Annotated in this window: 58 protein-coding genes, 12 tRNA genes and 3 rRNA genes (2 of these 73 only partly in view); 13 read left to right on the top strand and 60 right to left on the bottom strand. The window is 42.6% G+C overall.

Going from position 1 to position 56,809, the window contains the following annotated elements:
• Together groL and groES are read right to left on the bottom strand one after the other, a co-directional pair.
• Nucleotides 1–1,014: the 5' portion of a chaperonin GroEL gene (gene groL / locus FIU87_RS01800; RefSeq protein WP_152443001.1), read on the bottom strand. Its footprint begins 618 nt before the window's first position; only the first 1,014 of its 1,632 coding nucleotides appear in the window; it begins with the start codon at nt 1,012–1,014; its stop codon lies off the left edge, out of view.
• A gap of 89 nt (nt 1,015–1,103) precedes the next feature.
• On the bottom strand, nt 1,104–1,391 hold the full coding sequence (gene groES, locus FIU87_RS01795; RefSeq protein WP_152443000.1) for a co-chaperone GroES: 288 nt from the start codon (nt 1,389–1,391) through the stop codon (nt 1,104–1,106).
• A gap of 586 nt (nt 1,392–1,977) precedes the next feature.
• Here groES and FIU87_RS01790 point away from each other — a divergent pair.
• Together FIU87_RS01790 and FIU87_RS01785 are read left to right on the top strand one after the other, a co-directional pair.
• Entirely contained in the window at nt 1,978–2,721 is a 744-nt protein-coding gene (locus FIU87_RS01790) for a CPBP family intramembrane glutamic endopeptidase (protein WP_152442999.1), read from the top strand.
• 174 nt (nt 2,722–2,895) lie between these two features.
• Entirely contained in the window at nt 2,896–3,096 is a 201-nt protein-coding gene (locus tag FIU87_RS01785) for a YdiK family protein (protein WP_152442998.1), read from the top strand.
• 24 nt (nt 3,097–3,120) lie between these two features.
• On the opposite strand, the gene tatC is transcribed toward FIU87_RS01785, so the two are convergent.
• The 3 genes from tatC to FIU87_RS01770 are packed head-to-tail and all read right to left on the bottom strand — an operon-like array spanning nt 3,121 to nt 4,752.
• Nucleotides 3,121–3,876, bottom strand: coding sequence for a twin-arginine translocase subunit TatC (gene tatC / locus FIU87_RS01780; protein ID WP_152442997.1), 756 nt, complete (start codon nt 3,874–3,876; stop codon nt 3,121–3,123).
• A 17-nt stretch (nt 3,877–3,893) separates the two neighbouring features.
• Entirely contained in the window at nt 3,894–4,073 is a 180-nt protein-coding gene (locus FIU87_RS01775; RefSeq protein WP_152442996.1) for a twin-arginine translocase TatA/TatE family subunit, read from the bottom strand.
• 40 nt (nt 4,074–4,113) lie between these two features.
• Nucleotides 4,114–4,752, bottom strand: coding sequence for a redox-sensing transcriptional repressor Rex (locus tag FIU87_RS01770; RefSeq protein WP_152442995.1), 639 nt, complete (start codon nt 4,750–4,752; stop codon nt 4,114–4,116).
• Between the two features lie 350 nt (nt 4,753–5,102).
• Between FIU87_RS01770 and FIU87_RS01765 the strand changes: the two genes are divergently transcribed.
• Both FIU87_RS01765 and FIU87_RS20855 read left to right on the top strand, forming a co-directional pair.
• On the top strand, nt 5,103–7,049 hold the full coding sequence (locus FIU87_RS01765; protein ID WP_152446372.1) for an ABC-F family ATP-binding cassette domain-containing protein: 1,947 nt from the start codon (nt 5,103–5,105) through the stop codon (nt 7,047–7,049).
• 9 nt (nt 7,050–7,058) lie between these two features.
• Nucleotides 7,059–7,232 carry a hypothetical protein gene (locus tag FIU87_RS20855; protein ID WP_172970912.1) on the top strand — a complete coding sequence of 58 codons (174 nt, stop codon included), beginning with the start codon at nt 7,059–7,061 and terminating at the stop codon, nt 7,230–7,232.
• Nucleotides 7,233–7,277: 45 nt separating this feature from the next.
• On the opposite strand, the gene FIU87_RS01760 is transcribed toward FIU87_RS20855, so the two are convergent.
• The 8 genes from FIU87_RS01760 to thiL all read right to left on the bottom strand — a co-directional run bounded on the left by FIU87_RS01760 (nt 7,278) and on the right by thiL (nt 13,478).
• A complete protein-coding gene (locus tag FIU87_RS01760) occupies nt 7,278–7,979 on the bottom strand; it encodes a hypothetical protein (RefSeq protein ID WP_152442994.1) in 702 nt (233 codons plus the stop codon).
• Nucleotides 7,972–8,853 (bottom strand): ABC transporter ATP-binding protein, encoded by an 882-nt coding sequence (locus tag FIU87_RS01755; protein ID WP_152442993.1) that lies wholly within the window; start codon nt 8,851–8,853, stop codon nt 7,972–7,974. Before FIU87_RS01755 ends, FIU87_RS01760 begins: the two co-directional genes overlap by 8 nt.
• Nucleotides 8,850–9,218 carry a GntR family transcriptional regulator gene (locus FIU87_RS01750; protein ID WP_152442992.1) on the bottom strand — a complete coding sequence of 123 codons (369 nt, stop codon included), beginning with the start codon at nt 9,216–9,218 and terminating at the stop codon, nt 8,850–8,852. The genes FIU87_RS01755 and FIU87_RS01750 overlap by 4 nt, the downstream gene beginning before the upstream one ends.
• A 647-nt stretch (nt 9,219–9,865) precedes the next feature.
• Nucleotides 9,866–10,891 carry a tRNA (adenosine(37)-N6)-threonylcarbamoyltransferase complex transferase subunit TsaD gene (gene tsaD / locus FIU87_RS01745; RefSeq protein ID WP_172970911.1) on the bottom strand — a complete coding sequence of 342 codons (1,026 nt, stop codon included), beginning with the start codon at nt 10,889–10,891 and terminating at the stop codon, nt 9,866–9,868.
• Nucleotides 10,888–11,337 (bottom strand): ribosomal protein S18-alanine N-acetyltransferase, encoded by a 450-nt coding sequence (gene rimI, locus FIU87_RS01740; RefSeq protein ID WP_152442991.1) that lies wholly within the window; start codon nt 11,335–11,337, stop codon nt 10,888–10,890. Before rimI ends, tsaD begins: the two co-directional genes overlap by 4 nt.
• A gap of 9 nt (nt 11,338–11,346) precedes the next feature.
• Nucleotides 11,347–12,042 carry a tRNA (adenosine(37)-N6)-threonylcarbamoyltransferase complex dimerization subunit type 1 TsaB gene (tsaB, locus tag FIU87_RS01735; RefSeq protein WP_152442990.1) on the bottom strand — a complete coding sequence of 232 codons (696 nt, stop codon included), beginning with the start codon at nt 12,040–12,042 and terminating at the stop codon, nt 11,347–11,349.
• Nucleotides 12,039–12,494, bottom strand: a complete 456-nt coding sequence (gene tsaE, locus FIU87_RS01730; RefSeq protein WP_152442989.1) for a tRNA (adenosine(37)-N6)-threonylcarbamoyltransferase complex ATPase subunit type 1 TsaE — start codon at nt 12,492–12,494, stop codon at nt 12,039–12,041. Before tsaE ends, tsaB begins: the two co-directional genes overlap by 4 nt.
• A gap of 12 nt (nt 12,495–12,506) precedes the next feature.
• On the bottom strand, nt 12,507–13,478 hold the full coding sequence (thiL, locus tag FIU87_RS01725) for a thiamine-phosphate kinase (RefSeq protein WP_152442988.1): 972 nt from the start codon (nt 13,476–13,478) through the stop codon (nt 12,507–12,509).
• A gap of 141 nt (nt 13,479–13,619) precedes the next feature.
• Here thiL and FIU87_RS01720 point away from each other — a divergent pair, with 141 nt between their 5' ends.
• The 3 genes from FIU87_RS01720 to FIU87_RS01710 all read left to right on the top strand — a co-directional run bounded on the left by FIU87_RS01720 (nt 13,620) and on the right by FIU87_RS01710 (nt 15,943).
• Nucleotides 13,620–13,937: a DUF3243 domain-containing protein gene (locus FIU87_RS01720; protein WP_152442987.1), complete on the top strand. Its 318-nt coding sequence runs from the start codon at nt 13,620–13,622 to the stop codon at nt 13,935–13,937.
• 335 nt (nt 13,938–14,272) lie between these two features.
• Nucleotides 14,273–15,196 carry a DUF2268 domain-containing putative Zn-dependent protease gene (locus FIU87_RS01715; RefSeq protein WP_152442986.1) on the top strand — a complete coding sequence of 308 codons (924 nt, stop codon included), beginning with the start codon at nt 14,273–14,275 and terminating at the stop codon, nt 15,194–15,196.
• A 117-nt stretch (nt 15,197–15,313) separates the two neighbouring features.
• Nucleotides 15,314–15,943: a YdcF family protein gene (locus FIU87_RS01710; RefSeq protein ID WP_152442985.1), complete on the top strand. Its 630-nt coding sequence runs from the start codon at nt 15,314–15,316 to the stop codon at nt 15,941–15,943.
• 76 nt (nt 15,944–16,019) lie between these two features.
• On the opposite strand, the gene FIU87_RS01705 is transcribed toward FIU87_RS01710, so the two are convergent.
• The 16 genes from FIU87_RS01705 to FIU87_RS01630 form a co-directional block, all read right to left on the bottom strand.
• Nucleotides 16,020–16,095 (bottom strand) — tRNA-Asp (locus tag FIU87_RS01705).
• Between the two features lie 4 nt (nt 16,096–16,099).
• Nucleotides 16,100–16,176, bottom strand: a tRNA-Met gene (locus FIU87_RS01700).
• Nucleotides 16,177–16,212: 36 nt separating this feature from the next.
• Nucleotides 16,213–16,329, bottom strand: a 5S ribosomal RNA gene (gene rrf / locus FIU87_RS01695).
• A gap of 118 nt (nt 16,330–16,447) precedes the next feature.
• A 23S ribosomal RNA gene (locus FIU87_RS01690) occupies nt 16,448–19,381 on the bottom strand.
• 204 nt (nt 19,382–19,585) lie between these two features.
• Nucleotides 19,586–21,138, bottom strand: a 16S ribosomal RNA gene (locus FIU87_RS01685).
• The 16S, 23S and 5S rRNA genes sit together here with 12 tRNA genes alongside, the layout of an rRNA operon.
• Before the next feature lie 116 nt (nt 21,139–21,254).
• Nucleotides 21,255–21,328 (bottom strand) — tRNA-Gly (locus tag FIU87_RS01680).
• Between the two features lie 13 nt (nt 21,329–21,341).
• A tRNA-Pro gene (locus FIU87_RS01675) sits at nt 21,342–21,415 on the bottom strand.
• A 22-nt stretch (nt 21,416–21,437) separates the two neighbouring features.
• A tRNA-Arg gene (locus tag FIU87_RS01670) sits at nt 21,438–21,514 on the bottom strand.
• Between the two features lie 97 nt (nt 21,515–21,611).
• Nucleotides 21,612–21,697: transfer RNA gene (locus FIU87_RS01665), tRNA-Leu, on the bottom strand.
• A gap of 26 nt (nt 21,698–21,723) precedes the next feature.
• A tRNA-Leu gene (locus tag FIU87_RS01660) sits at nt 21,724–21,807 on the bottom strand.
• A gap of 20 nt (nt 21,808–21,827) precedes the next feature.
• Nucleotides 21,828–21,902: transfer RNA gene (locus FIU87_RS01655), tRNA-Gln, on the bottom strand.
• A gap of 75 nt (nt 21,903–21,977) precedes the next feature.
• Nucleotides 21,978–22,053, bottom strand: a tRNA-Val gene (locus FIU87_RS01650).
• Nucleotides 22,054–22,102: 49 nt separating this feature from the next.
• Nucleotides 22,103–22,174 (bottom strand) — tRNA-Glu (locus FIU87_RS01645).
• 9 nt (nt 22,175–22,183) lie between these two features.
• Nucleotides 22,184–22,274 (bottom strand) — tRNA-Ser (locus tag FIU87_RS01640).
• A 4-nt stretch (nt 22,275–22,278) separates the two neighbouring features.
• Nucleotides 22,279–22,353: transfer RNA gene (locus FIU87_RS01635), tRNA-Asn, on the bottom strand.
• Between the two features lie 311 nt (nt 22,354–22,664).
• Nucleotides 22,665–23,138, bottom strand: a complete 474-nt coding sequence (locus FIU87_RS01630) for a SprT family protein (RefSeq protein WP_152442984.1) — start codon at nt 23,136–23,138, stop codon at nt 22,665–22,667.
• A gap of 130 nt (nt 23,139–23,268) precedes the next feature.
• Here FIU87_RS01630 and cmpA point away from each other — a divergent pair, with 130 nt between their 5' ends.
• On the top strand, nt 23,269–23,379 hold the full coding sequence (gene cmpA / locus FIU87_RS01625; RefSeq protein ID WP_152442983.1) for a cortex morphogenetic protein CmpA: 111 nt from the start codon (nt 23,269–23,271) through the stop codon (nt 23,377–23,379).
• A gap of 58 nt (nt 23,380–23,437) precedes the next feature.
• Here the strand turns inward: cmpA and FIU87_RS01620 are convergent, their stop codons facing one another.
• The 15 genes from FIU87_RS01620 to acpS all read right to left on the bottom strand — a co-directional run bounded on the left by FIU87_RS01620 (nt 23,438) and on the right by acpS (nt 34,638).
• A complete protein-coding gene (locus tag FIU87_RS01620; RefSeq protein WP_152442982.1) occupies nt 23,438–25,621 on the bottom strand; it encodes a Tex family protein in 2,184 nt (727 codons plus the stop codon).
• 90 nt (nt 25,622–25,711) lie between these two features.
• Nucleotides 25,712–26,311, bottom strand: coding sequence for a PP2C family serine/threonine-protein phosphatase (locus tag FIU87_RS01615; RefSeq protein WP_152442981.1), 600 nt, complete (start codon nt 26,309–26,311; stop codon nt 25,712–25,714).
• Nucleotides 26,308–27,093, bottom strand: coding sequence for an RNA polymerase sigma factor SigB (sigB, locus tag FIU87_RS01610; protein WP_152442980.1), 786 nt, complete (start codon nt 27,091–27,093; stop codon nt 26,308–26,310). The genes FIU87_RS01615 and sigB overlap by 4 nt, the downstream gene beginning before the upstream one ends.
• Nucleotides 27,068–27,544 carry an anti-sigma B factor RsbW gene (gene rsbW, locus FIU87_RS01605; RefSeq protein WP_152442979.1) on the bottom strand — a complete coding sequence of 159 codons (477 nt, stop codon included), beginning with the start codon at nt 27,542–27,544 and terminating at the stop codon, nt 27,068–27,070. Before rsbW ends, sigB begins: the two co-directional genes overlap by 26 nt.
• A gap of 57 nt (nt 27,545–27,601) precedes the next feature.
• Complete coding sequence (locus tag FIU87_RS01600) at nt 27,602–27,910, bottom strand: STAS domain-containing protein (protein ID WP_152442978.1); 309 nt, start codon at nt 27,908–27,910, stop codon at nt 27,602–27,604.
• Nucleotides 27,911–27,985: 75 nt separating this feature from the next.
• Nucleotides 27,986–28,993, bottom strand: a complete 1,008-nt coding sequence (locus FIU87_RS01595; RefSeq protein ID WP_152442977.1) for a PP2C family protein-serine/threonine phosphatase — start codon at nt 28,991–28,993, stop codon at nt 27,986–27,988.
• 15 nt (nt 28,994–29,008) lie between these two features.
• Nucleotides 29,009–29,410 carry an anti-sigma regulatory factor gene (locus tag FIU87_RS01590; protein WP_152442976.1) on the bottom strand — a complete coding sequence of 134 codons (402 nt, stop codon included), beginning with the start codon at nt 29,408–29,410 and terminating at the stop codon, nt 29,009–29,011.
• 3 nt (nt 29,411–29,413) lie between these two features.
• On the bottom strand, nt 29,414–29,770 hold the full coding sequence (locus FIU87_RS01585) for an STAS domain-containing protein (RefSeq protein ID WP_047972208.1): 357 nt from the start codon (nt 29,768–29,770) through the stop codon (nt 29,414–29,416).
• Nucleotides 29,767–30,594, bottom strand: a complete 828-nt coding sequence (locus FIU87_RS01580; RefSeq protein WP_152442975.1) for an RsbT co-antagonist protein RsbRA — start codon at nt 30,592–30,594, stop codon at nt 29,767–29,769. The genes FIU87_RS01585 and FIU87_RS01580 overlap by 4 nt, the downstream gene beginning before the upstream one ends.
• 249 nt (nt 30,595–30,843) lie before the next feature.
• A complete protein-coding gene (gene ndoA / locus FIU87_RS01575; RefSeq protein ID WP_010195163.1) occupies nt 30,844–31,194 on the bottom strand; it encodes a type II toxin-antitoxin system endoribonuclease NdoA in 351 nt (116 codons plus the stop codon).
• A 4-nt stretch (nt 31,195–31,198) separates the two neighbouring features.
• A complete protein-coding gene (locus FIU87_RS01570) occupies nt 31,199–31,480 on the bottom strand; it encodes a CopG family ribbon-helix-helix protein (protein WP_152442974.1) in 282 nt (93 codons plus the stop codon).
• A 142-nt stretch (nt 31,481–31,622) separates the two neighbouring features.
• Complete coding sequence (alr, locus tag FIU87_RS01565; RefSeq protein ID WP_152442973.1) at nt 31,623–32,798, bottom strand: alanine racemase; 1,176 nt, start codon at nt 32,796–32,798, stop codon at nt 31,623–31,625.
• A gap of 63 nt (nt 32,799–32,861) precedes the next feature.
• Complete coding sequence (locus FIU87_RS01560; protein WP_152442972.1) at nt 32,862–33,050, bottom strand: hypothetical protein; 189 nt, start codon at nt 33,048–33,050, stop codon at nt 32,862–32,864.
• 40 nt (nt 33,051–33,090) lie between these two features.
• Nucleotides 33,091–34,146, bottom strand: coding sequence for a LolA family protein (locus FIU87_RS01555; protein WP_152442971.1), 1,056 nt, complete (start codon nt 34,144–34,146; stop codon nt 33,091–33,093).
• Nucleotides 34,147–34,278: 132 nt separating this feature from the next.
• On the bottom strand, nt 34,279–34,638 hold the full coding sequence (acpS, locus tag FIU87_RS01550) for a holo-ACP synthase (protein ID WP_152446370.1): 360 nt from the start codon (nt 34,636–34,638) through the stop codon (nt 34,279–34,281).
• A gap of 107 nt (nt 34,639–34,745) precedes the next feature.
• Between acpS and FIU87_RS01545 the strand changes: the two genes are divergently transcribed.
• A complete protein-coding gene (locus tag FIU87_RS01545) occupies nt 34,746–35,459 on the top strand; it encodes a rhomboid family intramembrane serine protease (protein ID WP_152442970.1) in 714 nt (237 codons plus the stop codon).
• A 137-nt stretch (nt 35,460–35,596) separates the two neighbouring features.
• Here FIU87_RS01545 and FIU87_RS01540 read toward each other — a convergent pair whose 3' ends face one another.
• From FIU87_RS01540 to FIU87_RS01480, 13 genes are all read right to left on the bottom strand, one after another.
• On the bottom strand, nt 35,597–37,075 hold the full coding sequence (locus tag FIU87_RS01540) for a PH domain-containing protein (RefSeq protein WP_152442969.1): 1,479 nt from the start codon (nt 37,073–37,075) through the stop codon (nt 35,597–35,599).
• Nucleotides 37,062–37,541, bottom strand: a complete 480-nt coding sequence (locus FIU87_RS01535) for a PH domain-containing protein (protein ID WP_152442968.1) — start codon at nt 37,539–37,541, stop codon at nt 37,062–37,064. Before FIU87_RS01535 ends, FIU87_RS01540 begins: the two co-directional genes overlap by 14 nt.
• Nucleotides 37,542–37,733: 192 nt before the next feature.
• Nucleotides 37,734–39,251 carry a degradosome RNA helicase CshA gene (locus tag FIU87_RS01530; protein ID WP_152442967.1) on the bottom strand — a complete coding sequence of 506 codons (1,518 nt, stop codon included), beginning with the start codon at nt 39,249–39,251 and terminating at the stop codon, nt 37,734–37,736.
• Nucleotides 39,252–39,498: 247 nt separating this feature from the next.
• A complete protein-coding gene (gene murF, locus FIU87_RS01525; protein ID WP_152442966.1) occupies nt 39,499–40,860 on the bottom strand; it encodes a UDP-N-acetylmuramoyl-tripeptide--D-alanyl-D-alanine ligase in 1,362 nt (453 codons plus the stop codon).
• A 64-nt stretch (nt 40,861–40,924) separates the two neighbouring features.
• Complete coding sequence (locus FIU87_RS01520; protein ID WP_152442965.1) at nt 40,925–41,995, bottom strand: D-alanine--D-alanine ligase; 1,071 nt, start codon at nt 41,993–41,995, stop codon at nt 40,925–40,927.
• Nucleotides 41,996–42,271: 276 nt separating this feature from the next.
• Nucleotides 42,272–44,449: a beta-propeller domain-containing protein gene (locus FIU87_RS01515; RefSeq protein ID WP_152442964.1), complete on the bottom strand. Its 2,178-nt coding sequence runs from the start codon at nt 44,447–44,449 to the stop codon at nt 42,272–42,274.
• Between the two features lie 455 nt (nt 44,450–44,904).
• On the bottom strand, nt 44,905–45,834 hold the full coding sequence (locus FIU87_RS01510; RefSeq protein WP_253905560.1) for an IS3 family transposase: 930 nt from the start codon (nt 45,832–45,834) through the stop codon (nt 44,905–44,907).
• 17 nt (nt 45,835–45,851) lie between these two features.
• Nucleotides 45,852–46,496: a transposase gene (locus FIU87_RS21320; RefSeq protein WP_152442962.1), complete on the bottom strand. Its 645-nt coding sequence runs from the start codon at nt 46,494–46,496 to the stop codon at nt 45,852–45,854.
• Nucleotides 46,497–46,593: 97 nt separating this feature from the next.
• The gene (locus tag FIU87_RS01500) at nt 46,594–47,226 is read right to left on the bottom strand and encodes an NAD(P)/FAD-dependent oxidoreductase (protein WP_152446369.1); all 633 of its coding nucleotides are present in this window, start codon (nt 47,224–47,226) and stop codon (nt 46,594–46,596) included.
• Nucleotides 47,227–47,234: 8 nt separating this feature from the next.
• Entirely contained in the window at nt 47,235–48,053 is an 819-nt protein-coding gene (locus tag FIU87_RS01495; protein WP_152442961.1) for a DUF8832 domain-containing protein, read from the bottom strand.
• Nucleotides 48,054–48,069: 16 nt separating this feature from the next.
• Nucleotides 48,070–50,286, bottom strand: a complete 2,217-nt coding sequence (locus tag FIU87_RS01490; RefSeq protein WP_152442960.1) for a heavy metal translocating P-type ATPase — start codon at nt 50,284–50,286, stop codon at nt 48,070–48,072.
• Between the two features lie 89 nt (nt 50,287–50,375).
• Nucleotides 50,376–50,582 carry a copper chaperone CopZ gene (gene copZ / locus FIU87_RS01485; RefSeq protein WP_152442959.1) on the bottom strand — a complete coding sequence of 69 codons (207 nt, stop codon included), beginning with the start codon at nt 50,580–50,582 and terminating at the stop codon, nt 50,376–50,378.
• Between the two features lie 15 nt (nt 50,583–50,597).
• Entirely contained in the window at nt 50,598–50,939 is a 342-nt protein-coding gene (locus tag FIU87_RS01480) for a metal-sensitive transcriptional regulator (protein ID WP_152442958.1), read from the bottom strand.
• A gap of 103 nt (nt 50,940–51,042) precedes the next feature.
• Between FIU87_RS01480 and FIU87_RS01475 the strand changes: the two genes are divergently transcribed.
• Nucleotides 51,043–51,606, top strand: a complete 564-nt coding sequence (locus FIU87_RS01475; protein ID WP_152442957.1) for a TVP38/TMEM64 family protein — start codon at nt 51,043–51,045, stop codon at nt 51,604–51,606.
• Between the two features lie 7 nt (nt 51,607–51,613).
• On the opposite strand, the gene helD is transcribed toward FIU87_RS01475, so the two are convergent.
• Nucleotides 51,614–53,920, bottom strand: a complete 2,307-nt coding sequence (gene helD / locus FIU87_RS01470) for an RNA polymerase recycling motor HelD (RefSeq protein WP_172970908.1) — start codon at nt 53,918–53,920, stop codon at nt 51,614–51,616.
• Between the two features lie 262 nt (nt 53,921–54,182).
• Here helD and bioB point away from each other — a divergent pair, with 262 nt between their 5' ends.
• Together bioB and FIU87_RS01460 are read left to right on the top strand one after the other, a co-directional pair.
• Nucleotides 54,183–55,193 (top strand): biotin synthase BioB, encoded by a 1,011-nt coding sequence (gene bioB / locus FIU87_RS01465; protein ID WP_152442956.1) that lies wholly within the window; start codon nt 54,183–54,185, stop codon nt 55,191–55,193.
• A 31-nt stretch (nt 55,194–55,224) separates the two neighbouring features.
• Nucleotides 55,225–55,440 carry a hypothetical protein gene (locus FIU87_RS01460; protein ID WP_152442955.1) on the top strand — a complete coding sequence of 72 codons (216 nt, stop codon included), beginning with the start codon at nt 55,225–55,227 and terminating at the stop codon, nt 55,438–55,440.
• Here the strand turns inward: FIU87_RS01460 and FIU87_RS01455 are convergent.
• Nucleotides 55,419–55,748: a YciI family protein gene (locus FIU87_RS01455; protein WP_152442954.1), complete on the bottom strand. Its 330-nt coding sequence runs from the start codon at nt 55,746–55,748 to the stop codon at nt 55,419–55,421. The genes FIU87_RS01460 and FIU87_RS01455 overlap by 22 nt on opposite strands.
• A 219-nt stretch (nt 55,749–55,967) precedes the next feature.
• Between FIU87_RS01455 and FIU87_RS01450 the strand changes: the two genes are divergently transcribed.
• On the top strand, nt 55,968–56,261 hold the full coding sequence (locus FIU87_RS01450; protein WP_152442953.1) for a hypothetical protein: 294 nt from the start codon (nt 55,968–55,970) through the stop codon (nt 56,259–56,261).
• Between the two features lie 41 nt (nt 56,262–56,302).
• Here the strand turns inward: FIU87_RS01450 and FIU87_RS01445 are convergent, their stop codons facing one another.
• Nucleotides 56,303–56,809, bottom strand: the 3' portion of a protein-coding gene (locus FIU87_RS01445) for an SDR family oxidoreductase (protein WP_152442952.1). Its footprint extends 369 nt past the window's final position; the window shows 507 of its 876 coding nt (coding positions 370–876); its start codon lies beyond the right edge, outside the window — the gene reads right to left on this strand; it ends in the stop codon at nt 56,303–56,305.

Below are 56,809 nucleotides of genomic sequence, written 5' to 3'. Positions count from 1 at the left end.
TTCTGTGTTGCCGTGTCCGTTTACCACAGTTGTGTTTTCTTTTGTTACGACGATTTTGTCTGCACGACCTAATTGGCTGATGTTCGCAGATTTAAGGTCAAGGCCTAGTTCTTCTGTGATCACTTCTCCGCCAGTTAGGACAGCGATGTCTTGAAGCATAGCTTTACGACGGTCACCGAATCCAGGAGCTTTTACAGCTACTGCATTGAATGTTCCGCGTAGTTTGTTTACAACAAGTGTTGCTAGTGCTTCGCCTTCTACGTCTTCAGCTATTAGTAACAATGGCTTGCCTTGTTGTACTACTTGCTCAAGAACTGGAAGGATTTCTTGGATGTTCGTGATTTTCTTATCTGTAATTAACACATAAGGGTTTTCAAGAACAGCTTCCATTTTGTCAGAATCTGTTACCATGTATGGAGATGCATATCCACGGTCGAATTGCATACCTTCTACTACTTCAAGCTCTGTTGTGAAGCCTTTAGATTCTTCAAGAGTGATAACGCCGTCGTTACCCACGCGCTCCATTGCTTCTGCGATTAGTTGGCCAACCTCTTCGTCCGCTGCAGAGATAGATGCAACTTGTGCGATGGAAGCTTTGCCTTCGATTGGTTTAGAGATTGTTTTTAATTCTTCAATTGCAACCGCAACCGCTTTTTCAATTCCCTTACGAACGCCCATTGGGTTCGCACCAGCTGTTACGTTCTTTAAGCCTTCGCGGATCATCGCTTGCGCTAGAACTGTTGCAGTTGTTGTACCGTCACCAGCAACATCGTTTGTTTTGCTAGCAACTTCTGCTACAAGCTTTGCACCCATGTTTTCAAAAGAATCTTCTAATTCGATTTCTTTTGCGATGGTTACACCGTCATTTGTGATAAGTGGAGAACCGAATTTTTTCTCAAGAACCACGTTGCGTCCTTTTGGTCCTAATGTTACTTTCACTGCATCAGCTAACTTGTCTACACCGCGTAACATGGAGCGGCGAGCTTCTTCACTGAACTTAATCTCTTTTGCCATAATTGATAGACCTCCTCAGGAAAGTTAAATGTATTTTTGGTTTTTCATTATGAATATGCGCCAGCTGGTCTGTCAGCCGCACGCCTTGATTATTTGCCTACTACTGCAAGTACGTCTGCTTCTTTAAGGATAAGAAGTTCTTTGCCTTCGAATTTCACTTCTGTACCAGCGTATTTAGAGAAGATTACGCTGTCGCCAGCTGCAACTTCAAGTGCTACGCGCTCTCCGCTTTCTAGTACGCGACCTGAACCTACTGCTACTACCTTACCTTCTTGAGGTTTTTCTTTCGCAGAGTCTGGTAATACGATACCACTTGCCGTTTTTTCTTCTGATTGAACAAGCTCAATTACAATGCGATCACCTAATGGCTTTAACATGAAAACAACCTCCTTGGTTTCATAAGTAATGTTTGGTTTATTATTAGCACTCTTACGTCTTGAGTGCTAACACAATTATTATAATAAATAATCTCTTTTCATTTTGCAAGTATCTTTATCTAAAATTTTTTCGACTTTGGAATCCTTTACATTTTTCATAAAAGTACTGTTAAATGCCGCTGTTGATTTCCTCAAATGGCTCCGCGTCCGCGGGGTCTCCAGTCTATCGCTTCAATCCCGGGGGAGTCTACGCCCTTGCTCCAATCAACAGCGAGAAACTACTTCATGACAAGGGGGAGTGGTTGCGAAATTTGTTGTCAGGTGTCGAATGGCCTTTATGTTGCTTCAAATGGCTTAATTAATTGGAAGTTGGATTAATTATGGGTGAAAGTCGCTTAATAAATCGAAAAGTGGATTAATTATGTCCCAAACCCCCTCCATTAATTTCATCACCCTCCCACGAAATCCAAACTCAATCAAAACCCACACGCAAGAAATCAATAATATAGGAAACCTTATCATTATAGGGACATATATATTGTATGGTACAATACGGAAAGTGAATATTGCACAAGAGGAGCTCGTTATGACGAAAAAGTATTGGTATGTCATTATCGTATATGTAGTTATGCAGCTGTCCATAGCTGGGGGAGTTCCGCTGCTTCTGTGGCTTGGTATTGGTGAAGGGATGGAAAACAGAATTCCATATTTGATAGGACTCTGGGCCTTTATCAGTTTTACCTTAGCTGCTATTATTATTTGCTGGATGCTGCGGAAAGAATGGAAACAAGAGGATTTTCGCGGCGAACCGGTTTCGTTGTCGATTACGGTTCTTTGGTCCATGCTTGGTTTTCCAATCGCGCTGATTGGTCAAGCGGTTGCGGCGATGGTTCAGCAGCAGCTGTTTGGGATTGAGCCAGGCTCACAAAATACACAACAAATCATGGGGTTTGTGTCAGCGTTCCCGTTAATGATTTTTGCAGTAGCCGTGGCTGGGCCAATTATGGAGGAGATCATCTTTCGGAAGATCATTTTCGGCGCCATCTATAAGCGCTTCAATTTTGCTGCAGGGTTGGTTGTCAGCTCCCTCCTATTTGCCCTTGTCCATCAAGACTTTAAGCATTTACTTATCTATTTTGTGATGGGCGGGATTTTTGCATTTTTATATGTAAAAACAAAACGGATTATTGTGCCGATTATTGCCCATGTGGGAATGAACTCGTTTGTAGTAATCGTACAATTTGTGTTCCGGGAGGACATTGAACGGTACATGCAGCGGATGGAAGAGATGCAAAACAATCTTCCGCAGTTTATTTCGTTCTTTTTTTAGGCTATGTTACCCGTAATCAACGTTACTGTCGGGCTCTTTTCGTGGAGGAATATATAATGTTGAAGCAATTTTTCTTCGCGTAAATATTAGAAAAAGTCTTAAAGCCGACTTTTTCTTTGTTAGATGCAACAATCTCTGAGAAAAGAGCTTTTTTAAGACTTGGAGGATTATTTGATGAAAATTACACCGTTACGCATGGTTTTCTTTTATTCGATCATGGGGTCCTTGTTTTTGTACCTCGCGATTGCCTCATTAGGGGAAAGCATTTGGGAGTGGCACACGATTTTGTTAATGCTGATTGCCACGTTTGATTTTGGAGTGGCGATCCGCTCATACTTGCTTCATAAAAAAATAAAAGAGATCCAAAGAAAATAGGCTCACACCTCTTAGGGTGCGAGCCTATTTTTGATTTAATTCCTGTTCCATTAATGCTTCTGCTTTCTTTGCTTTTCGGTAAGCCGTACGCGAGATGACGATGCTTATTTCATATAGAACAAAGAGCGGGACTGTGACCATCAGATGAGAGATTAATTCTGGTGGTGTAATCAGTCCGCCAATGACCAATAGAGCGAAATAAGCGAATTTACGGATTCGTACGAGCAAGTCAGGTGTGATCAGGCCAAGTCTTGTTAAGAACATCACAATGACTGGCATTTGAAACAGCAGCCCAAATGGAAGGGTGAGCTGAAACAAGAATTGAAAGTATTCATTAATTCCAATAACCTGATTAATGTCTAAGCGGTCTGCCAGTCTTCCCATAAAGTCGACAACAAATGGAAAGAGGATAAAGTATGAAAAAGCTAGTCCACTTATAAACAGGATGATGGAAATAGGGATATAACTTAAGGTTACACGGCGCTCTTTTTCGTATAGTCCTGGACTGATGAAGCTCCAGAGCTGAAAAAGGGTCACCGGAAACGTGATGATAAAGGCGATGATAAAGGCAAATTGCATGAAGATTTTGATGGGATCTGTCATGCGAAAGGCATTCATCGTCAGCTCTTTCGCTTCGTTGGTGTTTTGTAAGTATACGATAATCGGTTCGGCGAGTAAGAAGCCACCGATGGCCGACACGAAAAAGAAGGATACCACCAGGATGATTCTTTTTCGAAGCTCACCTATATGGTCATAAACCGACATTTCTCTATCTGGCATATATGTTCATCCTTACATTACTTCGTTTCTTCTTTTTTCTCTTTATCGTCGTCATCGGCCAATCCTTTTGTCGCGTTCTTGAATTCACGCAACGTATTCCCGGCAGCTTTCCCTAGCTGTGGTAACTTGCTTGGTCCGAAGATTAATAGTGCTACAAATACAATAAGTAAGAGGCTTCCCATTCCTAATGAACCCATTTTTGACACCTCCTCGAAATATTCTTATTCTACAACTTTTTTACTCGCTTGGATAGTGCTTGAGAAAATATACCAATGATTGGAGTTCCACCGCTAAATCGATGTGATGGATGCGAATGTTTTCCGGTACATTGATACGTGCTGGTGTAAAGTTCAGTATGCCCTTTACGCCCTTTTTTACAAGTCTATCCGCAATAGGCTGCGCAACAGGAGCCGGAACCGTCAAGATGGCTACCGTCACATTGTCTGGCAAGTGTACTTCCATATCGTCTAAATGATAAACAGGGACCCCACCGATCTCCGAGCCGATTTTGGACTCGTCCACATCGAAGGCCGTCACTATTTTCGTATTATTGTTTTTCATAAAATTATAATGTAGGAAGGCGGTTCCTAAATTACCTACACCTATTAGAGTAACATATGTTAATTCGTCTTGGTCGAGCGTTTTCCTGAAAAAAGTTAACAAATATTGAACATTATAGCCATAGCCTTTTTTTCCAAGAGCGCCAAAATAACTGAAGTCTCTGCGGATGGTTGCCGAATCGACCTTTACTGCTTCACTAAGCTCTGCCGAGGAAACTCGTTGTTTTCCTGAAGCATGCAAATTTTGAATAAAACGGTAATAAAGAGGCAGTCTTTTTGCTGTTGCCTGTGGTATTTTCCATTGTTCGTTATTCATATTACTCCCCCATTTGTACGACACGTTTGCTCTTAATTCTATTCTATCACGTTACGAAAACGATTACATTTCTATCTTTTTAGACTTTGTTAAAAGTGATTATACTTTTATATGAAGTTTCTAGTTGTTGATTGTAGCAAAGGCGGAGACTCCTGCGGGAATGAAGGGATTGACAGGAGACCCCACAGGGCGATAGCCCGAGGAGGTTCCTGCATCGCCCCGCGGACGCGGAGTCATTTGCAGAAATCAACAACGTAGTTTGAACAGAGCCTTTTCATAAAAACCCCAATATCTTGATGTTAACTAAGAAGAAGGATAAACTTATCTTAGAATTGCTTGAGGTGAAAAGGATGATTATTTTACAAGTAAATCAGCTATCGAAATATTTCGGTGCTGACCTTATTTTATCGAATATAAAACTAGAAGTACAATCGAAAGATAGAATTGCCTTGGTTGGACGCAATGGGGCCGGTAAATCTACTCTACTTAAAATCATATCCAATCAGCTTTCCTTTGATTCAGGGGAGCTTATTAAACCAAAAGGAGTCTCCATTGGCTATTTAGCTCAGGATACGGGCTTGCAGACGGAGCGCTCGATTTGGGATGAAATGCTGACGGTGTTTACGGAGCTTCGTGAGCTTGAAGGCAAGATGCGCGAGCTTGAGGCAAATATGGGGGACCCTGCTTATTTTGATGATCAGGCCCGCTATGTACGTGTGCTGAAGGAGTATGACGAGGTGCAGGAGTCCTTTAAGCAGCGTGGGGGCTTTCAATATGAAGCAGACATCCGCTCTGTTTTGCATGGGTTACGTTTTTCAGAATTTGATTATGACACGCCGATTGAGACATTGAGTGGTGGGCAGCGCACTCGTCTTGCGCTTGCAAAGCTTCTATTAACAAAGCCAGATCTGTTGATTTTGGATGAGCCAACCAACCACCTTGACATCGACACGCTTTCTTGGCTCGAAAGCTACCTGCAGGGCTACCCAGGTGCGTTGCTGATTGTTTCGCATGATCGCTACTTCTTGGACAAAGTGGTGACAACCGTTTATGAGATTTCTAGAAAAAAATCAACGAAATTCATCGGAAACTATAGCAAGTATTTAGAGCTAAAAGCAGAGCAGTATGAACGGGATATGAAGTCCTTTGAAAAGCAGCAGGATGAGATTGCGAAGCTGCAGGATTTTGTGGCCCGTAATTTAGCGAGAGCTTCCACCACGAAAAGGGCCCAAAGCCGCCGAAAGCAGCTCGAAAAGATGGAAGTTATGGAGCGTCCAAAAGGAGACGAAAAATCCGCTTCGATTATGTTTGATATTGATAGACAAAGTGGAAATGATGTTTTAAAAATAAAAGATTTAGCTGTTTCTTATGATGCGACCCCTATTTTTCGACATGTGGCGATGAGCCTATCACGCGGGGATAGTGTCGCACTTGTTGGTCCGAACGGAATTGGAAAGTCGACCTTATTAAAAACACTTGTCGGGAAGTTAAAGCCACTTGCTGGCGAGTATGGTTTTGGTGCCAATGTGAGCATCAGTTATTATGACCAGCAGCAAGCAGACCTGACCTCCAATAAAACCGTGCTAGCAGAGCTTTGGGATCAATATCCAAACAAGGTGGAAAAAGAAATCCGTACCGTGCTCGGTAACTTTCTTTTTTCAGGAGATGATGTGTTAAAGCCAGTGTCCACTTTGAGCGGTGGGGAAAAGGCACGGCTTGCGCTGTCGAAATTGATGATGGAGCGCTCCAATGTGCTCATACTGGATGAGCCTACCAACCATTTGGATTTAGACAGCAAAGAAATTTTAGAAAACGCCTTAATTGATTTTCCTGGTACGATTCTATTTGTCTCGCATGATCGTTATTTTATTAACCGTCTTGCAACCAAGGTCTATGAATTAAGTACAGATGGAGCCAATGAATATTTAGGCGACTATGATTATTATGTCGAAAAGAAAGAAGAAGCCGAGGAGCTTGCGCGATTGGAGACAGAAGCCGCTAGCGCAAAGGCGAATCCTTCAAAGGCTGTTGCCTCTTCTGACACGAAGGAAAAGCTTAGCTATGAGCAGGAAAAAGAATTGAAGAAACAAGAACGCCAACGCCAGCGCCGAGTAGAAGAAATAGAAAAAGCGATGGAAGAGCTAGAAAAGAAGATGGAGTATAACGAAAGCCAGTTATGCTTACCCGAAGTGTATCAAGACCATGAACAGGTGCTAGCTTTAAATACCGAAAACGAAGAGCTTCAGGAAAAGCTTCTCTCCTTCATGGAGGAATGGGAAGCACTTGTTTCAGAATAGGAGAACAGTATGAACCGTCCATTTGCGATCATCCTACTAGTTGTCATTATCATCAACACCATCCGATACATTAGCTATCTCATAACAGGACCCATCCAAGCCTACTACTTCGTTATGCTCAGCATCAACCTTGCTGGCCTAGGATTGGGTATCTATTATTTGTTTTTCCAAAAAAGGAAATAAGACAGGGGGACGGTTCTGGTTTTCATAGAACCGTCCCCTTGGCTTTTATCGTGTTGCACTAGGTAATGTGGAAGCATTTCGAAGCATGCCCCAGTTTGGCAGGTAGGAAAAAAGTGCTATTGTGAGGATAGCAAAGAAGTTCACTCCAGCTTTCACACCTTCCATGTTTACGATAAAGTCCATAATGGCAGCCCTAGTGTAAGGAACAAAGAAAAGAATTGCTAATAAAGCTAATGTGCTCAAACCTCCAACAAGCCCGAGACGGTAAAAAGTGCTCCCAATTACAAATCCGATGGAAAGGAACAAAAAACAAATAACACTGTCCACCAATATCTGGTTATACCACGTTTGAGCAAGCGTTGTGCCTTCCACTGTATGAAAGGTTAAAAACTTATCTGCTGAAACAATTGTTGTTAATCCCTTAAAAAGAGCTTGAATCACTGTATTCATAACCGAAAACACAACCGCAACCATCGCACTAAAAGTCAACACGCTAATCGTATACTGACTCCTGGTTGCCCCGAGTTTAATACAATATGGGAAGGTTTCTTTCGTTGTGATAAATCCAGTAATCGCACAAAAAATATATATCGCCAAGCTTGGCGTAAATACCATCATTGTATCAAAGGAAAGCACAATTAGAAACGAAGCACTCATACTCAAAAGTAAGATGGACCAAAACACCTTAAAGGAAAATCTCATATCAACTGTAAGATAATATATTATTGCCTGCATATCCTTAAGCATATTTCTTCCCTCCAATATTCTCTTCCTCTGTCATGTATACCATCAGCTGCTGAATGGAGCTTCGATCTGCATCAAGGTGTAGGTTTTCCGCTTGCTCCCTTGTAACTCCTTCTCCAAAAACCGTGGCCGTTTTCCTTCCTGCAAGAACAGACTCATGTAGCACACGCTTTCCTTTTATAAACTCATCCACTATGTCTCGTTTTCCTGAGACAGTTAGGCTTGAACTCACTAATTTTTCTGCAGATTCATGAAATAGAACCTCTCCATTATTCAATAGAATAACTTCTTCAAATAGATTGCTTACCTCATCTATTAAGTGGGTGGATAAGATAAAAGTCCGTGGATATTCTTGGTACTGCTCTAAAAGTATTTCATAAAATTTGTAGCGTGCTGCAGCATCTAAGCCAATGTATGGTTCATCAAAAATAGTAATCTTTGCTCTGCTAGCAAGGCCAATAATAATGCCAAGCGAGGATTCCATTCCTTTAGATAGTCCTTTTGTTTTTAGCTTTGGGTCTAAGTTGAAGGTGTGAAGTAGCTCCTCCGCTAGCTCCCACGACCAATTAGGATAAAATAATGAAGCGACTTTTAGGATGTCTTTCACACGTAAGCGTTTGATAAAGTTATTGGATTCATTAACGAGGCAAATTTCTTTGGTGAGGTTTCTATTGTTGAAGGGATTTTGTCCGTTTATTAGTATGTCTCCTTTTGTTGGCAGCGTGTGCCCAGCCAAAAGCTGCATTAGGGTTGTCTTTCCCGCCCCGTTTCTTCCAAGCAATCCATAGATTTTATTCTCCTCTAGTGTAGTTGTTAGACTATTAATCGCCACTTTGCTTCCATAGCTTTTAGTGACATTTTTTATTTCTACTCTCATTCCCTTTCCCCCTTGTGGATAAGTGTTGCTAACTCTTTTTCGCTAATGCCAAGTTTCTGTGCTTCCTTTTTTAGTGGAATTATAAAGTCTGTGAAAAAAGCGTTTTTTCGTTTAGCGAGGATAATATTTTTCGCTCCATCAGCAACAAACATGCCAACCCCTCTTTTCTTAAATAAAATTTCTTGATCCACGAGTTGATTGATACCCTTCGCTGCAGTTGCCGGGTTTATGTGATAATATTTTGCAAATTCATTGGTAGATGGGACCCTCTCGCCTTCTAACATGCTTCCTTCTAAGATTCCACTTTCTATCAGCTCTGCTACCTGCTGAAAAATGGGTATATCACTTTTTAAATCAATATCCATACTACTCACCCGCCTTACTACGATCTTAATTGGTTTGTTGGTTAATTACTTATGTAACTAACTATATAACCTTTTTGATATAACGTCAAGATAAAGTATGGAAAAATTTTTCATTCTTACTTACCCACAGACTTTTACACATATCCACCCCTATTTTTATAGTTATCAAGAGGTTTATCCCCACTATCCACAGTTTTCTCAAAAGTTATCCCCAAAATCTATTCACATATGTCGCCTTTATTTTTCAACAAACTAAAAATCTTACCCACAGGTTTTCCACAGTCATGTGGATAAACTCCAAGAACAAAAGCGCAATGCGCCCGTTTTGCGACGTACAAACTTTGTCTAGTTGCAGCGGCTAGCTCCTCGAGTCATAAGCCCTCTTTCCTCCGGAGCCTCCTACAGAAAGCTGTCTTATGCTTGTCGGAGCTAAACGAGCCGCTTCACTTTTCGTGGCACTGAGCCGTATGAGATAAAGAAAACACGAAGAGCGTTAGCTTTTTCGTGTTGCCTTATCGTAAGGAGGCGAGGGAAGTTTGCTAGTCGCTGGCGCATGGAGCTGGACGCTGCTACTTTTGTTCCAGATATCCACAGACATATTTTTTATAATTTCCTAAACAACAAAAAAACCTTTTAACTGATCGTTATCAGCTAAAAGGCTTTTCAATATCTAATCCTGGATTGGCATTCAGGTCCATTCCAGAGCGTTTTCCTAAGCGGTACAGGACACTTCCTGCAGCTGCTATCATCGCCGCATTGTCTGTGCACAACGAGAGCGGAGGAATGATCAACTGTTTCCCCTCTTTATCCACAGCCGTCTGAAGCGCACCTCTAAGTCCCTTATTAGCGGCTACTCCACCTGCTAACAAGACCTGGTTCACTCCGTATTCTTTCATGGCCCGAATTGTTTTTCCGACAAGCACGTCTATTACACTCTCCTGAAAGCTTGCTGCTAAATCCTCAGGGATAATTTCTTCTCCCTTTTGCTTTGCATTGTGAAGCGTGTTAATTACCGCTGATTTTAGTCCTGAAAAGCTAAAATCATAGGAGTCTTCTTCTAGCCATGCGCGAGGAAGTTTAATAGAAGGTGTCCCCTCTTGTGCCATCCGGTCAATATGTGGACCTCCAGGATAAGGAAGCTGAAGCGTACGGGCCACTTTATCGTAAGCCTCACCCACAGCATCATCCCTCGTTTCGCCTATTACTTCAAAGGAACCATGCTCTTTCATATAAACAAGCTCCGTATGCCCACCTGATACGACTAGAGAAAGCAATGGAAACTCTAAATCTGCTACAAGCTGATTGGCATAAATATGGCCTGCAATGTGATGCACGCCTACTAGCGGCTTGTCATGCGCAAATGCTAATGCTTTTGCTGCATTTACACCAATGAGGAGGGCTCCAACAAGTCCTGGCCCTTCTGTTACGGCAATTGCATCGATGTCCTCCATCGTTAGTTCGCTTTGTGATAGCGCTTCTTCTAGCACCATCGTCATTTGCTCCACATGATGTCTGGAGGCAATTTCAGGTACCACCCCACCAAAGCGTTGATGGCTTTCAATTTGCGAAGCAACAATATTTGTCACGATTTCTTTTCCGTTTTTAATAATGGCCACGGCTGTTTCATCACAGCTCGTTTCAATGCCAAGTATTAATTCATCCGTCATTTTCATATATTCACCCACATCACTAATGCGTCTTCATGGTTATCCACATAATAATTTTTTCGAATGCCTCCGTTTTGGAAGCCGTGCTTGCGATATAATGATTGCGCCACAATATTGGAAACCCGTACTTCTAGGGACACCGTTGTTGCTCCAACCATTTTACAATATTCCATCGCTTTTGCTAACAGCAAATCTCCTAACTTTCGCCCCCTGCAGTCAGGGTCGATGGCAATGTTGGTGATTTGCGCTTCTCCCATGACAATCCAAATGCCACAGTACCCGATTACTCTCTCGTTTTCCTTCATGACAAGATAATGGGCATATGGATTATTCGTCAGTTCATAGTAAAAAGCATCCTTTGTCCACGGTGTAGCAAAGGATTTCAGCTCCACCTTGTACACTCCGTCAATGTCATAGACAGACATTTTATTGATCCCGATTAACGAATTCATCCTCTTCACCTATTTTTCTTTACTTTCCAACCATTTCGCCTCTGCCTCTGCAAGTCTTGTATAGTTAGGAACAAAAGCATGCACGTCCTCTGCTTCTCTCGTTAGCCCAAGAAATGCAAGTTCCCTAGGTTTTAGCGTATTTTCACTACCATGGGCAAAATGCGCCAGTTCTCCTAGGTACTCTATGATAGTTTGCTTATGAAGGTGCACATCATTTCCCATAAATAGGACAGGCTCCTGCTTATCTTTTATAACAGCCAGCCAGTCTGTTAATAAAATATTGATATCCTCGATGTCTGTCTGAAGTTCACCATCACGATAACGATACAGTCCTGTATATACCTGACCTCGTCTTGCATCCATCAGCGAACAAATGCTACCTTGAAAATAACGCCCATTTGCAGCAACCGCTTCTAAGCTTGAAATTCCCACCAATGGCTTGTTCATGCTCCAGGCAAGCGTCTTTGCAAGCGTCACGCCTATTCTAACACCGGTATAGGATCCTGGTCCTTTTCCCACCACAATTTTATCTAGTTCTGCTGGCTTGATCTCACAATCTCTCATCAGCTGTTCGATGGCTGGCATCGCACGAAGGGAATGATTTTTTTTCAGATGGGTCACAAGCTCTCCAACTACTTTATCTTCCTCTATAATTCCAACACCCAATACATACGTTGAGGTATCAATCGCTAATACTTTTGTCATTCCACTAACTCCTTGCATATTGCTTCATAGCGTTCACCTTTTGGCGTCAGCACAAGCTTTCGTTCATCATCTCCATGATGGTAAATATAGATTTCCAGTCTTTCTTCTGGAAGAAACTCCTCGATTAAATGGGCCCACTCGACCACCGAGACACCTTCGCCTTCAAAATAATCATCAAACCCTAAATCCTCTTCACTTTCTGCCAGACGGTACACGTCCATATGATACAGTGGCAATCGCCCGTGGTATTCTTTTATGATTGTAAATGTTGGACTGTTCACATTTCTTGTCACATCCAGTCCTTTGGCAAGTCCCTTTGTAAACGTCGTTTTCCCTGCTCCAAGATCTCCTTCTAACAGTATCACTTCTCCACCATGAAGAAGTCTCCCTAACGCCTCAGACTTTGCCATGGTTTCCTCAGCAGAATGAGTCATAACCTCCACTTGCAACATCGTACCCTACTCCTAACTTCTCTTAAAATGATTAAAGCCTGATTTTTTTATTTCACTATTGCCTTCGTTCGTCTCTAAAAATAGCCTTCCGGACCCACTTTGCACTTTTCCAATGGCGGTAATCCGAATTCCTTGATTCTCACATTTTTGAACAAGCATTGGCCAATCGTTTTCTGCAATGGTCCCAACAAGCTCGAAATCCTCTCCGCCAGTCATTGCCCATTCCACGGCCTTTTCTCTATTATAATCCATTATTTCTGTGCTTAACGGTAGTATTTCCTCATTTATCACAATATCTACCCTGCTCGCTTCTGCTATTTCCAAAAGCTCACTTGATAGTCCATCACTAACATCATTTAAGGCTACTCGGTCAAATTCACTTAAGAGCCTGCCTAGAGTAACCTGTGGCTTTGGTCGCTGATGATGTGCAACTAAACAATCATCGTATTGTTTACTATGTAAAAGGATATCAAGACCCGCTGCCGCATTCCCTACTGTCCCTGAAACAAATACCACGTCTTGATGAACCGCATTGGAGCGCAGCAATCTTTTGCCTTTTTCAATTTTTCCAATCACAAACACACTTAGGACAAGCGCCTTTCCAGAAGTGGTATCTCCACCAATCAGGTCCATCTTATACTCATCTCCAAGCAGCTGCATTCCTTCATATATCTCCTGTAGCTCCGTTTGACTCCATGACGTTGGAATCGTAATGGAAACTAAATAATAAAGAGGAATTCCACCCATTGCGGCCACATCACTAATATTTGCAGCAAGTGCCTTAAAGCCTATGTCCTTGGGTGACATCGTTTTCTTGGTAAAATGAATGTCCTCTACCATCGTATCCACACAGATGACTTTTTCAAATCCATCCTCTATATCCACTATCGCAGCATCATCACCTATCCCGACAACTTTATTTTCATGAAACAGGCGCTGTGGCTGAATGGCTTTAATAAATGCAAATTCATCCGAAATAGACAAAAGGCTCTCTCCTCACTTCAGTGTGCTATCGTCTATTATAGCGAATGGGCTAACAGAATGAAAATGTTTCCCCACCATGTTTACATCCACCAAAAAAAGGATATGGACAAGAGATAGCTAATATAAAGGAGGAATCTTCTAATGGCATACACAGATCGTCAGGCAACCGAAGACAGAGTTGAACAAAAAGTTGAAAACATGGATCCAAGCAAGAAGGAGCAGATTTTAGCTGATTTTGACACCTTTAAAAGCTACTTAAGTGACAAAGTATCCACAGGTAAAAAGGTTGGCCTTGGAGAAGAGCAGCTAGCAATTGCTGCTGAGAAGGTCGGCGACTATCTTGCCAAGCATGAAGACCCACGAAACAGTGAAGAAAAGCTTTTACAAGAACTATGGAAAGTTGGCACCCAAGAAGAACGACACAAGCTCGCTCATATGCTTGTTAAGCTTGTAGATTAATAAATACTTAACTCAACCACCTTTAGGGGTGGTTTTTTTTATGAGGTTTTTATATAAATGAGTGCTTTATAGCTGTTGATTGGAGCAAAAGGCGTAGACTCTTCTCGGGAATGAATCGATTGACTGGAGAGTAGTCGTGGAGGCTCACAAATCGCTCTGCGGACGCGGAGCCGTTTTGCGGGAATCAACAGCATATTATTACTAAATGCATTGGGTAAATATTCCTAAGTAAAATTATTTATAAAAAGAAGGAATTTGTCATAATTTATAGAATATTTAAACTTGGTAGCCGATATAATTTATAGGGGGCAAATATTAACTTAGGAGGGAAAGCAATGCGTTTTACTAGTTTTTTGTTTTTTAGCATCTTGGTTTTAGCACTTGCAGGTTGTAATGGAGGAGGAGATGGAGCAGGAGCAGAAGAAGCTGCCATCGAGTTAGAATACTCCTTCGAAAATAATGGACAAGAATTTGAAATCATCCACGCATATCAATTATTTGATGATTTTTATGCAGAAGGACTTAAAGGGGAAGAAGCTAAGAATTATTATAACTCAAATATTCTTGATGGAATTGCTGATAGATGCTTTAAAGGTGGAGAATTTGAACAACAAGCAGAGTATGTATTAGCTCCGCCAAAAAATAGAATTGCTGTGCAGGACAATTTAAAAAGAATGGATTCTATAGAGATAAACAAAGCGATTAAAGATGCGTTAACGAAGTCGTCCAACGAGCTTCCTGTGGAAGGAAGCAAAACAACGGTTTGTATATTCCCAACTGACAATAATGCACCAGCAACGATTGTCACAGCAGGTGTAGGTAAAATCGTTGTTCTATTCGATAGAAACACGACAAACAATCAATTGAAAGCAACTGTTGCAAGTAAATATCACCACAGTTACTGGGTAGATAATCATTATAACGGCGAATCCTTCACCATCCTTGACCACATGGTTATGGAAGGAAAAGGGATGATGTTCCAAAAAATGATTTATCCAAAAATTGATGTAGCTCCTGTAGATGAAACATACAATAAAGATTTATGGACCCGAATTGAAGGAGATCTTGAAACAGAAGACGATAAACGAGCAAAAGAAATCCTTCTAGGCGGAAAAAATGGATTACCAAATCAGTACGGTCTAAGCGAGAGCTACAAAATGGTGAAGGCTTATGCAGATGCGAAAGGCTTATCACTTGAAGACTGGACGGCAGTAACCTCTCAAGAAATCCTTGAGGCACATAAAGCTAATTATAACTAACATATTTCTAGAAACAGGGTGAAATCAACTAGGTTTCACCCTGTTTCTATTAAATGAGAGACTGACAGATCGTTATTTATAGCATATCTTGTTAAGAGAAGGAGGTTAGATTAAAACATGAAAACTAAAATTTCTTCACTTAAACCGGCATTATTGAATGATCACCAGTATACAGACCTTTTATATAATGGCCTTGATGATGATAACCAACCGGGAGAGTGTATTTTTGTACCTGGCAGCAGCAAAGCAGTCGATTACCGACTCCCTAAAGCCCTAGAACTCTATCGTCAAGGAAGGTCTAAGAAAATTCTTTTTTCAGGTGGTGTTATCTGGGATGGAAACTTAATAACAGAGGCGGAAACACTGAAAGTAAAAGCGCTGGAAGAAGGAGTCACGGATCAAGATATCCTTACCGAAACCCAATCCCTACATACAAAAGAAAACGTACTCGCTTCCCTCCTTATCCTTGATCGCGCCATTGGGCTTCACCACATGAATAACTTGATTGTAGTGACAGCTCCCTATCATTTGAGAAGAATGCAGCTCACGTTAAAAACATATATGCCAGCTTGGATAACTTATAGTTTAGTAGCCGCCAATGACAAAACCACAAGAAAAGAAAATTGGCACCTTAATCCGTATGGGAGAAAAAGAGTAGAAACAGAAGCAGCTAAGCTTATTCACTATGTAAAAAAGGGAATTATTATGGATGATATCGTGGAAATTGCGGGCATAGGAAAGGACTAGGATTGAGGTGTTTGTGGGGGTGTAGCCAAAAAAAGACAAAAAAAATAACGAAAGCAAGTTTCGTTTTTTAAAAAAATGGCGGTCCCGACCGGGATCGAACCGGCGATCTCCTGCGTGACAGGCAGGCATGTTAACCGCTACACCACGGGACCATTTTGGTTGCGGGGACAGGATTTGAACCTGCGACCTTCGGGTTATGAGCCCGACGAGCTACCAGACTGCTCCACCCCGCGATAATAATAAATGAATCATTTCTATAAATAATGACCGCCTGGCAACGTCCTACTCTCACAGGGGGACAGCCCCCAACTACCATTGGCGCTGAAGAGCTTAACTTCCGTGTTCGGTATGGGAACGGGTGTGACCTCTTCGCTATCGCCACCAGACAATTATTATTATAATATACTTTTGAAGAAAATCAAGCTATTTTTAGCATATTATTCCTTCAAAACTAGATAATGTGTTCATATCAAGAATTCTATCGTGTCATCATGTAAATCAAATTGGGTTAAGTCCTCGATCGATTAGTATTCGTCAGCTGCACGTGTCGCCACGCTTCCACCTCGAACCTATCTACCTGATCATCTTTCAGGGATCTTACTTACCGAAGTAAAAGGAAATCTCATCTTGAGGGGGGCTTCATGCTTAGATGCTTTCAGCACTTATCCCGTCCGCACGTAGCTACCCAGCTATGCCTTTGGCAAGACAACTGGTACACCAGCGGTGCGTCCATCCCGGTCCTCTCGTACTAAGGACAGCTCCTCTCAAATTTCCTGCGCCCACGACGGATAGGGACCGAACTGTCTCACGACGTTCTGAACCCAGCTCGCGTACCGCTTTAATGGGCGAACAGCCCAACCCTTGGGACCGACTACAGCCCCAGGATGCGATGAGCCGACATCGAGGTGCCAAACCTCCCCGTCGATGTGGACTCTTGGGGGAGATAAGCCTGTTATCCCCGGGGTAGCTTTTATCCGTTGAGCGATGGCCCTTCCATGCGGAACCACCGGATCACTAAGCCCGACTTTCGTCCCTGCTCGACTTGTAGGTCTCGCAGTCAAGCTCCCTTGTGCCTTTACACTCTGCGAATGATTTCCAACCATTCTGAGGGAACCTTTGGGCGCCTCCGTTACTCTTTAGGAGGCGACCGCCCCAGTCAAACTGCCCACCTGACACTGTCTCCCAGCCCGATAAGGGCTGCGGGTTAGAATTTCAATACAGCCAGGGTAGTATCCCACCGACGCCTCCACCGAAGCTAGCGCTCCGGCTTCCAAGGCTCCTACCTATCCTGTACAAGCTGTACCAAAATTCAATATCAGGCTACAGTAAAGCTCCACGGGGTCTTTCCGTCCTGTCGCGGGTAACCTGCATCTTCACAGGTACTATAATTTCACCGAGTCTCTGGTTGAGACAGTGCCCAGATCGTTACGCCTTTCGTGCGGGTCGGAACTTACCCGACAAGGAATTTCGCTACCTTAGGACCGTTATAGTTACGGCCGCCGTTTACTGGGGCTTCGGTTCAAAGCTTCGCTTGCGCTAACCTCTCCCCTTAACCTTCCAGCACCGGGCAGGCGTCAGCCCCTATACTTCGCCTTACGGCTTCGCAGAGACCTGTGTTTTTGCTAAACAGTCGCCTGGGCCTATTCACTGCGGCTCTCTCGGGCTTTAACACCCTAACAGAGCACCCCTTCTCCCGAAGTTACGGGGTCATTTTGCCGAGTTCCTTAACCAGAGTTCTCTCGCTCACCTTAGGATTCTCTCCTCGCCTACCTGTGTCGGTTTGCGGTACGGGCACCTCACTCCTCGCTAGAGGCTTTTCTTGGCAGTGTGAAATCAGGAACTTCGGTACTATATTTCCCTCGCTATCACAGCTCAGCCTTATAGGAGAAGCGGATTTGCCTACTTCTCAGCCTTACTGCTTAGACGCGCATATCCAACAGCGCGCTTACCCTATCCTTCTGCGTCCCCCCGTTGCTCAAACGGAGTGGAGGTGGTACAGGAATATCAACCTGTTATCCATCGCCTACGCCTTTCGGCCTCGGCTTAGGTCCCGACTAACCCTGAGCGGACGAGCCTTCCTCAGGAAACCTTAGGCATTCGGTGGAAGGGATTCTCACCCTTCTTTCGCTACTCATACCGGCATTCTCACTTCTAAGCGCTCCACCAGTCCTTCCGGTCTAGCTTCAACGCCCTTAGAACGCTCTCCTACCACTGTTCGTAAGAACAGTCCGCAGCTTCGGTGATACGTTTAGCCCCGGTACATTTTCGGCGCAGAGTCACTCGACCAGTGAGCTATTACGCACTCTTTAAATGGTGGCTGCTTCTAAGCCAACATCCTGGTTGTCTAAGCAACTCCACATCCTTTTCCACTTAACGTATACTTGGGGACCTTAGCTGGCGGTCTGGGCTGTTTCCCTCTTGACTACGGATCTTATCACTCGCAGTCTGACTCCCATGGATAAGTCTTTGGCATTCGGAGTTTGACTGAATTCGGTAATCCGATGAGGACCCCTAGTCCAATCAGTGCTCTACCTCCAAGACTCTTACTACATGAGGCTAGCCCTAAAGCTATTTCGGAGAGAACCAGCTATCTCCAGGTTCGATTGGCATTTCACCCCTACCCACACCTCATCCGCTCACTTTTCAACGTGAGTCGGTTCGGGCCTCCATTCAGTGTTACCTGAACTTCACCCTGGACATGGGTAGATCACCTGGTTTCGGGTCTACGACCACGTACTCATGCGCCCTATTCAGACTCGCTTTCGCTACGGCTCCGTCTCTTCGACTTAACCTTGCACGGGATCGTAACTCGCCGGTTCATTCTACAAAAGGCACGCTATCACCCATTAACGGGCTCTAACTACTTGTAGGCACACGGTTTCAGGATCTATTTCACTCCCCTTCCGGGGTGCTTTTCACCTTTCCCTCACGGTACTGGTTCACTATCGGTCACTAGGGAGTATTTAGCCTTGGGAGATGGTCCTCCCTGCTTCCGACGGGATTTCTCGTGTCCCGCCGTACTCAGGATCCACTCAGGAGGGAACGAAGTTTCAACTACAGGGTTTTTACCTTCTATGACGGACCTTTCCAGGTCGCTTCATCTACCCCGTTCCTTTGTAACTCCATGTAGAGTGTCCTACAACCCCAAGAGGCAAGCCTCTTGGTTTGGGCTAATTCCGTTTCGCTCGCCGCTACTCAGGAAATCGCATTTGCTTTCTCTTCCTCCGGGTACTAAGATGTTTCAGTTCCCCGGGTCTGCCTTCCATACCCTATGTATTCAGATAAGGATACTGCTCCATTACGAGCAGTGGGTTTCCCCATTCGGAAATCTCCGGATCAACGCTTACTTACAGCTCCCCGAAGCATATCGGTGTTAGTCCCGTCCTTCATCGGCTCCTAGTGCCAAGGCATCCACCGTGCGCCCTTAATAACTTAACCTCAGACCAAACGGTCTTGTGTCGATATCAGCGATGATATCTATTAGAAAATTACTAAGATGAACGATATTTTGTGAATATCTTGATATTAGTTACATTATCTAGTTTTCAAGGAACAAATGAGACAAATCGACAGATTTGCCATTCATAATAGAGAGAATGCTCTCTCAAAACTAAACAAAACAACAAGCGTCTTTATCCTTAGAAAGGAGGTGATCCAGCCGCACCTTCCGATACGGCTACCTTGTTACGACTTCACCCCAATCATCTGTCCCACCTTAGGCGGCTGGCTCCAAAAGGTTACCCCACCGACTTCGGGTGTTACAAACTCTCGTGGTGTGACGGGCGGTGTGTACAAGGCCCGGGAACGTATTCACCGCGGCATGCTGATCCGCGATTACTAGCGATTCCGGCTTCATGCAGGCGAGTTGCAGCCTGCAATCCGAACTGAGAACGGTTTTATGGGATTGGCTCGACCTCGCGGTTTTGCTGCCCTTTGTACCGTCCATTGTAGCACGTGTGTAGCCCAGGTCATAAGGGGCATGATGATTTGACGTCATCCCCACCTTCCTCCGGTTTGTCACCGGCAGTCACCTTAGAGTGCCCAACTGAATGCTGGCAACTAAGATCAAGGGTTGCGCTCGTTGCGGGACTTAACCCAACATCTCACGACACGAGCTGACGACAACCATGCACCACCTGTCACTCTGTCCCCCGAAGGGGAAGGCTCTATCTCTAGAGTGGTCAGAGGATGTCAAGACCTGGTAAGGTTCTTCGCGTTGCTTCGAATTAAACCACATGCTCCACCGCTTGTGCGGGCCCCCGTCAATTCCTTTGAGTTTCAGTCTTGCGACCGTACTCCCCAGGCGGAGTGCTTAATGCGTTAGCTGCAGCACTAAAGGGCGGAAACCCTCTAACACTTAGCACTCATCGTTTACGGCGTGGACTACCAGGGTATCTAATCCTGTTTGCTCCCCACGCTTTCGCGCCTCAGCGTCAGTTACAGACCAGAGAGTCGCCTTCGCCACTGGTGTTCCTCCACATCTCTACGCATTTCACCGCTACACGTGGAATTCCACTCTCCTCTTCTGCACTCAAGTTCCCCAGTTTCCAATGACCCTCCACGGTTGAGCCGTGGGCTTTCACATCAGACTTAAGAAACCGCCTGCGCGCGCTTTACGCCCAATAATTCCGGACAACGCTTGCCACCTACGTATTACCGCGGCTGCTGGCACGTAGTTAGCCGTGGCTTTCTGGTTAGGTACCGTCAAGGTGCGAGCAGTTACTCTCGCACTTGTTCTTCCCTAACAACAGAGCTTTACGACCCGAAGGCCTTCATCGCTCACGCGGCGTTGCTCCATCAGACTTTCGTCCATTGTGGAAGATTCCCTACTGCTGCCTCCCGTAGGAGTCTGGGCCGTGTCTCAGTCCCAGTGTGGCCGATCACCCTCTCAGGTCGGCTACGCATCGTCGCCTTGGTGAGCCGTTACCTCACCAACTAGCTAATGCGCCGCGGGCCCATCTGTAAGTGATAGCCGAAACCATCTTTCAACAAGAAACCAGGAGGTTTCTTGTATTATCCGGTATTAGCTCCGGTTTCCCGAAGTTATCCCAGTCTTACAGGCAGGTTGCCCACGTGTTACTCACCCGTCCGCCGCTAACTTCTATAAAAGCAAGCTTTTAAGAAGTTCGCTCGACTTGCATGTATTAGGCACGCCGCCAGCGTTCGTCCTGAGCCAGGATCAAACTCTCCAATAAAGAGTTTGAGCTGTTGCTCAAAATTTGTTGCTAGCTTGTTACTTAAATTCGTTCATGTTAACCTCGTAAGGTCAACGTGGACGCTGTTGTTTTGTTTAGTTTTCAAAGAGCATTTATGGAGCGGGTGATGGGAATCGAACCCACGACATCAGCTTGGAAGGCTGAGGTTTTACCATTAAACTACACCCGCATATTATAAAGTATCGGGAAGACAGGATTCGAACCTGCGACCCCTTGGTCCCAAACCAAGTGCTCTACCAAGCTGAGCTACTCCCCGTCTAACGCTTTAAAATAAGCAATGGCGCGCCCGAGAGGACTCGAACCCCTAACCTTTTGATCCGTAGTCAAACGCTCTATCCAATTGAGCTACGGGCGCTTTATATTAATTTCTATTTTCATGTCGTCTCTCAAAGGCGACTTAACTATCATAACAAGTTGATGTTTCAATGTCAACAACTTTTTTTAAATTCTTTTGGTGCGGCCGAGAAGAGTCGAACTTCCACGGGGTTACCCCCACTAGGCCCTCAACCTAGCGCGTCTGCCATTCCGCCACGACCGCGTAACATGAAAGCTTTTAAAAATGTATGGTGCGGGTGAAGGGACTCGAACCCCCACGTCAAAGACACTAGATCCTAAGTCTAGCGCGTCTGCCAATTCCGCCACACCCGCATACATATATTAAAGAAAAATGGCTGGGCTAGCTGGATTCGAACCAACGCATGTCGCAGTCAAAGTGCGATGCCTTACCGCTTGGCTATAGCCCATTAAATATACTTCTTGTTCTAAGCTTCTTCGAGTGAACTCGAAAGTTGTGAAGCTATTAAGAAAAAAGTTCCTTCTGGTGGAGGATGACGGGATCGAACCGCCGACCCCCTGCTTGTAAGGCAGGTGCTCTCCCAGCTGAGCTAATCCTCCTAGGATAGAAATGGGAAGCAAAACCAATGTTTTGCATCCCACTTAGTAGTGACCCGTACGGGATTCGAACCCGTGTTACCGCCGTGAAAGGGCGGTGTCTTAACCGCTTGACCAACGGGCCATAATAGAATGGCGGAGAAGGAGGGATTTGAACCCTCGCGCCGCTTACACGACCTACACCCTTAGCAGGGGCGCCTCTTCAGCCACTTGAGTACTTCTCCAATATGGCTCCACCAGTAGGATTCGAACCTACGACCCTTCGGTTAACAGCCGAATGCTCTACCGCTGAGCTATGGTGGAACGGTATTATAGATATTGACAACGAATATTTATTTCTGATATACGCCGAACGTCCCGATTTCAGGGGGCATATTCACGATGTGGCTCAATCGGTACGCTGTAGCGTCTCGAAGAAGCTTATTCGAACGTGCTCTACCGCTGAGCTATGGTGGAACGGTACCAGTTTCCTACGACATATCTCGTAGGCGACTGTTTTAATTTTAATAAGCTTGTCAGAAAAAGTCAAGTGCATTTTTTCTAAAAAGATATATTATCATAATTGTTTCCTCGCCGCCTTTGTAAAAATAGCGACTTGAAAAATGTATCATATTTTACTCTTTTATGTCAACATTTTTTTGCATTTCTTCGAGCTTACCTCGACACTTTCCACACCTGTACTTTATCGTGTTAACTTTTCGTATTCTTTTATATATCTGTTGGCAATCCACGCATTTATATATACGAAAAGCTTTCGGCTTTGTGGAGGCTGTGTGAATCGGAGTACAAAACCTTGGAGCTCCAACCTCTTTAAGTAACTTTCGAAAGTCTTGATCTCGATGCTTATATCCTCTTCCTCTAATATGAAGATGATAGTGACATAGCTCATGTTTAATGATTCCGACTAGCTCCTCTATACCTAGGGCATCATAGTATTTTTTATTGATTTCAATATTGCTTGTTGAGGTTAGGTACCTTCCCCCGGTTGTTTTAAGCCTAGGATTAAAAGTAGCATTATGCTGAAATGGCACCTTAAAAAAAGCCAGAGATATCTCTTCAGTTAATCTTTGCAGGTCTTTATCTTCCATGATTATTTCTTTCTCTCCCTTCTCTTTGAACCCTCTTTCTTATACTGCATACAATAGAGCAAAGATTTTTTTCATGAGAGGATTGTTACTTCGGGGGCTTCGGATTTTGAAGTTGAAGGAGGTCAGGCGCTTGCCAACTTGGTTTAAAAAACAAATGCAGCGTGCTTACTTGGAGAAGGACCGCTACCAAATCAAGATGCTGAATCAGTGTTGGTTTTTTTATCATAAAAAAAATGGATAATACTAATTACCCCCAAGCCTCCCTTTTTTTAAAAAAGAGAGACTTGGGGAGCTTTTGTTTACGCTTCTTGCTTTTGCGGCTCTAGCATGGTTAAGGATACTCGGCCTTTGTTTACTTCTACACCTTCTACCCAAACGGTGACAATATCACCAACTGCTACCACATCAAGAGGATGTTTAACGAAACGATCACTCAATTTGGAGATGTGCACAAGTCCGTCCTGCTTTACGCCAATATCCACAAACGCTCCGAAATCAACAACATTTCGGACAGTTCCCTCTAATTCCATTCCCTTTTTCAGGTCTTCCATCTTTAATACGTCCTGCTTCAACAACGGCGTTGGCATGTCGTCACGCGGATCTCGTTCCGGCCTGATTAAGGAGTCGATAATATCTTGAAGGGTGATTTCACCGATTTGAAGTTCGTCCGCCAGTGAATGTACCTCTACTTCTTTTAAAGCTTCCTGCAGCTTTGAAGTCCCAATTTCTTTTTCAGAAACACCTAACTGCTTAAGAAGTTTTTTTACGTTTGCATAGTTTTCGGGATGAATGCCAGTGCGATCTAGCGGTTGTTTTCCATCTACAATTCGCAGGAATCCAATACACTGCTCGTATGTTTTGGCGCCAAGCCTTGGAATTCCTTTCAGGTCTGACCTGCTCGAAAACTTCCCTTCCTCTTCACGCTTTTTCACAATATTATTTGCTACAGATTTAGATAGACCCGCTACATATTGCAACAAGGAAGAAGAAGCGGTATTGACGTTAACCCCTACCTGGTTAACGACCGTTTCGACGACAAAGGTTAAGGAATCTGAGAGACGTTTTTGGGCAACATCGTGCTGATATTGTCCAACTCCTACTGATTTCGGGTCAATCTTCACCAGTTCAGCAAGTGGATCTTGAAGTCTACGAGCAATGGAAACAGCACTTCTCTCTTCCACTTGTAAAGTAGGAAACTCTTCTCTTGCAATCTCAGACGCTGAATAGACACTTGCTCCGGCTTCATTCACGATCAGGTAAGAGATACTTTTTCCACTTTGCTTGAGTACTTCTGCAATCAGTTGTTCTGTTTCTCGTGAGGCTGTCCCGTTCCCAACTGCCACTACTTCAATCGCATATTCTTGTAAGATAGCTAACAGCTTTTGAACGGCTTCCTTCCTTTTGTTCACTGGTGCGTGAGGATAGATTACTCCGATGTTGAGCACCTTTCCTGTTTCATTAACAACAGCAAGCTTGCAGCCAGTACGGTAGGCAGGGTCCACCCCAAGAACAACTCGTCCCTTTAGAGGGGGTTGAAGCAGAAGGTTGCGAAGGTTTTCTGAGAAAATATGAATCGCCTGTTCCTCTGCTTTTTCTGTTAACTCTTTTCTGATTTCACGTTCAATAGCTGGCTCAATCAAGCGCTTGTATCCATCCTCCATAGCCTCTTGAATAACAGGGGCGGCAATGGAAGACTCTTTTTTAATGATTTGGCGCTTTAAATAACTCAATATCCGGTCCATTGGGGCACTGATCGATACTCTTAGAATTTCTTCTTTTTCTCCACGGTTGAATGCCAGAATTCGGTGAGGGAGGATTTTGTTAATTGCCTCTTCATATTCATAATACATGGCATATACTTGCTTTTCGTCTTTTTCTTCATTTTTAACAGATGACACCACAGTACCTTGTTTGTAGGTAATGTCACGAATATATTGACGGTATGCAGGTTCATCAGAGAACATCTCAGCCAGAATATCCTTTGCGCCAGCCAAGACATCCTCCACCGTATTCACCTCTACCTCTTCTGAGAGAAACTCTTTTGCTTTTTCGTCTAAGGTAGGTGCACTCGGAAAGCTTAGTAGCCATAGTGCATAAGGTTCTAGCCCTTTTTCCTTCGCCACCGTAGCTTTTGTACGGCGTTTTTGTTTATAAGGACGATACAGATCTTCGACATGCTGCAGTTTGGCCGCTTTTAAGATACCTTTTTTTAGTTCGGGCGTTAATTTCCCTTGTTCTTCAATAAGACGAATGACTTCTTCTTTTCTTGTTTCAAGGTTTTGTATGTATTGCCATTTTTCCATAACCTCTCGAATTTGCACTTCATCAAGAGAGCCTGTTTGCTCTTTTCTATATCTTGCGATAAACGGGACGGTGTTTCCTTCCTCTAAAAGCGCAATTACTTTTTTGGCTTGTCCCTTTGATACATTTACATCTTTCACTAGCAGTTGTACGAGCTGTTCGTTTTTTTCATTCCATTCCAATTTGAATGCCTCCCAACGTTAAAACCCAATTTTTATTTTATCAAAAATCCTGAGCATACAAAAAGACTAACATCATTGCGTTAGTCTTTTTTATCGGATTTCACCTGAAATAATGGTGACATCATCCAATCCTTTACTCGTGAACATTGCTGCGATTTCAAGCAGGGAAGTAGCGGATGGAACGTCTTTTATATAATTTTTAACAGATGGGATGTTAAGGCCATCTGAATAGATGAAAAATTTCATATTGGAGCGATAGGGAAAGCGGTGAGTTTTAAGGTTTTGAGGTTTTCCCGACAAGTAGCCCTTGACCGGAAGAGGATAAATGAGTTTTTCTGTTGGAGGATAAAGAAAGAAGCGAATATTTCCAACACAGCTGTACTCAACCTCTTTGTGACCATAATGAACCTTTAATACGGAAACGGCTGCTCCACGTTTATTTTTCATTGCCTCATTACAGGCTTTCATAATTGTGGTTACATTCTCTTTCTCGTATTGTTTGGCAGCAGAGACAACTGCTTGCGATGCATCGTGAGCAAATTCTCCGCTGCCTAAGCCATCAGCTACCACACATAAGAAGTATTCATCAGTTGTATTAACATAGTAGCTGTCGCCACAGAAATACATTCCATTTTTGGCATTTTGGTAGGCATTAACATTCGCTTTTTCATGTTTAAACTGTTCAATCATGAAAAAATCTCCGAGTTTGCGTTATCTGCCAGGAACGCTTGTTTTAATTTGTTAAGTGCCTTTCGTTGAAGCCTCGAAACATGCATTTGAGAAATCCCTAGCTTCTCACCCGTTTCCTTTTGACTCATGTTATGGAAAAACGTGCACTCAATAATTTGTTTTTCTCTCTCTGTCAGAACATGAAAGATTTTTTGTAGTACCAGCTGTTGATCCACTTGATCAAAACCTGCATCCTGGTTCCCTACAATATCTAGTATAGTGACAGTGCTGCCGTCTGAATCTGCTTCAATCGCATTATCCACAGATAGAGCCTGATAATTTTGGCTCATCTCCATCGCTTCTAAAACTTCTTCTTCGCTTACCTCTAAATAATCTGCAATTTCGACCACTTTTGGTGAACGTTGAAGTTCATTTGTCAGCTCTTCTACTGCAGATTTTATTTTAGGTCCAATTTCTTTTATTCTACGTGGCACATGAACACTCCATGTTTTGTCACGCAAAAATCGTTTGATCTCTCCAATAATAGTAGGAACAGCAAAGGCTTCAAAGCTTCTGCCAAAACTCGTATCAAATCGTTTCATCGCCCCTAGTAGTCCAATCATGCCAACTTGAGATAGGTCTTCATGAAAGGCTTTCCCTCTGGAATACTTTCGAGCAATCGATTCAACTAGTGCAGTATAATGCTCCACTAATTGTAACTGAGCCTCTTCACAGTCCTCTTGCTGGTACCGCTCTAAAAGTAAATTAACATCCAGCTTATTGGACGGAGATTGATTCTTCATCCCTTTCCACCTGCTCTCCTTGTACATACTTTGTCATGAAAACTGTCACGCCTTGATTGGAATGAACTTTTACATCATCCATTAGCGTTTGGATTAAGAATAATCCTAACCCTCCCTCATGCAAAGTTTCTACTGGTTGCGACTCAGTGTACGGACCAACCTCTTCTCTTACCTTGTCAAAGTCAAAGCTTTGACCATTGTCAGCTACCACTAGTTCGAGTCGGTCGTCATAAATACCAAATCCAATTCGGATGTTTCCAGTTTCATCTTTCTTGTAAGCATGCTCCACTGCATTTGTGCATGCTTCGCTTAATGCAATTTTCATGTCCTCAATCTCGTCATAGGTAAAACCCATTCGATTGGCGATTCCAGATAGCGTCAGTCGAATTACCCCAACGTATTCCGCCTTGGCTGGAAAAGCCATTTCTATATAGTCGTAAGCCCGGTTCATTGTTCCCCCACCTTTAAGTGAACTTATTTGATGGCTTGTTTCGTGCTTGAAAAAAGCCTACTTAATTTCCATAATTCCCGCTAAACCCGTAATATCAAACAATCGCTTTAATCTATCAGACAGTCCTTCTAATCGAAAGATACCGTTGTTTGCTTTTACGGTTTTAAAGAATCCCACAAACATACCTAAGCCTGTGCTGTCCATGTAATGAACATGGGATAAATCAAAAACTACCTCACCAGAATAGTTCTCTATCAAAGGAACTACCTTTTCTTTTACCTTTGGTGCGGTATAAGCATCTATTTCACCTTCTAAAACGATACGAGTTTCGTTTAGCTCTTCTTTAATTTGAATATCAATATTCATTCCTACGTCACCTCAAACACGGATTAGAATTCCATTTTAGGTCATCTCAATACTACATACCCGCCGGCAAAATTTTTAAACCCTTCTTTTAAGGATAATTAATGTAAAGTCATCCCTTAATTGGAAATCTTGCACTTTTTCTAAATCTCGATAAACTAGCTCGACAATTGCTTGTGGAGATAAATTTATATAGGATCGAATCAAATCTATTATTTTATCAACCTCAATAAAGCCTTCTTCTGTCCTGCACTCTGTTACTCCATCTGAAAAAAGGATGACCATATCATCTACTTCTATTTGTTTTTCATATTGTTCGTAGGTTGCTAGACGGTCGATGCCAAGCACCAATCCTCTTGCATCCAGCTCATAAAACTCATCCTTCTTCGCGTCGTAGTAAAGCGGCGGTTCATGGCCGGCAGATGCGAACGAAAACAGATGTTTATGAAGATCATACATCCCATAAAACATCGTAATAAACATACTTGCATCCACATTTTGCTCCACTACCCTGTTAAGGTTTCCAAGCACATAGCTTGGTGCCACTCTTGTGTCAGGTAAACTGTCCATCGCATACTTAATCATGCTCATACACATCGCTGCCGGAATACCTTTTCCAATAACATCGGCAATCGCTACACTGAACGAATCCTTTTCATTGTGAACAAAATGATAATAGTCCCCACTCATATGTTTAGCTGGCACGCTGATGGCACCAATCTCTACAGATTCCGTGTCAGGAATTTTTGTTTCTAGTAAGGTCTGTTGCACATTCGCAGCAATTTCAATCTCTGTTTGAATCTCCTGCTGACGGTGCCTTAAGCTTTGATGCTCACGATAAGCAATACCATATCCAATCATCACCTCTAATAAAAAATCGAGGGAATGCAAAATATTATCTGGTATATCAGGGGACAAGTCCTGAAGCATTGCTTTATGGACGCTGATAATTTCTTCAGGAGAAACCTTTTCTCCTAATAATCTGCGGCTAAACTCCTGTCCTTTATACAACGCTTCCTCTGATTGTCTGCTAAGGTATGCGGAAAGAATCTCTTTATATTCCCGTTCTAGTTCTTCAAAATTCATGGGTTATCCCCCTTTCTAGCGAACCCACTTCGCGGCATAGATGGTCGTTCCTCCTTCTTGGGAAGAATCAATCTGAAAAGTGTCCATCAACCGCTTTACACCCGGCAATCCAGCACCAAGGCCTCCTGATGTGGAAAAACCATCCTCCATTACTTGACGAATATCTGAAATCCCCGGACCATCATCTGTAGCGATAACCTTAAGTCCTGTTTTCCCATACTCGTCCAATTCTTCTATACAAATTTGACCTGTGCCTGCATATAAATATATATTTCGTGCTAGCTCTGAAATGGCAGTAGTAATTCTCGCTTGGTCTACTGTCCCAAAGCCTAGGTCTTTGGCGACATTCCTGCCCATTTGCCGAGCAGCTACGATGTCCCACTCGTTTCTAATATTTACACAGGATTGGACAGTCATGTTTTACTCCCCCAGTTCCTGTTGTAATTTCTCTAGACCCTTTTCTAAATCTAAAGCCGTATAAACTTCATCCAACTGAATGCCAAGCTCCACTAATGTAATAGCAACAGCCGGCTGGATACCAGTTAGTACCACCTGTGCACCCATTAACTTGGACATGCTGATGACATCTCCAAGAACTTTGGCGATAAAAGAATCAATCATATCAACCGATGTTAAATCAATCACAACGCCGTTTGCACCTGTTTCATGAATTCTGTTTAACAAATCCTCTTGAAATTGCAACGCTGTCTGATCATCAAGCTCCCATTGGATAGAAATTAACAGGCAATTATGAAGTTTTAATATTGGTATCCTCACTCTTGATCCCCCGCATTCACTATTTTTCTATTTGTCATCTCAAGCGCTGTTTCAATACCTTTTGCCAAAGAATTCTTTGTGATAATTTGATCTAGGTTAATTCCAAGGTTAACAATGGTTTGCGCGATCTCAGGACGAATTCCAACGAGCAGACATTTTGCTCCTACAAGCCTAACTGCCTCAGCTGCCTGGATAATATGATGAGCCACCATCGTGTCCACTACCGGCACACCTGTTATATCTATAAGTACGACTTCTGCACGGTGCTTCACCACACCTTGAAGAAGGTTTTCCATAATTTGTCTTGCTCGTTCTGTATCAATGGTACCTACTAGAGGCATCACGGAAATTCTTTCAAAAACAGGTATTAAGGGTGCTGCTAGCTCTTGCAAGGCAATTTTTTGCATGGAGACAGTATGTTCCCACGTACCAGTATAAGTTTTCACGATTTCATTATGCACAGGTCGCAACCACTGATCAAAGTCATACATCAAGGCTACTTTTTGTGAATCATCCTTACTTTTTGTCATTTCTTCAAACACAATCTTACCAAAAAGAGATAATCCGTCTGTTACATAAAGGAGCGGCCAACCGAAGCGAACAATCTTTTCGGCAAAATCTGTGAGCTTAGTAGATAAATCATCTTGATCCTTGCTAATATTGTTCAATAACAGGTTGATGTATTCTCTGCTGGTGCTTAGGTAAACCTTTTCTGAAATCGCCTTTAGTTCTTTTTTCTCCCCGATTTCGTCCATTCCTGCTATCCATTTATCAAAAATGGCTTCGCGATTCTCTTCAATAAAGCTGATAATGTTTGGATTCATTTTCCCCGCTCCTTTTCTGAAATACAATACCGTTCTATATTACTTCGACAAAAATCAAATATTTCCGCTACTACCACTATAAATTTTTCTGAATTTAAAAGTCAAATATGTTTCATGACCATTCTACCAAAATTGTGGTTTTGTTGCCTGAATTTGGTGGTAATAGGTAAACTACCAACAAAAAAGCAAAATAAAAAAAGCCACTCACTTACTGTGAACAGCTTTTTTCTTAAAAAAATGGAATGCAACTTAAAAGTCAATAAGTCCTAAGCTTATTTGGAGCGCCTCATCCACTTTGTCCATCATCTCTTCATCGAGATGTGTTATTTTGTCGGTTAATCTCTGCTTATCGATTGTTCGGATTTGTTCGAGCAGGATAACAGAGTCACGTTCAAAACCATAGCGCTTTGCATCGATTTCAACATGTGTTGGGAGTTTGGCTTTTTGAATTTGAGCAGTAATGGCAGCTACTATAACGGTCGGGCTAAAGCGATTTCCGATATCATTTTGGATGACAAGTACTGGTCGAACGCCTCCTTGCTCAGACCCAACAACCGGGGATAAATCAGCAAAATAAACGTCACCACGTTTGACAATCAAATGATTACCCCCCGCTTACTAAGCGTTCAACCGTGTGCTCCGCCTCGTATTCAGCCAAGAAAGCTTCAGATGCAATGTTTAGATTAATTTTGGACATCTCCATGTACCCGCGTCTCATAGACTCGCGAATTTGTCTCTTTTTACGCTCGCGTAGATACATTTTCGTTGCTTGAAAAATTAAGTCATTTCGATTGCCGTTTTCTTGTTTTACCAAACCATCTAATTCCGATACTAAGTTTTGAGGTAATCGAATTAAGATTTCAGTTGTTGCGCTGGATTCAGACACAGCATACACCTCCAAGAACTACAGACACATAATACTATTCCATATTCCATAATACCATCATTGCTGCCTGTTGCAAAGTCCAATTAACGAATTCCTCACTATTATCACTTTAATTTCCTTTTTTTATGCAGTTGGTTGCCATTTAATTCATAGAGGCTGGTTTGTCCTGTAGGTAATTCCTCACTTCCATTATACTCCCATTTCTGAAAAACATGCGCGGCACCCTGTAGCTAATCATGCATGGGACCTCATAGTTGATGGTTTCTAGCTTTTGAGCGACATCATCTGAGCTGATAGTATGCTCGTTTTGCGATCCGATTAACGTTACGTTTGTTCCGATAGGAAGCTCATAAGGCAGCTTTATCATAAACTGATCCATGCATATTCTACCAACAATTGGAACAAGCTTGCCATCAACCAATACGTTCATTCCCTGTAATTTTCTGATCCATCCGTCCGCATAGCCTACAGGAACGGTCCCAATCCATTCTTCGTCTTCTGTCTTGTATGTCGCACCGTAACTTACGCTTTCACCCTGACTAAGCTTTTTGACGTGAACAAGCTTTGTATGGAGGGAAAACGCTTCTTTTAGTGGAAACGGCAAGGTTGGGGCCATTTCTGGAGATGGAGTTAGCCCATACATCGCAATTCCTACCCGTACCGCATTGAACATTCGCGTTGGAAATCTTAATGTGGCTGCGCTGTTGCCGCAATGAATCATCGAAATGTTATGGTTTTTTGTGATGTCAGCTAAGAGGTTTTCAAATTTCGCAAATTGCTTTTCCACATAATCGGAATCTAGCTCATCCGCTGTTGCAAAGTGAGTATAAATCCCCTCAAGTTCAAAAGACGGGGCCATTTCTACAAGCCTGAGGATTTCATTTATTTCTTCTTTGTCTCTCGTGCCTATTCTCCCCATTCCCGTATCAAGCTTTAAATGGAGACGAATTTTTTGGTTGTCCTTATAAAAATCGATGGCATCTTTTACCCAATCTTTTTGAAAAACAGTGAGGGTAATGTTTTCTTCAGCAGCAAGCGGCACATCGGTAACTCTGGAGGCTCCAAGCACAAGAATTGGCGCGTTCACTCCTTGCTTTCTAAGTGACATTGCCTCATCAAGAAACGAAACAGCAAGGTATTTCGCACCTGCTTCTAATGCCGTATTCGCCACCTGAGCATCACCATGTCCGTATGCATTTGCTTTCACTACCGCTATGACGGTGACATCTTGTGTGACATGCTTCTGAATGGCACGTACATTTTCATATATATTGTCTAAATTTACTTCAACCCATGTGTCCCGATGAAAGCTTGACATCTTAACAGCACTTCCTTCAATTCGTTTAAATATGTAATATCATAACGGAATTGCGGAGAAAAGTCATGCGAGGTAACAGAAGTTCGCGTAAATTTTTATAGGGGGGAGGGAAAGTGCAAAAATTAATCCGGTTGGAGCCGTTTTTAATTCGGAAAGGCCTATAATTAATCCGCAGTGACCGTTATTCAATCCAAAAACCTCGATTTTAGATCCTATCCAAAAATACAAAATTACCCCAACTGCAAATTCCAAAAAAATAACCCCCGCCTCTAAAGCGGGGGAGGTAACTACTCTATTTCACTGCTGCACCCTGCATGGAGCGTGCAACCATCATCAATTCTTCCTGCGATAGGTCTTTGGAAACGAGGGTAAAGTCAATGCCTTCGTGGCTCCAGGTGATACTGTTGTCCGTCATAGCACCCACTGTAAACCCTAGATCCGCAATGTGGCCGTTCACAAACTGTGCGGTTGGCACCTCGGCATAACGAGATTTTTCCTGAATCAGGGTGAAGGTTTTATCGCCTTCCCACGTCATCACCACGCGCTTGCCATTAGCTGTTTCCACTTCTGCTTGCTCTTTCAGCACACTGCCGGCTGGCGTATCCATTGGAGTCATCACAGTAAAGGCCCCATCGTTTTCCTCACTCACCTGACCTGAAGTAGGAAGCTCCATCCGTGCGCTTGTCATGTTCTTTTTCACATCAAAAGCATCCGCATCAAAGCTTGCATCAAACTCAAAGTCAGAGAATTCCACAAGCACTAAGGCTTTTTTATCTGGATCCATGACTTTTACCGATACTGGGGAAAGGTCACTTTTCCTTAATGTAATTTCTTGTGTTGGCAGTAATTTATTGTTTTGATAATTGGTTTTTGTTTCAAACACATAGTGTTCTTCGGTTGCGGTGAAGGTGGCCTCTGGATCGTTCTTAATGTCATTTACAAGTGATTCAAATAAGTATGCCTGACTGCTGTTTTGCGGCCATTCGCTGTGGAAGCGGAAGCTCTTGTTTAAAGCTGGTGTTAAAACAAATACTCCCTCATCGTTGCGGATGATGATTTGACTTTGGTCTTTGGCGGCATTTTTCAAGTTTACCTTGTAGTAGTTCGGTTTGTTATGCCCGATTTGCACCTCGTAAACCTGTGGCTCCGCTCCAGTTTGCAACGTCATTTTTGCATTAGATTGATAGCCCTTCATCTCTTCTACCTTGGCGCCTAACGCAGCTGTAACGTCTTCTTTTGATTTTGTACCACACCCTGCGAGAACAAGGATACTCACAAGGCCAACCAACAATAATAGCCATGCTTTTCTCAAATTTTTCATCCCCTTTGCCATAATTACATGATTCATAGAGAAAAGTGAGAATGAAGAGTGACAGCTTGCTGCTTCTTTTTCATATCGCAGGCAATTGGCAGCTCTTACTTGTACACCTTGTCTCCTTTCTGAACTATGTATATGAGTGACATTTGGGGAATATGCAGACTAGCTTGACAAGCTTTCAATAATTACTTGTGCTATCGCGTAATGCTCACTATGCGAGATAGAAAGATGCACATGATGAGCGTTAGGTTGCACAAAATAAGGCTTTCCCTTATCCGTTGTCCTAATCGTCATATCGTGAAAACTAAGCTCCTTGCCAATGCCAGTCCCGTTGGCTTTGGAATACGCCTCTTTGGCAGCAAATCGCCCTGCTAAGTACTCGACGCTTCTCTTCCCAGTGAGCCTCTCAAAGATTTCCTTCTCTGATGCTGTTAAAATACGATCGATAAAATTTGGCTGGCGATTCATGAGCCTCTCGATGCGACTCAGTTCCACAATATCAATTCCTGTCCCTATAATCATACTCTGACCAACCTTTCTCATATAGTAATGGTATAGTTAAAATCTCACAAAAAGACTTTTCACGACGAAAATGGTAATCTAACTTATATAGAAGGGATGAGATACATATGTTTGTCCGAACGGAAAACTTTCGTACATTTATAAGATTATATCCTATTATCACCACAATTGTGGCAATCCATCTTGTTTTATGGTTGGTTGTCCAATTTTCCGGCACTTTTTACAACCTTACAATCGGCTTTAATATGCTCGTGTGGCAAGGAGAATATTGGCGCCTCGTTACGCCGATATTTTTACATGCAAGCCTGACGCATTTCTTATTTAACTCGCTTTCTCTTGTGCTTTTTGGACCAGCAGTAGAGAGAATGCTAGGAAAAGGTAAATTTATCGCTTTCTATTTACTAGGAGGCATCATCGCCAATGTTGCAACCCTCTTGCTCCGCCCTGAAATTTATCTCCACCTAGGAGCATCAGGTGCCATCTTCGCGATTTTCGGTTTATATTTTTACATGGTCTTCTTACGTCCTGACTTACTCGATGCAGCAAACTCTCAAGTCATCCTCACCATTTTAGTGATCGGACTTGTCATGACCTTTTTAAACCAAAACGTCAATGCCGTTGCCCATCTGTTCGGGTTCTTTGGCGGAACGGTGTTAGCTCCCTTTTTCTTAGGAAGAGGAGCGGCAACACGGCCGCGAAACCTGAAATCGATTTTCCCTAATTTCGGCAGACCCTCTGGAGCACGAAACCCAAAGAGCACCATCGTTTGGGTGGTTCTCATCGCCTTGGTTCTTATCGGAATTTTAAGTCGTTATATATAATGGCTATTTTCGAGAAGTTTGTTGCTACTGCGTAAAGTTAAGAGCACGACAACCACGTTGTTGTCGTGCTCTTTTCGTGGAGGAGTTTTAAACAGAAAAGAGCTTTTATAATGGAAAAAAGCAAGGGAGATGGCAGTCTACACCACGTTCCCTTGCTTTTTATCATAGGAATACCATTCAAACACCTTTGCTCCATCCACATTTTCCACATCAACCACTCGAAAACGCTTGCCACCATTTCCCGTTTTTATCGCTGCATTAATGGTGTACAGCTCTCTTTTCCCTTGAAAAAACGATTCTTTAAGCTCAAAAGACTGAATGCGCTTTTTGTTCATTAGGACGGTATTCTTACTCAAATGGCGATAGGAAAGCTGAAGCTGCTGATCATGAACAAACCAGCCCGCATGCTTATATTGACTATAGCCTAAAAGCAGAGCAAGAACGACGGTGATAAACGCAAACGCCCCGTATGGCTGAAAAAAGTATGCGATAGGAGCAGAAATCAGGAACGCTGGCAGGGTTAGCCTCAACAGATACCTAATCAAAGAACGCTTTGGCAACCCGTTCTTCTGAATTGAAAGCTTGTATATAGGCACAAAATCGGCAAGATGCTTCTCTACTTCCGACAGTTTCATTAGCGGAAACAAGATGGTTGAAAAATCCGCTTCCTTGCCACCGGAGCTCCCCGCACTTTCCACATACACCGTGGCAAGTCCAAATGGCTGTCGTAAAATATTTTGAGAAATTCTTATGGCTTGGATTCTCTCTAACGGAATGGTTAGCTGCCGTTTTTCTATAAGCCCTCGAGAAATATGAAGCTCATCCTCTTGCTTTTTGACGGTAAAATTTCCATACTTAATCATCGTTAAAGCAATGGAAATTAACCACGATAAAAACAATACGACAAATACAAGGGTGGCAATTAAATAGACCCCCGCCTGCAGGAAACTGCCAAAACGATTCATCAGCTGTTCATACGGTACCACCTGATCGAATTGAGATAGAAAGGCTGCTACTGCAGATAAAACCACACCTATTCCACCAGAAGTGGTCCCCACGATAAATAAGGATTTAAAGGATATTTTATACTCAGGACCTTTTGGTGATGGAAAGGAAGATTCCTCTCCAAAAGGTAGATCTGTATCGTCCATCGTTTCCACTGTTTTTCTTTTGGTTAGCAGTTCTTCCTTTAGCAGACCTGCTTCTTCCTTTGTAACCGCCGTGAAGATAGCCTCCGCTTCCGTAGTTCCACCCGCCGTTTCAACCTGGACCTTTACCAAACCGAAAATTCTCTGAATAATCCCCTCAGACGAATCAATGGTCTGAATTCTCTCCATACGAATAAAGCGTCGTTTTTTCACGAATATTCCAGATTCAATTCGCAGTTCTCCATCTTCTATCCAATAAAAGAAGCGGTACCAAGATACAATTCCAATGGCAATCAGTCCCAGTAACCAAATACCCATCACAATGATGTAAATACCACCAAAAAAACCGTCTCCGGTGCTGCCAAAGAACACAAAAATAATGATGGGAAACAACAGCTCACGAAGCTGCTTGAAAAAACCAACCACAATGGCCGCGGGGTGCATTCTTCTTTTTTCAGACATCATCATCTGTCACCCTCGCAAGCCTGGATATGTAATCCCGCACCTGATCTGCTTGTTCTTCATCCAGGGCAGGGATAACATGAATCGTTGCCGCTGTAGAGATTAATACGGTCGAAAGATGATATCTTTTTAAAATGGGCCCTTGTGTAGTGTCCACGTGTTGCACCCGTACCATGGGTATTAGTGTCCGTTTTTTTATAAAAATCCCGGATTGCAGGTCAATTTCATGCTCATGAATGTCATAGCGCCATCGTTTCCATTGGAGAACCGGAATGATGAAAACAGTAAAAATAATCATTACCGCTACAAGTGCAATGGCAGTAATAAACGTCCAAAATGGTAAATCAAAGGCACGTTGAATAAAGTAGTATCCTACTGCAAGTCCTATGTAAAAAATGGCATTCAGTCCCGCTGATATTCTCCAAACGGATAATGCCCTCTTGTCTATCCTTTGTTTCGGTTCAGGTCTCATGTGATTCCCCCCTCATGCTTGATTGCATAGTTATTAGTATACTACTTATAAGCAGAGTTGGAAAATTTTATTTGATTACAGGTAGGTATGTTGGGTTATGGGAAGGACAGCATCCCCCAAGCCATCAAACACACCCACTCCTTAAAACACAAAAAAACCGGCAAGCCCAAGAGCTTACCGGTTTTCCTTTTATTATACGCGTTCTTTGTTTGAACGTTTGTAGCCTTGACGTTTGTTGTTACCGTCACGGAACTCTCTCGAACCAGAACGTCCGCTTGGTTTTCCACCAGAGCGCTTATTCCAGTTACCTTTGCTTCCACCATGACTTTTTCCACCACGGTTACGGTCTCCACCGCCGCGATTACGGTCGCCGCCGCGGTCTCTTCTAGAGTGAAGTGGTGCTTCCTCTGTAAGACGGATAGGTGTTTCGTCTGGCTCTTTTGTGAACAATTTAAGTGCTGCAGATACTAATGTTACAGCATCGTGCTCTTCTAATAATTGCTCAGCAGCATTGCGGTAGAAGCCAAGGTTTTGGGAATCTACTGCTTGCGTTAGTTTTTCCATGGACATTTTTTGTTGGCCTTCTAATGCCTCATCAAGCGTTGGAGCTTTCAATTTCTCCATTTTACGCTTTGTTACACGTTCTACATGGTGCAGGTAGCTAATCTCACGAGGGTTAACGAATGTAATCGCTAAACCGCTTTTACCAGCACGACCAGTACGGCCGATACGGTGAACATAGCTTTCAGGATCTTGTGGGATATCAAAGTTGTAAACGTGCGTTACACCTGAGATATCAAGACCACGTGCCGCTACGTCTGTTGCAACAAGGACATCGATAGAACCTTCTTTGAACTTACGAAGCACGCTCATACGCTTCGCTTGAGAAAGGTCACCGTGAATTCCTTCTGCAGAATAGCCACGTACATTCAATGCATCAGATAATTCATCCACACGACGCTTGGTACGACCGAAAATGATCGCTAGCTCTGGAGATTGGATATCTAAAAGTCGTGTTAACACGTCGAACTTTTTCTTTTCTTGTACTTCTACATAGAACTGTTGGATGTTTGATACTGTTACTTCTTTCGCTTTTACCTTTACGCTTACAGGCTCGCTCATGAAACGCTCTGCAATCGCACGAATTGGTGCTGGCATTGTAGCGGAGAAAAGTAGTGTTTGTCTTTGCTCTGGTACTTCAGCAAGGATTTTTTCGATATCCTCGATGAATCCCATGTTTAGCATTTCATCTGCTTCGTCTAGAACGACTGTATTTACACCTTGAAGGCGAAGCGTTTTTCTGTTGATATGGTCAAGTACACGACCTGGCGTACCAACAACGATATGAGGGTTCTTTTTCAATGAACGGATTTGTCTTTGAATATCTTGACCACCGAAAACGGATAATACGCGAGCACGTTTATGATAAGAAGCTTTATAAAGCTCTTCTGCAACCTGAATCGCAAGCTCACGCGTTGGAGCAATTACGATTCCTTGGATAGAGTCATTGTTAACATCGATGTTTTCAAGTAGTGGTAATCCGAATGCAATCGTTTTACCTGTTCCTGTTTGTGCTTGACCAATGACATCTTTGCCTTCAAGTGCTACTGGGATGGTCTCAGATTGGATCGGGGTTGCTTCCTCAAACCCCATTCTGTTGATGGATTTCATTATGTCTTCTGATAAACCTAGTTCTTTAAATAACGCCAAATTATTCCTACTCCTTTATATATACAAATTAAATAATTAGGCATACGACAAGCGCTTGCCTAATCTCTATAGTAGACATTATTAAACACATTAACTGTTATCATACCACTTCCTCCTACAAATAGCAATAAAGCATATTGGCAACTTATAGGAGGTTACGCTTACATTAGGGCTGTTATTCACTTATTTATTTTTCAAGGAGTTAAAAATGATGTTGTTTTCCATAAAAGCTTCTTTTTTCAAGCTCCTATTTTAATCCTTCAATTACTTCTTCCAGCTTCATCCCACGGGAGCCTTTGACGATGATAACATCCTCAGGCTGCAAAAGTGGTAAAAGCTCCGAGGTTAACTGTTGCTTGTTCATAAAAACCTTTACTTTTGTTGGGTCCATCACCTCTTGTGCACCTTTTGCAATTTCTGTTCCCAATTCTCCAAATGTGAAAACATAGTCAATGTTCTTATCTTCAACATATTTTCCTACTTCATAATGGAAGGAGCGCTCCATGTCGCCAAGCTCGAGCATATCCCCAAGAACAGCTATTTTTTTATTATACCCATTTAGGCTCGACAACAAATCAAGTGCAGCACGCATTGATGTTGGACTTGCATTATATGCATCATTAATAATTGTCCACCCACCAGACGTTTCTACGACTTCATTTCTCATTCCAGTTATGGTTAGGTTCTTTAGGCCCTTCACTCTGTTCTCTTCTGTTACGCCAAAAAGCTCTCCCACAATGATGGCAGATAAGGCATTGGTTACATTGTGAGCACCAAGGACCGGGATAAAATACTCAGTTTCTTCTATTATAAAATGTGTTCCTTTTCCTTTTAGGGAAATGTCGCGCGCCTGATAGTTATTATGTTCCCCTAATCCAAACTGAATAACATGAGGGAAGCTTCCGACTCTTTCCGTTAATAGAGGCTCATCCCCATTAATAATGAGCTTTCCGTCCTGTTTTAAACCTGTGGCAATTTCAAGCTTCGCCTCTGCAATGCCTTCTCTTGAGCCTAGGTCTTGCATATGGGATTCACCAATGTTGGTGATAATTGCTGCATCCGGCTTCGCGATTTGAGATAGCAGCTCAATTTCTCCTCTACCACTCATTCCCATTTCAAGGACAGCCACCTCGACATCTTCTGTCATCGAAAGTAGTGTCAGGGGAAGACCGATATGGTTATTGTAATTCCCAGCTGTTTTATGCACACGAAAGGTTGTTTCCAACACTGATGTAACCATATCCTTCGTTGTTGTTTTTCCGTTACTTCCTGTAATGCCAACTACCTTCATGCCAAGCTGTTCTAGGTAGCTTGCAGCAAGTTGCTGTAGGGCTTCAATGGTATCGTCGACAAAAATAAGGTTAAGGTCGGTTGGGGGCTCAGGCTGGTCTTTTTGCCAAAGGGAAGCAACCGCTCCCTTCTTTTCAATAGCGTCTCGAACGAATAGATGCCCATTAAAGTTTTCCCCGATTATCGGAATATAAAGCTTCCCGTTCATATCCTCGCGGGTATCACGGGATACACCTTCCGCTATCACAGCCGCATATTCACTTGAAAGACCATCTCCCTTGGCCATCTCTTGCAGTTCTTTTAACGTTCTTTTAATCATCTTATCATCTCCTTTATGTAAGCATAGAGAAGGGGTTTTCCCTTAATGGTCCAACCCCTGTTTGTTAAAATGTATGCTTGATTTTTTGTTTCTCTTCGTGACGTGCTATTCCGTAGCCAACCAGCTTTTCAATTAGCTCTGGGTACGTAACATCTGTATGCTGCCATAATAATGGGAACATGCTAAATGGGGTAAATCCTGGCATCGTGTTTACTTCATTAATGTAAAGGGTGCCCTCTTTTGTTAAGAAAAAGTCAGCACGTACAAGTCCAGCACCATCGATCGCTTTGAATGCAGTAATTGCCATTTCCCTTACACTTGCGTAGGTTTCGCCGTCAATTTCAGCCGGGATAATCATCGCTGTATCCCCATCTTCATATTTTGCTTTATAATCGTAGAAATCTTTTTTCGCAACAATTTCTCCCACAACGGAGCATTCTGGCTCGTCATTGCCCAGTACCCCAATTTCAATTTCACGAGCGCCTTCTAAGCCTTGCTCGACAATAATCTTGCGGTCAAATTCAAACGCTTCACGGAAGGCAGCAGCAAGCTCTTCTCTGTTTTTGGCCTTACTAATTCCCACACTAGAACCAAGGTTAGCTGGTTTAACAAAGCAAGGATAGCCAAGCTCATTTTCTACCCTTTCATACGTCACCTCAGCAGCCTTTTCCCACTCAGAGCGTAGGAAGTGCACGTAACCAACTTGTGGAAGGCCGGCTTGCGCGAAAAGGTTTTTCATAATAACTTTATCCATCCCTGCAGAAGAAGCTAACACACCATTTCCGACATAAGGAAGGTTTAATAGCTCGAGCATTCCTTGCACTGTTCCGTCTTCCCCGTTTGGTCCATGCAAAAGTGGAAAAATAACGGTTGGAGCTTCTGTTTTATTTTCCGCCGTTGGTAACGCAAGTGGCGCAATCGTTTTGCCGCCATCTTCAAGCTTTAATTGTTGCACACTTTCTGCTGGCCCACTAAGCAGACCTCCACGTTTCCATTCCCCTTTTTCGGTGATGTATAACGGATATACGTCATATTTATCCATATCCAAGGCCTTTGTAACTGCCAGGGCTGTTTGCAAGGATACTTGATGTTCTGCGGACTTTCCGCCATATAATAAATGTACTTTCGTTTTCATATGGGCTCCCCCTAATTAAAGATGATCTATTTTTTATTACGCATTTGTGCTCAATTATTTTATTATAGCATCTACATGTTAGAATTCGAAACTGCTACGTTGGGTAAGTAGGTTGAAAGTTTAAATTGTCTACAACGTTAAACGACGCTGTTGAATTCCCCCATTGACTTTGCGTCTAAAACTAGGCTTTCTATAGATATATGAATGTGATTCCACGGACGTGTGTTGGTCAAACCTCACTTTTAAGAAAAAAAGAAGAGCAAAAATCGCTCTTCTTTACCAAGTAATTTTGGTTGCCTTTATTTCTTTTGGAGTGACGGTGTACAAATGGTCATCAATGTACAAGATTCGTTGCACCATCTGCTCCCATTGCTCGTAAAGTTCATCTTCTTTTTGATGAGTGATTTGCTTGTGCAGGGTAAAGCCTTTTTCAGGGTCAATGCCGTAAACAAGCGCCCCTTCAAACTCTAATCGATAGCTTTCGTCTTTTTCGTTTTCGTGGTACATCGTAATTGGAAACGCAAAGATATCTTTTTCTTTATGAAACAGTAGCGCCTTATGGTCATAGTTTAATGGCGAATGAGTGGACCTGCCTCCAATGATTTCTGTATGTTTTTCAAGTGGGTTGGTTGGGTCACTAACATCAAAGAGGGAGATTTTCACCCCATTTGTTACGACCCGTGTTCCCCATTGATCTTTTTCTAATTTCGTATCATAGCCAAAGCCAATGAGATGATTTTCATCATAAGGATGCAAATAGTTACTAAAGCCAGGAATTTTCAGTTCACCGAGTACTTTCGGCTCATTCGGGTTACTTAAGTCAAAGACAAAAAGTGGATCGACTTCTTTGAACGTGACAACATAGGCTTTATCCTGCATGAATCGTACAGAGTAAATTCGTTCGCCCCTGGCAAGATCGTCCACACTACTCACCGTGTTTAAGCCGCCATCAAGAATATACAGATGATTGCTGGATGGTGATTGCTCATCCCACGCCTGCCCTCTTGTTGCAGCAACCCGGAAGTAGCCTTTATGTTCATCCATGGAAAACTGGTTTAGTAGATACCCTTGGATAGAACCGTTTGCAGCAAACTGCACATTCGTTCCTTCTACCGAAAATCTGTAAAGTTCTGTGTTTTGGTTATCCATCCAATTGGGGCCATGGTAATGATTTGGAACAGCCACATACAGATTATCTTTGGACATGTAAATTTGATTTCCACTTCCGACATAGGTCAATATGGAGGCTTCTTCTTCTGGTTTTTCCAGGTCAAATGCCGCAATAGTCATAAAATTATCCTCTGAAGAGTCTGGAAAATAAGAGATTTTATCAAATGGAACTGGTTCCATTTTTTCTTCGTCTTCTCCAACCGACTCCGAATATCTAGGTCTTAAATCTGCTTCTGGATGCTCCTCTAAAATCCAATAGTTTGCGTATTGATTGGTTAGAAGGTAGACATGATTGTCAATTTTTCGGCTTGAAATATAGTATCCTTCTAAGGTGATTGTTTTTTCTACGACTGGGTTCTTGCGGTCTGAGATGTTATAGATGATCGCACGGGTCGATTCGTAGACTGGTAAAATCATATCAGTAGTGCTCGTTTCTTTTGATTGATTATACGCCTTTTCATTCCAGTGATTGCCGATGACTACTAACTGATCTCCATCAAGAAACAGCTGAATAGGATTAAATGCTCGGTAAGCAACTTCCGTCATGACTTTCATTTCTTTGGTCGGTTCTGCCTTCGTAATTTTCAGTTTCTGATCGATAACCTGATAAATATACTCGCCATCGGTTTTTACGATGTCCGCTTCATCCACTCCTTGAACTTGGACATTTGTGTCGGAGAAGTCACCACCGCCACCACCAGACTCTTCTTCATTTGCCATATCAGCACTAGATGATTCTGCCTTTTCATCTGAGGCAGCCGAGTCTCTTCCAAATCCAAAGATGGAACCATCAGAAGCTTTTTGTTCTTTTTTCCATTGTTCCAGTCTTGAACTAAATAGTGTATTTAGTTCTTCCTTCGAGCCAATGGTTGGCAATGTTTCATGCACCATAAACGTTATTTTCTTTTTTCCATTTAAGGTTTCTCCATCCACAGACTCTATGTCACCATCGATATGCAGTTCGTAGGGTCCATTTTCAACAAGATACCCATTTCCCGGTGCAGAAACTTTAATCGAGTTATTTTGAATGTCGAGCTTAACCTCTACGAAGTCCCCATTCTTATCTTTTATATAAATGGATTCTTCTTTAATGGATTCCTGCTTAATGGATTCTGAGAATGTCAGCATCCAGCTTTTGTTGGTCAGGACTGTCTGAACGCCATTAAAACTATTTGTCCCACCCGAACTATTCACAGCAAACGGTTCTTTTGTCAGATAAATGGAGCCGAAGATAATTGCAAGTGTTGCAGTAAGTAAAAGATACATGATCACCCTTTTATTCATGGAAATGCCCCCTTTACACGGTTAGACGCACCTTGTGTAAAAAAGTTACATTGTTGGAAATGTTGTGTTTGAAAAGAGGTGTTTTTGAGGTTTGGGTTGTTTTAGCATGAAGTCGAGGGAGGGTGGCACGAGGTTAGGGGACTTGCATCAACCTGGGGGTTGGCATGAACTGGGGGGTTGGATGAAATTGAGGGGTTGGCACGAACTCCAGGGGTTTCGGCATCACCTCTAGGTGTTTTAGCACGAACTCGGGCCGTTTTGGCATCAACTCCACCTGTTTTAGCATGAACTCGGGGTGTTTTGGCATCAACTCGGTTCAACCCCCTAAGTTTGGACACATACTACTATTTACTAGGGTTATCTCATTATTTTAATCTTCTACCGCGCTTGCGCTTGGTTGCCCCGAGAAGAAAGGTTAAAGTGAATCGCTTTAACCTTTCTTCTCGGGGTAAACGTTACATCGTTAGCTCTACTGGATCCATGGATTTTGCCAACCATTTGGCATAATACTCACTTGGACTGTAGTCGTTTAAACTGCCGTGATACCTTCTATTATTATAAAATTCAATATAAGCATCCACAGTATTAAACGCATGATCAAAAGTTATAAATTCGTTTTTCTGATAACATTCTCTTTCAAGCACACTATGAAAAGACTCTATATAAGCGTTCATATTTGGTGATTTTGGTGGAATTCGTTCGTGTTCGAATTTATCCTCACTAAACTGTTGGAAATGGTTGCTGATAAACTGAGGGCCATTATCTGAACGAATAATGAGTCTACTTTCCCCTTGTCCAACTTCTTCAGCTGATGTCATTTTGACACCACGTTTCATCATAGCTTTCATCAACATCTTGGTAACTTTAGTCGCTTCACACGTCTTCCCAAGATAGTACCCCACAATCTTTCGATCAAACACATCTATTGCGCTCACAAGATAGAAAAAACGGCGAGAATTCATCACATATCCATATTTAATATCTACTTGCCACAACTGATTAGGACCTGTAATCTTACGATTCTTTGCGAGTCTGCGTAGGTGTTTCTGCTTCTTTTCCCTTTGAGGCATCAAGATATCAAGCTCTTTACATAGACGATACACTTTCTTTTTGTTGATAATGAGATGATGTTTTCTTCTTAAAGCTTTTGTTAACTTCCTATATCCGTATATCTCTTCTTCCCCTTCGATAAGCTGCATGAGATACACTTTGATTGACGTATCTTTTACTTTCTTTTTCGTCTTTCTGTTCAGGGAATAGCCAGGTATAGGTCTTCCCCCTGTAGGAACCTTAGCTTTTGGTGGATTGGCCAAACGGTAATAATAAGTAGAACGAGTAATGGAAGCATACTTTAATACACGGCTGGCAGGGAATCCCTCGTCAATCCACTCTTTAGCGAAAGTTATTTGTTCCGAAAGGTTGGTAAGTTTTTTTTTACCATTTGGCGAAGCATCGCTACCTCTAGTTCTTTTTCACCTAAAAGTTTCATGGCATGGTCATACTTCTTTTGAAGTTCTTGAGTAGAAGTAGACTCTGAAAGTGGCCTAACACCGTCTTTTTCCATCTCTGCTTCTATTTCATCGCGATACTGTCTTATCCAATTTCCTAGAGTAGAACTGCTCACTCCAGTTTTCCTAGCGATAAAAGCAGTATTCCCAGATTCAAGTGCCATTCTCACATATTGCTTTTTTACATCTTCCATCGGTCCATTACGTTTACTCATTTGGACTCCTCCTTTGATACTTCTATGATAATATCTTTTGAAGTAGGTGTCCAAATCAGTTAGGGGGCTAAATAGAACTCCACCTGTTTTAGCATGAACTCGGGGTGTTTTGGCATCAACTCCACCTGTTTTAGCATGAACTCGGGGTGTTTTGGCATCAACTCCACCTGTTTTAGCATGAACTCGGGGTGTTTTGGCATCAACTCCACCTGTTTTAGCATGAACTCGGGGTGTTTTGGCATCAACTCCACCTGTTTTAGCATGAACTTTCAAAAATGAGGAGATATCATAGGTGAAAAAGAGCGACTTGGTATCCTTTTTCATAACAAACTAGCAACATTCCTGTGAAAGTAGCCTTAAACTGCAAAAAAAATGCCCAGAAACACCGTGATTATCAAACCACATTGCTTCTGGACATATTTTAAGCTTCTATTTTTTCCTTCAATGCCTCAAATCCATGTCTGTTAACAAATTTTGCAAACTGCTCACGTTTTTTTCCTTCGCTTGCATAGATGTCTATCAATTTATCGATCATCACATATAATTCCTCATCAGTCAGCTTGCTAGCAAACAACGCTCCTGTTCTAGCGTCGGTCCCTTTCGCTTTTCCGCCAACATATAAATCAAACCTGTGATCGTGTTGTTTGATAACGCCGATGTCATTCACTAAAGGCTCGCCGCATGCAACAGGACAACCTGTATAGGCAGGCTTTAATGTAAAAGGTACCGGTCTTCCTGCAATGCGTCTGTTAATCTCCTTTGCAACTGGCATCCCTTCTTCTAGCTCCCCTTTGCAAAAATTGCAGGTACGCAAGCTTTTGACGAAATTTCCGACAGGATAGCAGTGGAGGCCAACCTTCTTGAACTCTTCTTTGATGTCATCCAATTTTTCCTCAGGAACGTCTACATACAACTGTTGAAACGTGGTTATCTCTATCTCATCCTCGTCTTTTAAATACCGTGCTAACGTCAAAAGCTGCTTGCTGTTCAATTTAGCACCAAAGCTTATGCCTCCGTTTACGGCAAGCTTCATCATTTTCTCTCCCATTCCAATGAACCCCTTTATTCTGTTATTTCTAACACATATGGAAAGGCATACACTTCTCCGTTCAGCTTGAATTCTGCCCACAGTTTATACATGCCTGGCTGGGTGAAATGTGCTTCAAACACCGGCTCTTCTCCTTCTCTTGGATGAACATGAATAAACTCTTCTAAGGCTTCATCCACCACTACCACATGTCCTAACGCACCTAAATAGTTTTCAGGTTCCCCACCTTCAATATCAAAGGTTAATACTACATTCTCTTTTACCGAAAAATTATCTGCATTCAGGGTTACTTTATACCCGTTTTGTTCCTTCGTCCAAGACGTTTCCGGCTTGAGTTGTGCATGCTTTTCCTCATGGTCCCCATGCTGTCCAACCATGACAGAAACCGGTTTGGTCTCATAGCTTCCTTCTGCAGGAGTTATATCGACAAACGCTGCATACATACTATCTTCAAGGTCCGCTTGCGCTTCAAACATTCCAGGCTCGATTTTTTCAGGGTGAAGATGCTGGAATTTCTCCAAATCCTCACTAATGACAATAAGGTGCATGAGTTTTTCATGATTTACCTTTAAATCATCCATCGCGTTTCCTGATTGGTCTGTAAGCGTGACGGTTAATTTGTCTTCCTCAAGTTCCACAGCTGCCTTTACGTCACTATCGTCATGACTGTCATGATCCTCTTCATGTTCCCCATGCCCTTCTTCCTCATGTCCTCCATGGGATGCATTTTCATGTGTACTGTCTGTGTTATCTCCTGCAAAAAATGCATATGCGGAGTACCCTCCAATGACGAGAAGTAAGTAAACAATGGCGGATCCAATCCATTTTTTCATCGCGTTTCGCTCCCTATTATAATTTTACCTTTTGAAGTCTTAGGGCATTTAGCACAACAGAGACCGAGCTAAAGGCCATCGCTGCTCCTGCAACCCATGGTGCGAGGAAACCAATGGCTGCAATTGGAATTCCCATCGTGTTATAGGCAAAAGCCCAGAAGAGGTTTTGCTTAATGTTCGTAATCGTTTTTTTGCTCATCATGATGGCATCTGCAATACTGTTTAAATCCCCGCGCATCAAGGTAATATCTGCCGCTTCCATGGCAACATCGGTTCCTGTACCAATAGCCATCCCAATATCAGCGGTTACAAGAGCTGGCGCATCATTGATACCGTCTCCCACCATCGCTACTTTCTTTCCTTGTTGTTGAAGCTTTGATATCTCTTCTGCCTTTTGTTCTGGCAATACTTCTGCAATGACGTGATCAATGCCGGCAAGGGCTGCAATCGCTTTTGCCGTTCTTTCGTTATCTCCTGTCATCATCACAACCTCAAGACCCATATCCTTTAAGCGTTTTACTGCTTCTTTGGATGTATCTTTAATGGTATCTGCGACTGCGATGATGCCTTTATAGTGGTCATCAATTGCGATGAGCATCGCCGTTTTCCCATCTGACTCCATGGTCTGAATGCTTTCTTCTGCACTCTCCACTGGAATGTGGTGCTTTTTCATAAGCTTTCGCGTTCCAACCAATACCTTGGTTTCCCCAACGGTTGCCTCAATTCCGTAACCAGGAACCGCTTCAAAGGTCGTGACACTACCGAAATCTATTCCTTTATGACGAATTCCCTCTACAATTGCTTGTGCGAGTGGGTGCTCTGATTGCTTTTCAGCAGCCCCAATGATGGAGAGAATTTCTTTTTCATCTGTTCCTTCTTCCAAGATGACATCCGTTAACACTGGCGCACCATTTGTCACGGTGCCTGTTTTATCTAACACAACGGTAGTAAGACGGTGCGTTTGCTCTAAGTGCTCGCCTCCCTTAAAAAGGATGCCAAGCTCTGCAGCTCTGCCAGATCCCGCCATGATCGAAGTGGGAGTTGCAAGACCAAGTGCACAAGGACACGCAATGACCAGAACAGCAATCAGGTTTACAAGGGCTTGTGCAAAGTTTCCAGGATCTACGATAAAGTACCAAACAAGAAATGTTGCAACGGCAATTCCCACCACAATCGGAACGAAAATGCCTGATATTTTATCCGCCAGTCGCTGAATTGGAGCCTTAGAACCTTGCGCCTGTTCGACAATGCGAATGATTTGAGCAAGGGCTGTTTCCTTTCCTACCTTCGTTGCTTTCATTTTTAAGAAGCCATTTTTATTTATCGTAGAGCCATAGACAGTATCTCCACTCTTTTTATCTACAGGGATACTTTCTCCTGTTAGCATAGATTCATCTACCGCTGATACACCGTCAATAATCTCGCCGTCTACTGGAACTTTTTCTCCAGGCTTAACATATAAAATGTCTCCAACAAGCACTTCTTCAAGCGGGACTTCCAGTTCTTCCCCGTCTCTTTGAACAATTGCTGTTTTGGCTTGAAGTCCCATCAGCTTTTTGATAGCTTCCGAGGAACGCCCCTTTGCCCTCACTTCAAACAATTTTCCTAAAATGATTAGAGTGATAATAACGGCACTTGTCTCAAAATATAGCTCGACCATGTGTGCATCAGATCCGATAGATTGAATCGACAAGTATAAGCTGTACACATAAGCAGCTGTTGTTCCAAGCGCTACAAGCACATCCATGTTGGCGCTTTTATTCCTTAATGCCTTATAGGCTCCCGTGTAAAATTGCCAGCCAATGAAAAATTGAACCGGTGTTGCCAGAGCAAGCTGAACCCACGGATTCATCAGCATGTCAAGTAAGTAGATAAAGGATGTAAACGAAAAATGACTAACCATGGCCCAAAGAAGTGGGATGGTTAAAATAAGGGCGAAGAAAAACTTCCCTTGTTGCCTTTCTAATTCTTTTTGACGAAATGCCTCGGTGCTTTCGTTTTTTTCTACTTTTTCGGTTGCCCCGTATCCTGCTTTTTCAATACGGGCGATAATGTCTTCGGGCTTCAGTTTTTCAGGATTGTACTCTACTGTCCCGCTTTCTAAGGCCAGGTTAACATTGGCGGTTGTCACACCGTCCATTTTACTCAGCACTTTTTCCACTCTGCTTGAACATGCCGCACAGGTCATGCCAGTAATTAGAAATTCTGATTTGCCTTGATTTTGTTCACTCATTGTCGTGCCTCCTTATATACCTATAGGGGGTATATTTTTTGCCGAATAAAACGTGCAACTCTTATTAGATTGCACGTTTTTATTTGCCTTTACGCTACTTCATAGCCTTCTTCATCAATGGTTTCTTTGATTTGGTCCACCGTTACTTCCTCATTACTATATTCAACAGCTACCGTACCCGCAGCAAGATCTACTTTTACTGCATTTACCCCTTTTAATTCACCAACGCTTCCTTCCACTGCTTTGACACAATGACCGCAAGACATACCGTTTACATTCAATGTTACTGTTTCCATTCTCCCATCTCTCCCTTATTTCATTAGTTTTTTTACTGTTACAAGTAGCTCATCTAACACTTCTGTGTCGCCATCTTGAATTCTTTCAACCACACAGGATTTCATATGTCCTTCGAGAAGAAGCTTCCCTAACCCGTTTAATGCCGATTGAACGGCAGCAATTTGAGTGAGAACATCGTCACAATAGGTGTCTTCTTCAATTAAACGTTTTACTCCACGCACCTGGCCCTCAATTCGGTTCAATCGGGACACAAGTGACTTTTTTACTTCTTCAGAATGATGACTTTTACGTACTGTATCATCTGTATGGCAGCAGGATTCATTGTCTGTTACTATTTCTTTTGGAAGGTTTTCCATTTATAAATACCTCCTGTTCCTGTATAATGTAACATACCCCCTTAGGGTATGTAAAGAGATGAGATTCAAGTTTTTTAAAATAGGTGAAAATGAGGGAAACGGCATGTGGAGAGATTATCTTATTGAATTATTTTCAGCGTCAGGTCCTTGGATTGCTGTTGTTATTAGTATTGTTATCAATACGATTATTAGTATTTTGGCCTTTGTGCCAAGTGTATTTATCACTGCCGCGAATCTTGCCTTTTTTGGCTTTTTGATAGGCACCTTGATTTCCTTTTTAGGAGAGAGCATCGGTGCGGTGGTGAGCTTTTGGCTCTATCGCAAAGGTATTAAAAAATTCGCTCCAGATGCGTTACTGAAAAATAAATGGCTATTTCGTCTACAGCAAACAGATGGCAAAAATGCATTTATACTAGTCCTTGCGCTCCGCCTATTCCCTTTTGCACCATCAGGACTTGTCACGCTTGCAGGGGCAACGAGTAAAATTGGGTTGGGTTCTTTTGCAGTTGCTAGTACAATAGGAAAAATCCCAGCACTGTTAATAGAGGCATTTTCTGTGTATCAGGTGTTGCAGTGGAATACACCTGGTAAAATCATTTTGACTCTTGTTGCCATTGCGTTACTTATTGGTGCTTGGAAGAGTAGAAAAAAGAGTGACAAAGCTTAACGCCCTGTCACCCTTTTCCTAGCTTTTCTGCTGAAACGCACTCTAACAGAAAGGCCTCTTTTCTTCCTCCAAAAAAGCTTAAGTGATGAAGTGGTCTCGTCATTGCTACATACAATAGCTTCACATCAATTTCCGTTTTTGAGTATTCTTCTTCTAATGAACACAAAATAACGGCGTCAAACTCAAGCCCTTTGGCAAGCTGAGCATGAACGATCACCACATCTTTTTGATTAATTTCTTGATTTTCCTCGAGCAGCTGCACATTCCACTCCGAGTTCATCCTCATGAGTTTCTCAAGTTTTCTGCATTCATTCTCCGTCTTTCCGATAATAGCAATCGTTTTGCGACCGAGTGCATACTGCTCCCCAATCTCCTTATTTAACTGGAATGCCATCTCCTTTTTTGACGCTTCCCATTCATGAAAGACGGGCTTTTCCCCGTGCCGTACAACAGGCTCCACTTTTGGAAGTTCAAACGGGAGAAGCTTAAGCACATCATTTGCCGTTTCCATAATCTCTACTGTTGTTCGATAGCTCTTTTGCAAGGTTGTATAGGCTGCACGTGGAAAGATTTCCTGTCTAACCTTGTTCCAATCCTGAATGCCTCGGTAGGAATGAATACCTTGAGCAAGATCGCCTACAATCGTGAACATGTCTGTTTCAAGGGCACTTTTTAATGCGGCCAGCTGAAAATAACTGTAATCCTGCGCTTCATCAATGACCACATTGCGAGCCCGCAAGTCCTTATCAATGCCATATAAATGGTGCTGCAAATATAACAGCGCTGCTAAATCCTCCAGTTCATACTGCTTTTTTCGATGTAGGGTTGTGTGATAGTCAATAAAATATTTAATCTGGTACTCATCCAGGAATTCTTTGGCATAGCTACTGAAAAGCTCCTTGTTTGTGACCAATTCCTTAAAATAATGAAACAAGGTGTGCTTAGGAAGCTTGCGAATAAAGGCGTTAACAGCAGTGCGTGATTCGCGGTTTATTTCCGTTATCATTTCATCCTTTTTATCCATCGCTTTCGTCACATAGCTTTTTCGTTTGGCCGGGTCAAGCTTGGAATTAAACAAGGCTTTATCGAGCTTATGATCGTAGAATTTTGCCACCTTTTCAAGCAACACTTTCTTTTCTGTGCGCACATAGTTTTGGAGCACACTTTTCACTTTTTCCACCCTACGATAATAGGGTAGGTAGGTATATTCGTTGCGGATGAGATTATCGATTTTTTCTGCTGTGTACAGCTTAAATTTTGACGTTAAATAAAAATCCTCTTGTGGGATAAGGGTTTCTAAAATGTCCGATAAATAACGATCGATGATTTTTTTATATTCTAGTGATCCTTTAAAGCCTGCAAGCCATTGAATCATTTCTGGATTGTCATATGTATGATTGATGAAACCCATTAGCTTCTCTGATGGTGGCACTAGCTTTATTTTTTTGCCAATGCAGTTTTTCACAAAGTCTATGAAGGTGGTTTGCAAAATTCTGTCCACGCCAAGCTCCGGAAGCACTTCAGAAATATAATCAATAAAGAGATTGTTCGGCGCAAGAATCATGAGCTGCTCTGGACGGAATTGCTCCTGATAGGTGTAGATAAAATAGGAAATTCGGTGAAGGGCAATGGTTGTCTTTCCGCTCCCCGCCGCTCCTTGGACAATAATCGGTTTATTCAAATCTGCTCGGATAATCCTGTTTTGTTCCTCTTGAATCGTGGAAACAATGTCTGTCAACCTATTGCTAGAGCTACCAGACAAGGATTCCTGGAGTAATTCATCGGTTGTTGTTAAATCAACATCCCTAATGTCCTCAAGCTTTCCATCTTCTATGATGTATTGGCGTTTTAAAGAAAGGTACCCATCATAGGTTTCTCCCTCTGCTTCGTATTCCACCTCACCAAGCCTTCCATCATAATAGAGGTTAGCAATAGGCGAACGCCAGTCAACGATAATTGGGTCTTGGGTTTCTCGATCGAACAAGGACGCTTTTCCAAAATAGAGGATTTCACTTTCCTCTTTTCCTTTTCGTCTGTAGTCCACTCTTGCAAAATAAGGTTTATGATAGATTTTCTTGAGGTTACGAATTTCTTCTGTGGTTCGTTGGAGTAGATTTGCATTGGTGAGCATGTTCATATAACTGAAACTGCTATCTTTGAAGTCCATGCCATCTAAGGCTTCTTTAAAGCTCGCTTTGAAGGATTCCTCATCTAGTTCAGTTGCTTGGATTACTATATCCATATACTTTTTGGTGAATGTTAATCGTTCTATCTCCTGCTCGAAGTCAGGATGTTTCTTCTTTCGTTCTCCCAAACTCTTCACACTCCCTTACTTTTTGGAGACGCAAAAAACCATGAATCGGAGCTTCTCCATCCATGGTAAATCCTTGGGTTCCATTATCAAAGTACAACGCAACGTAGGTTTGTTCATTTTTTTGCCGGAAGGATAATTATAACCGCTTTCAAAATAATTTGCAATTTTCTCTTATATTTCATGGTTTTCCTTGTCAGAGTCGCGTTGCAATTGTAAACTTTACTAGTATTAAGGTTTACAATTATGACTAGGAGTGATTACGTTGACATGGAAACAACTTGCTGAAAAAGTAGTAGGTGGCTATAAACTTACACCTGCAGAAGCGCTGGAAATTTTACAAGAAGACGATGATCGAGTACTTGAGCTTGTTCAAGCTGCTTTTGATATTCGCAAACATTACTATGGAAAAAAAGTAAAACTAAATCTCATTATTAACGCAAAAAGTGGACTTTGCCCGGAAGACTGTGGGTATTGCTCGCAATCCATGAAAGCCGACACAGAAATTGACAGCTATCCACTCGTGAGCAAGAAAGTGATTGTGGACGGAGCAAGGGAAGCGAAAAAAAATAAAATTGGTACGTACTGTATCGTGATGAGTGGACGAAAGCCAACCAATCGTGATGTAGATACCGTGGTAGCAGCCGTGCAGGACATCAAAAAAGATATTGAGAACATCAAGCTTTGTGCCTGTCTAGGCTTAGTGAATGAAGATCAAGCAAAGCTATTGAAGGAAGCTGGCGTGGATCGCTTCAATCACAATATAAATACGAGTAAAGGACACCACAGTGCCATTACGACTACCCATGATTACGATGATCGCGTTCGGACGCTTGAGATTTTAAAGGATGCTGGAATTTCTCCTTGCTCTGGTGTCATTTGCGGGATGGGAGAAACGCTTGAAGATGTTGTCGAAATGGCATTTTCCTTAAAAGAGCTTGATGCCGATTCCATCCCTGTGAACTTTCTGCATCCGATTGAAGGAACGAAGCTAGCGGGCATGGATGATTTAACACCATTAAAGTGCTTGAAGATTTTAGCGATGTTCCGCTTTGTGAACCCTACAAAAGAAATTCGGATTTCGGGTGGGCGTGAATACAATCTTCGCACCTTACAAACGATGGGACTTTACATTGCAAACTCCATCTTTGTTGGGGACTATTTGACAACTAGCGGGCAAGCCTCCAACCAAGATTTCCAAATGATTAAGGATTTGGGGTTTGAAATTGAAGAAAATGCCTTCGAAACGGAAAGCCAGCAGTTTGCAGGGGTGTAAGGGTGGATTGAGGTGGTTGAGGTGACCGGGGGTGATGATTGCATCACTTTTGGAGGTTATTGCATCACTTTTTACCGTTATTGCATCACTTCTACTCTTAGCACCAAACCGCGCTGCTCAAGCTACCCATTCACCTAAGTTTAGAGGCGGCCCTGCCTTCAAAACGGAAAGCCAGCAGTTTTCAGCAGCACAAAAAAATCGGTCAAGGTACAATCCCCTTGACCGTTATACTTCCAATGAATATTGATCATTCAATAGCGCGAGCCTGTATCTTGAAAGCTCCCCTGTCATAACATCATTCGCGATCGCTGGATCGTTGCACATAAATTTCTCCGCATCCTCTTCGTTGTCCGCAAGAAAAATAACAATGCCAAAGCCTGTTTCATCGGTTTGGTCTGTTCTTCCTGCTAGGATAACCTTGCCCTTCTCCACATTTTTCTTTAAGTAGGAAAAGTGCAGGGAGACGACGTTCTTTTCTTCTACTGTCCAATTCTCTGGATCATACAGTCTTTCTGGCAATCGCAATACGTATATATAGGTTTCCCGCTCCATCATCCACTTCCTCTCTCTAATGATACCTTCTATTTCTACAATATTCGTGATATTCCTTTTTTCTTATGACTAATTCGCTAAAACGAGATCTCTTTTATTATTTCGGTCAGGGCTTTAGTTCTAACTATCCTAGCCTATAAGTTGTGTTTTCTTTTTTTGGAAAGGAACACTGAAACTCCGTAGAGAATATGTAAGCATCTTGAAAAAACGGAGGAGGATACCATGGATTTTTTCTTTGTTGCCTTTGTACAGCTTAGTATTATTGGAACGATTATCTTTGCTCTTTTCACTCTTTTGCAGTTTCTTTTGCCGAAGATTAATTTGCTCTATTTCGTTGCACTTGGTTATGCAGTAGGAAGTCTCATGGTTACCTATTTAGGCGGCTTGCATTATTTTATCTTTTTCAGTATTTTGGCCTCTCTCGCGTTATTCGCCGTTTTGACCGTTCGATTTTACCGTTACATGTTTAAATTAACCGAACAAAAAGCCAATGAGTGGAAAGAAATGAATGTGTAACAAAAAAAGTGCCGATTCAATCTCATGAACCGGCACTTTTTTTATCCATTCACAATGGTTCCTCCGTTTATGTGAATCATTTGACCAGACACATAGGAGGAATCTTCTGAAGCGAGGTAAACATAGGCTGGTGCAAGCTCAGCTGGTTGCCCAGGACGTCCCATCGGAGAGTTTGTGCCGAACTCATCGACATTTTCACCAGGGAACGAGGCTGGAATGAGCGGTGTCCAAATTGGACCTGGCGCCACCCCATTCACCCGAATACCTCGATCGACAATATTTTCAGATAAGGACCTGGTTAGAGCGACAATTGCTCCCTTTGTTGCTGAATAGTCCATTAATACTGGCATTCCTTTATATGCAACGACGGATGCCGTATTAATGATGGAGCTCCCTTTATCTAAATAGGGCATTGCTGCTTGAATAAAGTAAAAATAGGAAAAAATATTCGTCTTGAACGTACGTAATAACTGCTCTTCGGTAATGTCTTCAATTTTTTCTTGAACATGCTGTTCGGCAGCATTATTCACGAGTATATGAATTCCACC

It is taken from the genome of Bacillus sp. THAF10 (assembly GCF_009363695.1).
Lineage (GTDB): Bacteria > Bacillota > Bacilli > Bacillales > Bacillaceae_I > Sutcliffiella_A.
Note: the sequence above shows the minus strand (reverse complement) of the source record. Positions and strands in the feature narration are given on the sequence as shown.

Bases quoted from the DNA above. Each gene is read 5' to 3' on its own strand.
- FIU87_RS01450 (WP_152442953.1), top strand. From the start codon at position 55,968: ATGGATTTTTTCTTTGTTGCCTTTGTACAGCTTAGTATTATTGGAACG.
- FIU87_RS01790 (WP_152442999.1), top strand. From the start codon at position 1,978: ATGACGAAAAAGTATTGGTATGTCATTATCGTATATGTAGTTATGCAG.
- FIU87_RS01475 (WP_152442957.1), top strand. From the start codon at position 51,043: ATGTGGAGAGATTATCTTATTGAATTATTTTCAGCGTCAGGTCCTTGG.
- FIU87_RS01755 (WP_152442993.1), bottom strand. From the start codon at position 8,853: ATGAGAGTAGAAATAAAAAATGTCACTAAAAGCTATGGAAGCAAAGTG.
- FIU87_RS01490 (WP_152442960.1), bottom strand. From the start codon at position 50,286: ATGAGTGAACAAAATCAAGGCAAATCAGAATTTCTAATTACTGGCATG.
- FIU87_RS01720 (WP_152442987.1), top strand. From the start codon at position 13,620: ATGGCATACACAGATCGTCAGGCAACCGAAGACAGAGTTGAACAAAAA.
- FIU87_RS01535 (WP_152442968.1), bottom strand. From the start codon at position 37,541: ATGAGACCTGAACCGAAACAAAGGATAGACAAGAGGGCATTATCCGTT.
- FIU87_RS21320 (WP_152442962.1), bottom strand. From the start codon at position 46,496: ATGAAAAAGGATACCAAGTCGCTCTTTTTCACCTATGATATCTCCTCA.
- FIU87_RS01600 (WP_152442978.1), bottom strand. From the start codon at position 27,910: ATGAATATTGATATTCAAATTAAAGAAGAGCTAAACGAAACTCGTATC.
- FIU87_RS01590 (WP_152442976.1), bottom strand. From the start codon at position 29,410: ATGACTGTCCAATCCTGTGTAAATATTAGAAACGAGTGGGACATCGTA.
- FIU87_RS01615 (WP_152442981.1), bottom strand. From the start codon at position 26,311: ATGATTGAACAGTTTAAACATGAAAAAGCGAATGTTAATGCCTACCAA.
- FIU87_RS01455 (WP_152442954.1), bottom strand. From the start codon at position 55,748: ATGATGGAGCGGGAAACCTATATATACGTATTGCGATTGCCAGAAAGA.
- FIU87_RS01775 (WP_152442996.1), bottom strand. From the start codon at position 4,073: ATGGGTTCATTAGGAATGGGAAGCCTCTTACTTATTGTATTTGTAGCA.
- FIU87_RS01715 (WP_152442986.1), top strand. From the start codon at position 14,273: ATGCGTTTTACTAGTTTTTTGTTTTTTAGCATCTTGGTTTTAGCACTT.
- alr (WP_152442973.1), bottom strand. From the start codon at position 32,798: ATGTCAAGCTTTCATCGGGACACATGGGTTGAAGTAAATTTAGACAAT.
- tsaE (WP_152442989.1), bottom strand. From the start codon at position 12,494: ATGTTGCAAGTGGAGGTTATGACTCATTCTGCTGAGGAAACCATGGCA.
- tsaD (WP_172970911.1), bottom strand. From the start codon at position 10,891: ATGAAAATGACGGATGAATTAATACTTGGCATTGAAACGAGCTGTGAT.
- FIU87_RS01595 (WP_152442977.1), bottom strand. From the start codon at position 28,993: ATGAATTTTGAAGAACTAGAACGGGAATATAAAGAGATTCTTTCCGCA.
- FIU87_RS01630 (WP_152442984.1), bottom strand. From the start codon at position 23,138: ATGGAAGATAAAGACCTGCAAAGATTAACTGAAGAGATATCTCTGGCT.
- FIU87_RS01760 (WP_152442994.1), bottom strand. From the start codon at position 7,979: ATGCTTAAGGATATGCAGGCAATAATATATTATCTTACAGTTGATATG.
- FIU87_RS01540 (WP_152442969.1), bottom strand. From the start codon at position 37,075: ATGATGATGTCTGAAAAAAGAAGAATGCACCCCGCGGCCATTGTGGTT.
- rsbW (WP_152442979.1), bottom strand. From the start codon at position 27,544: ATGAACCGGGCTTACGACTATATAGAAATGGCTTTTCCAGCCAAGGCG.
- FIU87_RS01480 (WP_152442958.1), bottom strand. From the start codon at position 50,939: ATGGAAAACCTTCCAAAAGAAATAGTAACAGACAATGAATCCTGCTGC.
- groES (WP_152443000.1), bottom strand. From the start codon at position 1,391: ATGTTAAAGCCATTAGGTGATCGCATTGTAATTGAGCTTGTTCAATCA.
- FIU87_RS01545 (WP_152442970.1), top strand. From the start codon at position 34,746: ATGTTTGTCCGAACGGAAAACTTTCGTACATTTATAAGATTATATCCT.
- FIU87_RS01750 (WP_152442992.1), bottom strand. From the start codon at position 9,218: ATGGATATTGATTTAAAAAGTGATATACCCATTTTTCAGCAGGTAGCA.
- copZ (WP_152442959.1), bottom strand. From the start codon at position 50,582: ATGGAAACAGTAACATTGAATGTAAACGGTATGTCTTGCGGTCATTGT.
- FIU87_RS01765 (WP_152446372.1), top strand. From the start codon at position 5,103: ATGATTATTTTACAAGTAAATCAGCTATCGAAATATTTCGGTGCTGAC.
- FIU87_RS01710 (WP_152442985.1), top strand. From the start codon at position 15,314: ATGAAAACTAAAATTTCTTCACTTAAACCGGCATTATTGAATGATCAC.
- FIU87_RS01515 (WP_152442964.1), bottom strand. From the start codon at position 44,449: ATGAATAAAAGGGTGATCATGTATCTTTTACTTACTGCAACACTTGCA.
- murF (WP_152442966.1), bottom strand. From the start codon at position 40,860: ATGATTAAAAGAACGTTAAAAGAACTGCAAGAGATGGCCAAGGGAGAT.
- acpS (WP_152446370.1), bottom strand. From the start codon at position 34,638: ATGATTATAGGGACAGGAATTGATATTGTGGAACTGAGTCGCATCGAG.
- FIU87_RS01770 (WP_152442995.1), bottom strand. From the start codon at position 4,752: ATGAATAACGAACAATGGAAAATACCACAGGCAACAGCAAAAAGACTG.
- rimI (WP_152442991.1), bottom strand. From the start codon at position 11,337: ATGAATTCGTTAATCGGGATCAATAAAATGTCTGTCTATGACATTGAC.
- sigB (WP_152442980.1), bottom strand. From the start codon at position 27,093: ATGAAGAATCAATCTCCGTCCAATAAGCTGGATGTTAATTTACTTTTA.
- tsaB (WP_152442990.1), bottom strand. From the start codon at position 12,042: ATGACAAAAGTATTAGCGATTGATACCTCAACGTATGTATTGGGTGTT.
- FIU87_RS20855 (WP_172970912.1), top strand. From the start codon at position 7,059: ATGAACCGTCCATTTGCGATCATCCTACTAGTTGTCATTATCATCAAC.
- FIU87_RS01520 (WP_152442965.1), bottom strand. From the start codon at position 41,995: ATGAAAACGAAAGTACATTTATTATATGGCGGAAAGTCCGCAGAACAT.
- FIU87_RS01785 (WP_152442998.1), top strand. From the start codon at position 2,896: ATGAAAATTACACCGTTACGCATGGTTTTCTTTTATTCGATCATGGGG.
- tatC (WP_152442997.1), bottom strand. From the start codon at position 3,876: ATGCCAGATAGAGAAATGTCGGTTTATGACCATATAGGTGAGCTTCGA.
- FIU87_RS01555 (WP_152442971.1), bottom strand. From the start codon at position 34,146: ATGAATCATGTAATTATGGCAAAGGGGATGAAAAATTTGAGAAAAGCA.
- FIU87_RS01495 (WP_152442961.1), bottom strand. From the start codon at position 48,053: ATGAAAAAATGGATTGGATCCGCCATTGTTTACTTACTTCTCGTCATT.
- FIU87_RS01580 (WP_152442975.1), bottom strand. From the start codon at position 30,594: ATGAATCCAAACATTATCAGCTTTATTGAAGAGAATCGCGAAGCCATT.